Source organism: Pseudomonas sp. LM13 (assembly GCF_041381355.1).
Taxonomy (GTDB): domain Bacteria; phylum Pseudomonadota; class Gammaproteobacteria; order Pseudomonadales; family Pseudomonadaceae; genus Stutzerimonas; species Stutzerimonas frequens.
The window spans coordinates 1-43,338 of record NZ_JACBXH010000037.1; the positions used below are offsets into that span (position 1 = coordinate 1).

General features: G+C 62.2%; 39 protein-coding genes, 2 tRNA genes, 1 other RNA gene and 1 pseudogene. 15 read left to right on the forward strand and 28 right to left on the reverse strand.

Annotation, left to right across the window (positions count from 1 at the left end; all coding sequences use genetic code 11):
- From HZR81_RS18760 to HZR81_RS18770, 3 genes are all read left to right on the forward strand, one after another.
- Window positions 1-813: DUF748 domain-containing protein (locus tag HZR81_RS18760; protein ID WP_500128948.1), on the forward strand; the 813-nt coding region annotated here is incomplete at its 5' end.
- Window positions 810-1,097, forward strand: a complete 288-nt coding sequence (locus HZR81_RS18765; RefSeq protein ID WP_125866908.1) for a DUF2845 domain-containing protein — start codon at window positions 810-812, stop codon at window positions 1,095-1,097. The genes HZR81_RS18760 and HZR81_RS18765, both read left to right, overlap by 4 nt.
- 15 nt (window positions 1,098-1,112) lie before the next feature.
- Window positions 1,113-1,421, forward strand: a complete 309-nt coding sequence (locus HZR81_RS18770) for a DUF2845 domain-containing protein (RefSeq protein ID WP_285360993.1) — start codon at window positions 1,113-1,115, stop codon at window positions 1,419-1,421.
- Window positions 1,422-1,479: 58 nt separating this feature from the next.
- On the opposite strand, the gene HZR81_RS18775 is transcribed toward HZR81_RS18770, so the two are convergent.
- From HZR81_RS18775 to rlmE, 16 genes are all read right to left on the reverse strand, one after another.
- On the reverse strand, window positions 1,480-1,848 hold the full coding sequence (locus HZR81_RS18775) for a BON domain-containing protein (protein WP_110776032.1): 369 nt from the start codon (window positions 1,846-1,848) through the stop codon (window positions 1,480-1,482).
- Between the two features lie 252 nt (window positions 1,849-2,100).
- Window positions 2,101-4,206, reverse strand: a complete 2,106-nt coding sequence (gene pnp / locus HZR81_RS18780; protein WP_102838536.1) for a polyribonucleotide nucleotidyltransferase — start codon at window positions 4,204-4,206, stop codon at window positions 2,101-2,103.
- A gap of 165 nt (window positions 4,207-4,371) precedes the next feature.
- On the reverse strand, window positions 4,372-4,641 hold the full coding sequence (rpsO, locus tag HZR81_RS18785; protein WP_003293213.1) for a 30S ribosomal protein S15: 270 nt from the start codon (window positions 4,639-4,641) through the stop codon (window positions 4,372-4,374).
- 114 nt (window positions 4,642-4,755) lie between these two features.
- Window positions 4,756-5,673, reverse strand: coding sequence for a tRNA pseudouridine(55) synthase TruB (gene truB / locus HZR81_RS18790; protein WP_500128949.1), 918 nt, complete (start codon window positions 5,671-5,673; stop codon window positions 4,756-4,758).
- Window positions 5,674-5,675: 2 nt separating this feature from the next.
- Window positions 5,676-6,065, reverse strand: a complete 390-nt coding sequence (gene rbfA / locus HZR81_RS18795; protein ID WP_500128950.1) for a 30S ribosome-binding factor RbfA — start codon at window positions 6,063-6,065, stop codon at window positions 5,676-5,678.
- A gap of 100 nt (window positions 6,066-6,165) precedes the next feature.
- Window positions 6,166-8,664 carry a translation initiation factor IF-2 gene (gene infB / locus HZR81_RS18800; protein WP_500128951.1) on the reverse strand — a complete coding sequence of 833 codons (2,499 nt, stop codon included), beginning with the start codon at window positions 8,662-8,664 and terminating at the stop codon, window positions 6,166-6,168.
- Between the two features lie 28 nt (window positions 8,665-8,692).
- Window positions 8,693-10,174 (reverse strand): transcription termination factor NusA, encoded by a 1,482-nt coding sequence (gene nusA / locus HZR81_RS18805; protein WP_063541286.1) that lies wholly within the window; start codon window positions 10,172-10,174, stop codon window positions 8,693-8,695.
- A 44-nt stretch (window positions 10,175-10,218) separates the two neighbouring features.
- Entirely contained in the window at window positions 10,219-10,677 is a 459-nt protein-coding gene (gene rimP, locus HZR81_RS18810) for a ribosome maturation factor RimP (RefSeq protein WP_102838541.1), read from the reverse strand.
- A gap of 128 nt (window positions 10,678-10,805) precedes the next feature.
- Window positions 10,806-10,882 (reverse strand) — tRNA-Met (locus tag HZR81_RS18815).
- A 94-nt stretch (window positions 10,883-10,976) separates the two neighbouring features.
- A tRNA-Leu gene (locus HZR81_RS18820) sits at window positions 10,977-11,062 on the reverse strand.
- Between the two features lie 7 nt (window positions 11,063-11,069).
- Window positions 11,070-11,453 (reverse strand): preprotein translocase subunit SecG, encoded by a 384-nt coding sequence (gene secG, locus HZR81_RS18825; protein WP_458992369.1) that lies wholly within the window; start codon window positions 11,451-11,453, stop codon window positions 11,070-11,072.
- A 4-nt stretch (window positions 11,454-11,457) separates the two neighbouring features.
- Entirely contained in the window at window positions 11,458-12,213 is a 756-nt protein-coding gene (gene tpiA / locus HZR81_RS18830) for a triose-phosphate isomerase (protein ID WP_500128952.1), read from the reverse strand.
- A gap of 65 nt (window positions 12,214-12,278) precedes the next feature.
- The gene (glmM, locus tag HZR81_RS18835) at window positions 12,279-13,616 is read right to left on the reverse strand and encodes a phosphoglucosamine mutase (protein ID WP_102838544.1); all 1,338 of its coding nucleotides are present in this window, start codon (window positions 13,614-13,616) and stop codon (window positions 12,279-12,281) included.
- Between the two features lie 10 nt (window positions 13,617-13,626).
- Window positions 13,627-14,478: a dihydropteroate synthase gene (folP, locus tag HZR81_RS18840; protein ID WP_133455717.1), complete on the reverse strand. Its 852-nt coding sequence runs from the start codon at window positions 14,476-14,478 to the stop codon at window positions 13,627-13,629.
- A gap of 148 nt (window positions 14,479-14,626) precedes the next feature.
- Window positions 14,627-16,537 (reverse strand): ATP-dependent zinc metalloprotease FtsH, encoded by a 1,911-nt coding sequence (gene ftsH / locus HZR81_RS18845; protein ID WP_063541281.1) that lies wholly within the window; start codon window positions 16,535-16,537, stop codon window positions 14,627-14,629.
- 214 nt (window positions 16,538-16,751) lie between these two features.
- Window positions 16,752-17,384, reverse strand: coding sequence for a 23S rRNA (uridine(2552)-2'-O)-methyltransferase RlmE (gene rlmE, locus HZR81_RS18850; protein WP_063541280.1), 633 nt, complete (start codon window positions 17,382-17,384; stop codon window positions 16,752-16,754).
- An 83-nt stretch (window positions 17,385-17,467) separates the two neighbouring features.
- On the opposite strand from rlmE, the gene HZR81_RS18855 reads away from it, so the two are divergent.
- Entirely contained in the window at window positions 17,468-17,779 is a 312-nt protein-coding gene (locus tag HZR81_RS18855; RefSeq protein ID WP_063541279.1) for a YhbY family RNA-binding protein, read from the forward strand.
- Between the two features lie 31 nt (window positions 17,780-17,810).
- Here the strand turns inward: HZR81_RS18855 and HZR81_RS18860 are convergent, their stop codons facing one another.
- From HZR81_RS18860 to grpE, 8 genes are all read right to left on the reverse strand, one after another.
- Window positions 17,811-18,242 (reverse strand): DUF4149 domain-containing protein, encoded by a 432-nt coding sequence (locus tag HZR81_RS18860; protein ID WP_253751778.1) that lies wholly within the window; start codon window positions 18,240-18,242, stop codon window positions 17,811-17,813.
- Entirely contained in the window at window positions 18,220-18,696 is a 477-nt protein-coding gene (gene greA, locus HZR81_RS18865) for a transcription elongation factor GreA (protein ID WP_063541277.1), read from the reverse strand. Before greA ends, HZR81_RS18860 begins: the two co-directional genes overlap by 23 nt.
- Complete coding sequence (carB, locus tag HZR81_RS18870; protein WP_500128953.1) at window positions 18,693-21,914, reverse strand: carbamoyl-phosphate synthase large subunit; 3,222 nt, start codon at window positions 21,912-21,914, stop codon at window positions 18,693-18,695. The genes greA and carB overlap by 4 nt, the downstream gene beginning before the upstream one ends.
- A 173-nt stretch (window positions 21,915-22,087) precedes the next feature.
- On the reverse strand, window positions 22,088-23,236 hold the full coding sequence (gene carA, locus HZR81_RS18875; RefSeq protein ID WP_500128954.1) for a glutamine-hydrolyzing carbamoyl-phosphate synthase small subunit: 1,149 nt from the start codon (window positions 23,234-23,236) through the stop codon (window positions 22,088-22,090).
- A 216-nt stretch (window positions 23,237-23,452) separates the two neighbouring features.
- The gene (gene dapB / locus HZR81_RS18880) at window positions 23,453-24,259 is read right to left on the reverse strand and encodes a 4-hydroxy-tetrahydrodipicolinate reductase (RefSeq protein ID WP_500128955.1); all 807 of its coding nucleotides are present in this window, start codon (window positions 24,257-24,259) and stop codon (window positions 23,453-23,455) included.
- Window positions 24,260-24,340: 81 nt separating this feature from the next.
- A complete protein-coding gene (gene dnaJ / locus HZR81_RS18885; protein WP_063541273.1) occupies window positions 24,341-25,465 on the reverse strand; it encodes a molecular chaperone DnaJ in 1,125 nt (374 codons plus the stop codon).
- A gap of 122 nt (window positions 25,466-25,587) precedes the next feature.
- Complete coding sequence (gene dnaK, locus HZR81_RS18890; protein ID WP_500128956.1) at window positions 25,588-27,501, reverse strand: molecular chaperone DnaK; 1,914 nt, start codon at window positions 27,499-27,501, stop codon at window positions 25,588-25,590.
- A gap of 98 nt (window positions 27,502-27,599) precedes the next feature.
- Window positions 27,600-28,169 carry a nucleotide exchange factor GrpE gene (gene grpE / locus HZR81_RS18895; RefSeq protein ID WP_267931137.1) on the reverse strand — a complete coding sequence of 190 codons (570 nt, stop codon included), beginning with the start codon at window positions 28,167-28,169 and terminating at the stop codon, window positions 27,600-27,602.
- A 202-nt stretch (window positions 28,170-28,371) separates the two neighbouring features.
- On the opposite strand from grpE, the gene recN reads away from it, so the two are divergent.
- A complete protein-coding gene (recN, locus tag HZR81_RS18900; RefSeq protein WP_200597783.1) occupies window positions 28,372-30,045 on the forward strand; it encodes a DNA repair protein RecN in 1,674 nt (557 codons plus the stop codon).
- Window positions 30,046-30,105: 60 nt separating this feature from the next.
- Here recN and fur read toward each other — a convergent pair whose 3' ends face one another.
- Entirely contained in the window at window positions 30,106-30,510 is a 405-nt protein-coding gene (gene fur, locus HZR81_RS18905; RefSeq protein ID WP_011914390.1) for a ferric iron uptake transcriptional regulator, read from the reverse strand.
- A gap of 95 nt (window positions 30,511-30,605) precedes the next feature.
- Between fur and HZR81_RS18910 the strand changes: the two genes are divergently transcribed.
- Complete coding sequence (locus HZR81_RS18910) at window positions 30,606-31,118, forward strand: outer membrane protein assembly factor BamE (protein WP_063541269.1); 513 nt, start codon at window positions 30,606-30,608, stop codon at window positions 31,116-31,118.
- Window positions 31,119-31,162: 44 nt separating this feature from the next.
- On the opposite strand, the gene HZR81_RS18915 is transcribed toward HZR81_RS18910, so the two are convergent.
- Together HZR81_RS18915 and HZR81_RS18920 are read right to left on the reverse strand one after the other, a co-directional pair.
- Entirely contained in the window at window positions 31,163-31,477 is a 315-nt protein-coding gene (locus HZR81_RS18915) for an RnfH family protein (protein WP_500128957.1), read from the reverse strand.
- Window positions 31,470-31,904, reverse strand: coding sequence for a type II toxin-antitoxin system RatA family toxin (locus HZR81_RS18920; RefSeq protein WP_063541267.1), 435 nt, complete (start codon window positions 31,902-31,904; stop codon window positions 31,470-31,472). Before HZR81_RS18920 ends, HZR81_RS18915 begins: the two co-directional genes overlap by 8 nt.
- A gap of 205 nt (window positions 31,905-32,109) precedes the next feature.
- Between HZR81_RS18920 and smpB the strand changes: the two genes are divergently transcribed.
- Window positions 32,110-32,592, forward strand: a complete 483-nt coding sequence (gene smpB / locus HZR81_RS18925; protein WP_003293251.1) for an SsrA-binding protein SmpB — start codon at window positions 32,110-32,112, stop codon at window positions 32,590-32,592.
- 55 nt (window positions 32,593-32,647) lie between these two features.
- Here the strand turns inward: smpB and HZR81_RS18930 are convergent, their stop codons facing one another.
- Entirely contained in the window at window positions 32,648-33,439 is a 792-nt protein-coding gene (locus HZR81_RS18930; RefSeq protein WP_102838557.1) for a GntR family transcriptional regulator, read from the reverse strand.
- A gap of 268 nt (window positions 33,440-33,707) precedes the next feature.
- On the opposite strand from HZR81_RS18930, the gene HZR81_RS18935 reads away from it, so the two are divergent.
- From HZR81_RS18935 to HZR81_RS18970, 8 genes and pseudogenes are all read left to right on the forward strand, one after another.
- A complete protein-coding gene (locus HZR81_RS18935) occupies window positions 33,708-35,402 on the forward strand; it encodes an L-lactate permease (RefSeq protein ID WP_500128958.1) in 1,695 nt (564 codons plus the stop codon).
- A gap of 94 nt (window positions 35,403-35,496) precedes the next feature.
- Window positions 35,497-36,318: a (Fe-S)-binding protein gene (locus tag HZR81_RS18940; RefSeq protein ID WP_500128959.1), complete on the forward strand. Its 822-nt coding sequence runs from the start codon at window positions 35,497-35,499 to the stop codon at window positions 36,316-36,318.
- The gene (locus tag HZR81_RS18945; protein ID WP_125866924.1) at window positions 36,315-37,775 is read left to right on the forward strand and encodes a LutB/LldF family L-lactate oxidation iron-sulfur protein; all 1,461 of its coding nucleotides are present in this window, start codon (window positions 36,315-36,317) and stop codon (window positions 37,773-37,775) included. The genes HZR81_RS18940 and HZR81_RS18945 overlap by 4 nt, the downstream gene beginning before the upstream one ends.
- On the forward strand, window positions 37,772-38,443 hold the full coding sequence (locus tag HZR81_RS18950; RefSeq protein WP_200630073.1) for a LutC/YkgG family protein: 672 nt from the start codon (window positions 37,772-37,774) through the stop codon (window positions 38,441-38,443). Before HZR81_RS18945 ends, HZR81_RS18950 begins: the two co-directional genes overlap by 4 nt.
- On the forward strand, window positions 38,440-41,289 hold the full coding sequence (locus HZR81_RS18955; RefSeq protein ID WP_500128960.1) for an FAD-binding and (Fe-S)-binding domain-containing protein: 2,850 nt from the start codon (window positions 38,440-38,442) through the stop codon (window positions 41,287-41,289). The genes HZR81_RS18950 and HZR81_RS18955 overlap by 4 nt, the downstream gene beginning before the upstream one ends.
- 179 nt (window positions 41,290-41,468) lie before the next feature.
- Window positions 41,469-41,774: a PA2433 domain-containing protein gene (locus tag HZR81_RS18960; protein ID WP_500128961.1), complete on the forward strand. Its 306-nt coding sequence runs from the start codon at window positions 41,469-41,471 to the stop codon at window positions 41,772-41,774.
- A 132-nt stretch (window positions 41,775-41,906) separates the two neighbouring features.
- Window positions 41,907-42,285: a transfer-messenger RNA gene (gene ssrA, locus HZR81_RS18965) on the forward strand.
- 98 nt (window positions 42,286-42,383) lie between these two features.
- Window positions 42,384-43,338, forward strand: a pseudogene (locus HZR81_RS18970) (recombinase XerD); the annotation flags it as partial.

Here is a 43,338-nt window from a genome sequence, read left to right on the forward strand (position 1 = left end):
GAGCAGTTGCAACTCGGCGAAAAAGTGGACAGTCCCGACGCGGTGGATCTGCCGGTACGCTTGGCGGTCGCACTACTGAAGGACAGCAACGGCACGATCTCCATCGAGCTGCCCGTGCAGGGCGACCTGAACAATCCGCAGTTCAGCGTCATGCCGATCATCTGGCAAACGTTGCGCAACCTGGTGGTGCGTGCGGCCAAAGCCCCGTTCAAGTTCATCGCCGGGCTGGCTGGTGGCGACCAGAGCGACCTGAGCCACATCGATTTTGCTCCGGGCAACAGCGAACTGGACCCAGCGGCGCGCCAGACCCTGGATACCCTGGCCGCCGGGCTGAAACAGCGACCCGGGCTGCGTCTTGAGATCGAAGGCATGAGCGCCACGGCAACGGACGGCCCGCTCCTCGCCGAACAACGTCTACAGGACGAGTATCGCCAGATTCAGTACCGTATCCTGCAGCGTCGAGGCGACAAGGTACCGTCCGATCCCGCGCAGCTTACCGTGGACGAGCAGGATCAGGCGCCGCTTCTGGAGGGCATCTATCGCAGCCGGCTGAAGCAACAACCTCCAGCGGAATGGAGCGACCTGGAAAGTGAAACCCGAGCCCAGCAGCTTCGCCAAGCGATCATCGATTCCTGGGCACAGAGTCCTGCCTTGCTACGCCGTCTGAGTCGTGAGCGCGCCGCCTCGATCAAGAGCTATCTCGTCCAGGCCGGGCTGACACCAGAGCGCATCTACCTGCTGGATACCGGTACTACCGAGGCCGGCAGCGACGGCCGGATTGCTACAACCCTGAACTTGGGAAGCGAAGAATGAAGAAAGGATACTTGCTCGCCGCCCTGCTGATCAGCGCGAGCGCCACGGCCGACACGCTACGCTGCGGCAATCAGCTGGTCACTACCGGCGATCGCACCTTCGAAGTCGAGCGCAAATGCGGTGCGCCGCAACACCGCGACGTCGTCGGCTATCGCCTGGGCCGGCATGATCGTCATGAGCTTACGCTGGAAGAATGGGTCTACGGGCCGCGTAACGGAATGCTCAGCATTCTGACTTTCGAAGGCAACCGCCTGGTACGCATCGAAACCCGTCGAGCCAACTGAGTCTGGAGCCAACCAATGGTCCGTTACCTGCCCGCCGCCCTACTCGCCCTGCTTTCGGCCAGTTTCCTCGCCGAAGCCTCATCGACCTATCGCTGTAACAGCCGGCTGGTGAGCCTGGATGCCAGCACGGCAGAGGTTCGCAGCAAGTGCGGCGAGCCGGCCAGCAGTTCGCTGATCGGCTATAAGCAGGTTATCGACGACTATGGCTACGCTCAGGAGGTGCCGGTCGAAGAGTGGGTCTATGGGCCCAACCACGGCATGCTTCACTTCCTGCGCTTCGAAGGTAACAGGCTCCGACAGATCGAGAGCCAGCGAGGAAACTAGCCCAATGCAAAACCCCGCCATTTGGCGGGGTTTCTTTGTGTCTGCGCTGAAAACAGAATCAGTCGACGGCTTTCAGGCCATCAGCTGAGACGTCCTTCACGCCTTCGATGCCACGCGCCTTGGCGATGGCTGCTTCTTTTTCCGCCTCGGTTGCCACTGTACCGGACAGCGAAACGACGCCGTCCTTGGTTTCCACTTCGATATCCATTCCCGGAGTCGCATCCTCCGCCAGGAGAGTGGACTTCACCTTGGTAGTGATCCAAGTATCGGATGCTGCATCGGTCGCATTGTCCACGGTGTTGGCAGCCAGCATCACAGTGCTGGTGTCGTCGATGGCAGGCGTGTTATCTGCCAGAGCAGCACCAGCGAGCGGCAGGCTGAGGGCAGCGGCAATGGCGGTGGCAGTCAGTGTCTGAATAGTCTTCATAGATGTCACTCCTGTTCTCGTGGTTTCTGCGGTATGACTCCGAACCGCAGACTCGTGAATAACAGGCGCAAGCTGCATGCCAACTTTTGAAAATATTTTTTACTATAAAAATCAATAAGTTAATTAAACGGCACGTCCTTCTCTCAGTTGCACATTGCAAGTTCATGGCTGTGCGCGCGTGCATCTTGCAATCTCGTGACCCCAGAAACGAGAAAAGGCCCCGAAGGGCCCTTTCATCCACTACAGCATGAATCAGACGCCGGAAGCTTCGGCGGCCGCGACGTCCTTGATCGAAAGCTTGATACGACCGCGGTTGTCCACGTCCAGCACCAACACCTTCACTTCCTGACCTTCCTTCAGTACGTCGGTCACCTTCTCGATGCGCTGATCGCTGATCTGCGAGATGTGCACCAGACCGTCCTTGCCCGGCAGAATGTTGACGAAGGCACCGAAGTCGACGATCCGCTCGACCTTACCCACATAGATCTTGCCGATTTCGGCTTCAGCCGTGATCGACAGCACGCGCTGCTTGGCTGCCTCGGCGGCGTCCTTGGTCTCGCCGAAGATCTTGATCGAGCCATCGTCTTCGATGTCGATCGAGGCTTTGGTCTCTTCGCAGATCGCACGGATGGTGGCGCCACCCTTGCCGATCACGTCGCGGATCTTGTCCTGGTCGATCTTCATCGCCAGCATGGTCGGTGCGTTGGCCGACAGCTCGCTGCGCGACTGGGCAATGACCTGGTTCATCTGGCCGAGGATGTTCAGGCGCGCTTCCAGGGCTTGGCCCAGAGCGATCTCCATGATCTCTTCGGTGATGCCCTGGATCTTGATGTCCATCTGCAGCGCGGTTACGCCCTTGGCGGTACCAGCGACCTTGAAGTCCATGTCGCCGAGGTGGTCCTCGTCACCGAGGATGTCGGTCAGAACGGCGAACTTCTCGCCTTCCTTGACCAGGCCCATGGCGATACCGGCTACCGGCGCCTTCATCGGCACGCCCGCGTCCATCAGTGCCAGCGAGGCACCACAGACCGAGGCCATGGAGCTGGAACCGTTGGATTCGGTGATCTCGGAAACCACGCGGATGGTGTACGGGAATTCGTCGGCGCTCGGCAGCATGGCAGCAACGCCACGACGGGCCAGGCGACCGTGGCCGATTTCGCGGCGACCGGTAGCACCCATGCGACCACACTCACCGACCGAGTACGGCGGGAAGTTGTAGTGCAGCATGAAGGGGTCTTTCTTCTCGCCTTCCAGGGTGTCGAGCAGCTGCGCGTCACGTGCGGTGCCGAGGGTGGCAACGACCAGGGCCTGGGTTTCACCACGGGTGAACAGCGCCGAACCGTGGGTCTTGTCGAGCACGCCGACTTCGATGTTCAGCCCGCGAACGGTGCGGGTGTCGCGACCGTCGATGCGCGGCTTGCCGTTGACGATGTTCTCGCGCACGGTGCGGTATTCGATCTCACCGAAGGCATCCTTCACCTCACCGGCAGACGGCTGGCCTTCTTCACCGGAGAACTTGGCAACGACCTGGTCCTTCAGCTCGCCCAGGCGCGCATAGCGGTCCTGCTTGATGGTGATGGTGTAGGCCTGGGAGATGGCTTCGCCGAACTCGGCACGGATGGCGTCCAGCAGTGCGGTATTGGCCTGCGGAGCGGTCCAGTCCCAGCGCGGCTTGCCGGCTTCGGCGGCGAGCTCTTCCACAGCCTTGATCACAGCCTGGAACTCGTCGTGGGCGAACAGCACGGCGCCCAGCATCTGGTCTTCGGTCAGCTCTTTGGCTTCCGACTCGACCATCAGTACGGCGTCCTTGGTGCCGGCCACGACCATGTCCAGGCTGGAAGCCTTGAGCTGCTCGTAGTTCGGGTTCAGCAAGTAGCCGGTTTCCGGGTGGAAAGCCACGCGTGCGGCGCCGATCGGGCCGTCGAACGGAATACCGGAAACAGCCAGGGCGGCCGAAGTACCGATCATCGCAGCGATGTCCGGATCGGTCTTCTTGCTGGTGGAAACAACGGTGCAGATGACCTGCACTTCATTCTGGAAACCTTCCGGGAACAGCGGACGGATCGGGCGATCGATCAGACGCGAGGTCAGGGTTTCCTTCTCGGAAGGACGCGCCTCACGCTTGAAGAAACCACCGGGAATCTTGCCGGCTGCGTAGGTCTTCTCCTGGTAATGCACGGAGAGCGGGAAGAACCCCTTGCTCGGATCGGCGGTCTTGGCACCGACCACTGTCACCAGCACGGTGACATCGTCATCGACGGTGACCAGCACTGCGCCGGAGGCCTGGCGGGCGATACGACCCGTTTCCAGGGTTACGGTCGACTGACCGAATTGGAACTTCTTGATTACCGGATTCACGGTTTTTCCTTCTCTTTGTTGCCTTGGGGAAATTGGCAGAACGCTCGGGAGTCGGCCCGAAACGACCTGCAAGAAAGCCAAAAGCTGGAAGACCGAAGCTGATTGCAGGGATGTCCCACTTTCAACTTCAGGCTTCCAGCTTCCGGCTTCCAGCGCGGGCGCGTCTTAGCGACGCAGACCCAGACGACCGATCAGGGTGCTGTAACGAGTGGTGTCCTTACCCTTCAGGTAATCCAGCAGCTTGCGGCGCTGGTTAACCATGCGGATCAGACCACGACGCGAGTGGTGATCTTTGCCGTTGGCCTTGAAGTGGTCCTGCAGCTTGTTGATGTTGGCGGTCAGCAGGGCTACCTGCACTTCCGGGGAACCGGTGTCGCCTTCAGCTTGCTTGTACTCGTTAACGATCTGGGCTTTTTCTTCAACGCTCAGTGCCATGATAGGGCTCCTTGAGTGAACAGGCCGGGAATCATCCCGTGTTTAATAAAGAGAAATGACCGTGCCTGCTGACAGCCACCCTCTGACGCAACGCGCGAACGCGCTGCGTAACGGTCATTCCGACCGAATCAATCGACGTGGCGCAATGCGCCCGTCTTCGCTCACTTCACCGATACCGATGAAGCGACCATTGCTATCCTGTACGCGAACCATGCCGTACTGCGGTGCCTCCGGTGCCCGCACCGGCTGGCCGTGCAGCCAGTAGTAAGCGCTGTGCTCCGACAACTGCAACAACGGCCAATGCTCCAGCCCGCTGTCCACCGGTTGCAGGAATCCATCCAGGGCCGCGGAGCCGCCGTCAGCATGCGCCCGCTCCAGTGTATCGAGCGTCACCGTCTGCGAAAGATCGAACGGTCCGGCCTGGGTGCGCCGCAACTCGGCGACATGCGCGCCGCAGCCGAGCAACCGGCCGATGTCTTCCACCAAGGTCCGGATATAGGTGCCCTTGCTGCAGGTCACAGCCAGTCGCGCCTTGTCGCCGTCGAGCGCGAGCAACTCCAAGCGCGCAATATTAACAGAACGCGGCTCGCGCTCCACCACTTCACCGGCACGCGCCAGCTTGTATAGCGGCTGGCCGTCGCGCTTGAGCGCCGAGTACATCGGCGGCACCTGCAGGATATCGCCGCGAAACTGCGGCAGCAGTGCCTCCAGCTGCTCAGGGGTAACCATCACCGGCTTACGCTCCAGAACCTCGCCCTCGGCATCCGCGGTGGTGGTGGTCACGCCGAGCTGCATCACCGTCTCGTAGGCCTTGTCCGCATCTAGGAGGTACTGCGAGAACTTGGTGGCTTCTCCGAAACACAGCGGCAACACCCCGGTCGCCAGTGGATCGAGGCTGCCGGTATGCCCGGCCTTCTCCGCATTGAGCAACCAGCGAACCTTCTGCAGCGCCGCGTTGGAGGTGAACCCGCGCGGCTTATCCAGCAGGATGATCCCACTGACATTGCGTCGTACACGCTTGACCTGTGCCACGCTTACTCTCCGCGCTCGTCGCTGTGCTTGCGATCTTCGGCCACGGCGCGCTCGATCAGCGAACTCAGTTCCACGCCGCGCCGGATGCTGGCGTCATAGTTGAAATGCAGTTGCGGGACCGTACGCAGCTTCATGCTCTTGCCGAGCTGCATGCGCAGGAAGCCGGCAGCCTCATTGAGGATGCGTAGGTTGCCTTTGATCGCTTCCTCGTCGTCATCCTGCCCCATGATGGTGATGAAGATCTTCGCATGGGACAGATCGCGGCTGACGTCTACCCCGGTGATCGTGATCAGCCCCAGACGCGGATCCTTGATCTCGCGCTGGATGAGCAGCGCCAGTTCGCGCTGCATCTGATCACCGATACGCTGGGTACGACTGAATTCTTTGGCCATATTTTTTCCACCCGTTCAAAAGCCAAAAGCTGGAAGCTCGGAGCAGCCACCGCAACCGCGGCGACGACTCCTGGCTTCCAGCTCTCGGACTGGCGCTTGCTTACAGCGAACGCGCCACTTCGACCTTCTCGAACACTTCGATCTTGTCGCCGACCTTGACGTCGTTGTAGCTCTTCACGCCGATACCGCACTCCATGCCGGCGCGGACCTCGGCGACGTCGTCCTTGAAACGACGCAGCGATTCCAGCTCGCCTTCGAAGATGACGACGTCGTCGCGCAGCACGCGGATCGGACGGTTGCGGTAGACCATGCCCTCGGTGACCATGCAACCGGCAACCGCGCCGAACTTCGGCGAACGGAAGACGTCACGCACTTCGGCAATGCCGAGGATATTCTCGCGCACATCGCTGCCGAGCATACCGGTGAGCGCCTTCTTGACGTCCTCGATAATGTCGTAGATGACGTTGTAGTAGCGCATGTCCAGGCCCTCGACCTCGACGATCTTGCGCGCACCTGCATCGGCACGGACGTTGAAGCCGAACAGCACTGCGTTGGATGCCAGCGCCAGGTTGGCATCGGACTCGGTGATACCACCGACGCCGCCACCGACCACGCGCACCTGCACCTCGTCGTTGCCCAGCCCGTTGAGCGATCCCTGCAGGGCCTCGAGGGAACCGCGTACGTCGGCCTTGAGGACGATGTTCAGCGTCTTCTTCTCGTCCTGCCCCATGGTTTCGAAGATATTTTCCAGCTTGCCGGCATGCGCACGAGCCAACTTCACCTCGCGGAACTTGCCCTGACGGAACAGCGCAACCTCGCGGGCCTTCTTCTCGTCAGCAACCACGGTCAGGTCGTCACCAGCTTCCGGGGTACCATCCAGACCGAGAATCTCGACCGGAATCGCCGGACCGGCTTCTTTCACCGGCTTGCCGTTCTCGTCGAGCATGGCGCGAACACGACCGAAGTTGACGCCGCAAAGAACCATGTCGCCCTGGCGCAGCGTGCCGTCCTGAACCAACACGGTAGCGACCGGGCCACGACCCTTGTCCAGACGCGATTCGACCACCACGCCACGACCCGGGGCCGACGGCGTCGCTTTCAGCTCGAGGAGCTCGGCCTGCAGCAGTACAGCTTCGAGCAGCTCGTCGACACCAGTACCCATCTTGGCGGATACCGGGATGAACGGAGTATCGCCGCCCCACTCTTCCGGAATCACATCGAGCGCGGCCAGGCCGTTCTTGATGTTGTCCGGGTTGGCGTCCGGCTTATCGATCTTGTTCACCGCGACCACGATCGGAACACCAGCCGCCTTGGCATGCTGTACCGCTTCCTGGGTCTGCGGCATGACGCCGTCATCGGCCGCCACGACCAGGATCACGATGTCCGTGGCCTTGGCACCGCGAGCACGCATGGCGGTAAACGCCGCGTGGCCCGGGGTGTCGAGGAAGGTGACCATGCCACGCTCGGTTTCGACGTGATAAGCACCGATGTGCTGGGTGATACCGCCAGCTTCGCCAACAGCTACCTTGGCACGGCGGATGTAGTCGAGCAGCGAAGTCTTACCGTGGTCGACGTGACCCATGACGGTCACTACCGGCGCACGGGCGACCGACTCGCCTTCGAACTTCAGCAGCTCGGCCAGCTGTTCTTCCAGCGCATTGTCGCTGACCAGCTTGACCTTGTGGCCCAGTTCCTCCGCGACCAGCTGCGCGGTCTCCTGATCCAGCACCTGGTTGATGGTGACCGGAGACCCCATCTTGAACATGAACTTGATGACTTCGGCCGCTTTCACCGACATCTGCTGGGCCAGTTCGGCCACAGTGATGGTCTCGCCGATCGACACTTCGCGCACGACTGGTCCTGTTGGGCTCTGGAACCCATGCTGGTTACGCTTCTTGAGCTTGCTCTTGCCACCGCGACCACCGCGACGGAAGCCATCGGCTTCGTCCTCACCGCTACGCACGGTGCGCGCCAGCGGTGCCTTGGTCTTGAGCGACGGCCGATGCTGCGCATGCTTGCGATCACGACGCTCGTCGTCATCGCTGCGCGGCTTCTCGACACGGCGAGGCTCTTCCTTCTTGCGCTCTGGAGCGGGAGCAGCAGGCTCGACCGCTACCGGCACGGGCTCTCCGCTCGCGGGCTCGACAGGCTGGGCAGGCGCCTCGGCCACGGCCTTGGCTGCCTCGGCCTGGCGACGCGCCTCCTCTTCGGCGCGCTCGCGGGCTTCCTGTTCGGCCTTGGCACGCGCGGCTTCTTCGGCAGCACGCTGTTCTTCCAGTTCGCGACGCTTTTCCGCTTCGATCTCTTCAGCGCTGCGCTTGACGAAGGTTTTCTTCTTACGGACCTCTACACTGATGGTCTTGCTGCCACCCACCTTCAACTTGGTAGTGGTTTTGCGCTGCAAGGTAATCTTGCGCGGTTGATCCACCTTGGCCCCATGGCTGCTCTTGAGATGGGCAAGCAGGGCCTGCTTTTCGTTATCGGTCACTACTTGCTCGGCGCTGGTGTGCGACAGTCCTGCCTCACGCATCTGCTGAAGCAGTCGCTCGACCGGTGTGTCGACCACCTGGGCCAGTTCTTTCACCGTGACTTGCGTCATGCATTTCTCTCCTCAGGCCGCTAATTACTTACTCGAACCAATGGGCTCGGGCGGCCATGATCAGCTTGCCGGCACGCTCTTCATCGATGCCGTCTATGTCGAGCAGGTCGTCAATAGACTGCTCGGCCAGGTCTTCGCGGGTGATGACGCCCCGCACGGCCAACTCGACCGCCAGTTCTTTGTCCATGCCTTCAAGCGCCAGCAGATCGTCAGCCGGCTGAGCGTCTGCAAGCTTTTCCTCGTTGGCGATGGCCTTGGTCAGCAGGCGATCCTTGGCCCGCGTACGCAGCTCGTTGACGATATCCTCGTCGAAGCCTTCGATGCCGAGCATCTCCTCCATCGGGACATAGGCGACTTCTTCCAGCGAAGTGAAGCCCTCTTCTACCAGTACCTGCGCGAGCTCCTCATCTACATCCAGCTCTTCGATGAAGCTGCGCAGAATGTCGCCGGTCTCTTCCTGCTGCTTGGCCTGGATGTCCGCTTCGGTCATGACGTTCAGCGTCCAGCCGGTCAGTTGGCTGGCCAGACGTACGTTCTGACCGCCGCGTCCGATGGCCTGGGCCAGGTTGTCCTCGGCGACGGCGATATCCATGGCATGTGCGTCTTCGTCGACGATGATCGCTGCGACTTCGGCAGGCGCCATGGCATTGATGACGAACTGCGCTGGGTTCTCGTCCCACAGCACGATGTCGACCCGCTCACCACCGATTTCGCCGGACACTGCCTGAACCCGCGATCCACGCATACCGATACAGGCGCCCTGGGGATCGATGCGCTTGTCCTTGGAACGAACAGCGATCTTGGCCCGCGAACCTGGGTCACGCGACGCCCCCATCACCTCGATCAAGCCCTCGGCGATCTCAGGCACCTCGATGCGAAACAGCTCGATCAGCATCTGCGGCGCAGTGCGCGACAGGATCAGCTGCGGGCCGCGGTTCTCGGTGCGAATTTCCTTGAGCAAGGCGCGAACACGGGCACCGACGCGGAAGGTTTCTCGCGCGATGATGTCTTCCCGGGCCAGCAGCGCTTCGGCGTTGTTGCCCAGATCGACAATGACGCTGTCGCGGGTCACTTTCTTGACCGTTCCGGAGATAATTTCACCCAGACGATCGCGATAGGCCTCGACTACCTGCGCACGCTCGGCCTCGCGTACTTTCTGCACGATGACCTGCTTGGCAGTCTGCGCCGCAATGCGACCGAACTCGATGGACTCGATCTTCTCCTCGAACACATCACCGAGCTTGGCGTCCGGATTGCGCTCCTGGGCCTGATCCAAGGCCAATTGGTGGGCCGGATCCTCGAAATGTTCGTCGTCGACCACGGTCCAGCGACGGAAAGTCTCGTAACTGCCGTTGTGGCGATTGATTTCCACACGCAGATCAACGTCGTCTTCGTAGCGTTTCTTGGTCGCTGTGGCCAAAGCCAGCTCCAACGCCTCGAAAATCACACTTGCCGGTACGCCCTTTTCATTGGACACCGACTCCACAACCAGCAGTACTTCTTTGCTCATCGTACGCCTCGCCTTTCGCAATCCATTGGGTCCGCGGGATCCGCTCAGTCAAAACGGGGAACTATGTTGGCCTTATCGATCATGTCGATCGGCAGCAGATACTCATGGTCATCAACCAGCACAACAATGTCCTGCTCTTCCACCCCACGGAGAAGACCCTGGAAATTGCGCCTGCCCTCGAAGGGCGAGCGCAGCTTTATTTTTACTTGTTCACCGACATGGGCGCTGTATTGCTCGATCGTGAACAGCGGCCGGTCCATTCCCGGAGAGGACACCTCAAGGGTGTAGTCCACGCTGATCGGGTCCTCCACATCGAGGACACCGCTCAGTTGCCGGCTGACCTTCTCGCAGTCATCAATGAGAATGCCGTTGGCATGATCGATATAGACACGCAACAGCGAATGACGGCCCTGGGAAATGAACTCGATCCCCCAGCATTGATAGCCAAGCGCCTCAACCACCGGGGCCAACAAGGCCTGCAACTGTTCTAGCTTGCTCGACATCGAAGTCCCTCGCGCATGCTGTACAAATGAAAAATGGGCGAAACGCCCATCCCTTCTGACCGCCTGTAAATGCCGGCGACCTGGCCTCAAGCTAATAAAAAGCCCCTGTACAGGGGCTCTTTATTGACTGGTTGCGGGGGCTGGATTTGAACCAACGACCTTCGGGTTATGAGCCCGACGAGCTACCAGACTGCTCCACCCCGCGTCAAACTGGGCACGAATTATACGACCCATACCCAATACAGGTCAACCGAAACCCTCAAACACAAGAAAGCCCGCACTAGGCGGGCCTGCTTGTTTGGTACCGAGGAGGGGACTCGAACCCCTACAGCCTATGGCCACTACCACCTCAAGGTAGCGTGTCTACCAATTCCACCACCTCGGCAAAAACCTTATTGCCCCTCTCCCACCTCAGGCACGTCGCCAGCAGTCTCCGTCGCCTTTTGCTCTTCGAGCACCGGAACATCTTCTACCGCGGGCTTGCTTACCGGCACTTCCAGAACAGCCGGATCAGGCAGCCCAGCCTGAGACAATTGATCAGCCTGCTGCTTGGCGAAGAACGCCAACCCAAGGCTGGTCAGAAAAAAAACGCCAGCAAGTATAGCAGTAAGTCGACTCAAAAAGGTAGCAGAACCTTGGCTTCCGAAAACGGTTGCCGAAGCACCGGAACCGAAAGACGCACCAGCATCCGCACCCTTGCCCTGCTGCAGCAGCACCAGCGCAACCACACCAAGAGCAACCAGCAGATGCACCACGATCACAACAGTCTGCAACATCTGTTCAGTTCCCCGCGGCGCGACAGATCGCACCGAATTCATCCGCTTTCAGAGAGGCTCCACCAACTAACCCCCCATCAATATCCGCCATGGCGAACAGCTCGGCTGCATTCTCCGCCTTGACGCTACCACCATACAGCAGCCTTACACCCTCAGCGATGCGGCGATCGCTACGGGCCAGCTGCTCACGAATGGCAGCATGTACTTCCTGCGCTTGCCCTGGCGTCGCCGTTAAGCCCGAGCCGATAGCCCAGACAGGCTCGTAAGCGACCACCGCAGACTGAAACGCCTCGATTCCCTGATCATCGAGAACCCGACCCAGCTGCCGCGCCACTACCTCGAGCGTCCTACCGGCTTCGCGCTCCTCGAGCGTCTCACCGACGCACAGCACAGGCATCAAACCACTCGACTGCGCTGCCGCAAACTTCTGGCTGACCACTTCGTCCGCCTCACCCAACAGCAGGCGGCGCTCGGAATGCCCAACCAATACCCACTTGCAACCCGCATCAACAAGCTGTTCGGCCGAGACCTCACCGGTCAAAGCACCAAACCCCGACTGCAACGCACAATCCTGGGCACCGACGGACACTTTTGCCCCACCGAGCGCGCTCAAGACCTGACTGACATGCACAAAGGAGGGAAATACCGCAATCTCGACTGCCGCAGGCAATACCTGCTGCTGAAAAGACTCGATCAGCTCTGCGACGCTAGCGCGGGTACCGTTCATTTTCCAGTTACCAGCTACCATGGGGCGACGCATGCTTTACCTCATCGGTCAAAGTGGGCGCAGATGTTACTCAACGACTGCGCCCCTGGCAAGCAGCTTCACGCACAAACTTCGGTTACGACCTTGGCCAACTCTTCCGCCATGCACCGCACCTGAGTCTCGTCATCGCCCTCGACCATTACCCGCACCAGCGGCTCGGTACCAGACTTGCGCAGCAGGACGCGCCCACGCCCACCCATGCGCTCGGTGACGCTATCGCACGCAGCCTTGACACTGGGATGAGCAATCGGATCACGATCGCCTGAGAAGCGCACATTGATCAGTACCTGCGGACACTTGTGCCACGCCAGACGCTCCTGGGCGAGGGTCTGCTCACGGCGACGAAGAGCCAGTACCACCTGCAAGGCCGCGATGATCGCATCACCCGTCGTGGTGTGCTGAGCGCAGACGATGTGCCCGGAATTCTCGCCACCGAGAACCCAGCCACGATCAAGCATTTCCGCGATCACATAGCGATCGCCGACCTTGGCACGCGTGAATGGAATCTCACGCGCCTTCAACGCAAGCTCTAGCCCGAGGTTGCTCATCAGCGTGCCCACCACGCCACCGGCCAGACGCTCGCGCTCCTGCAGATCGGTCGCAATGATGTAAAGCAGCTCATCGCCATCGACGACCGCACCGGTATGGTCGACCATCATCACCCGGTCGCCGTCACCGTCAAAGGCGATGCCGAGGTCTGCGCCATGCTCAACGACCGCTTTCTGCAATTGCCCGACGTGGGTTGAACCAACATCGGCATTGATGTTCAGCCCATCCGGCTGTGCACCAATCACCACGACCTCTGCCCCAAGCTCGCGGAACACGCTGGGCGCGACCTTGTAGGTAGCGCCGTGAGCGCAATCGACTACCAGCTTGAGCCCGGAGAAATCAGTACTGGTTGGCACGCTGCTCTTGCAGAACTCGATATAGCGACCGGCCGCATCGTTGATCCGCGACGCTTTGCCCAACTGAGCCGACTCGACGACCGTCATCGGCGTGTCGATCAGCTCCTCGATCATCAGCTCCACCTCGTCGGGGAGCTTGGTGCCGCGACCGGAAAAGAACTTGATGCCGTTGTCGTGATGGGGATTGTGCGAGGCACTGATAACGATCCCGGCCTCGGCATGAAAGGTACGTGTCAGGTAGGCAACCGCCGGAGTCGGCATCGGCCCTAGCAGCAACACATCGGCTCCAGCAGCGGAGAGCCCAGCCTGCAGTGCCGACTCGAACATGTAGCCCGAGATACGGGTGTCCTTGCCGATCAGGATTCGGCACTTGCCCTGTTTGCGAAAGGCCATGCCCGCCGCCCACCCCAACTTGAGCATGAAGTCAGGGGTAATGGGCGCCTGCCCTACGTGGCCACGAATGCCGTCGGTGCCGAAGTACTTTCTAGTCATGGTGCTTTCCCTACTCTGCCGCCTGCACTGCGGCAATCATTCGAACTACATCAACCGTTTCGGCAACATCATGCACCCGCACGATCTGCGCCCCCTTGCTGACGGCAAGAGCCGCTAGCGCCAGGCTGCCATACAACCGCTCAGCCACCGGGCGCCCTAGCACGCCACCGATCATGCTCTTGCGTGACACACCTACCAGCAGAGGGCGACCCAATTGGTGAAGCGCCTCCAGATGCTTGAACAGCACGAGATTGTGATCCAGCGTCTTGGCAAACCCGAACCCCGGGTCGAGCACGATGCGCTCGGTCGGAATGCCTGCAGCTGCGCAGGCAACCATTCGGTCACCGAGGAAAGACGCTACTTCCTCAGTGATATCGTCGTAACGCGGATCATCCTGCATATCACCTGGCTCGCCGCGCATATGCATGAGACAGACCGGCAGACCGCTGTCGGCCGCAGCATCCAGCGCGCCATCGCGCCGCAGCGAGCGCACGTCGTTGATCAGTCCAGCCCCGAGACGCGCACACTCACGTATCACGGCCGGCGTCGAAGTGTCGACCGAGATGACGACGTCCAGCTCGCGGGCGATGGCCTCGACGATCGGAGCGACTCGCTCCAACTCCTCAGTAGGCGATACCGAGCGCGCGCCCGGACGCGTCGATTCACCCCCGACATCGATCAGCGTGGCGCCAGCCGTGACCATCGCCTGCGCGTGGCGCAAGGCGGCATCGCGCTCGGCGAAGCGGCCACCGTCGGAGAAGGAATCAGGGGTGACATTGAGAATCCCCATGACATGGGGACGGGATAGATCGAGAACCCGACTGCCGCAGACCAGTCGAGCAGGTGAAGACGAGTTATTCATTCACGAGCCTTGAACGTTGGGACGCCTGGGCAGGCGATCCACGCCAGCTGCACCACCATGGCACAGCGGGGAGAGCAATTTACACCAGAAGGGGCGCCTATGCGCCCCTTCTGGATTCAGCTCATGACACGCGTTCGGCGCGCTACCCTCAGTGCTCGCCGGCCGGACCGCCGATCGGCGTCTGCGGCCGGCTGTCATCCGGTACCGCTGGCGTCCCGGATGTTCCAGAACCACCCTCCCAGTCGCGCGGCTCACGCGGTGGGCGTCCGGCCATGATGTCGTCGATCTGCGGCGCATCGATCGTTTCGTACTTCATGAGGGCCTCTGCCATCATGTCCAGCTTGTCGCGATTGTCCGTCAGGATCTGCTTGGCCGTGCCGTAGCAATGATCGATGATGCTGCGCACTTCTTCATCGATCAGCTTGGCAGTCTCGCCGGACACGTTGGCATGCTGGCTACCGGCACTACGACCGAGAAAGACTTCGCCTTCCTCTTCGGCATACATCAGCGGACCAAGCTTTTCGGACAACCCCCACTTGGTCACCATGTTCCGCGCCAGTTGCGTGGCGCGCATGATGTCGTTGGAGGCGCCAGTCGTGACCCCTTCGAACCCCAGGGTCATCTCCTCCGCAATCCGGCCGCCAAACAGCGAGCAGATCTGGCTGATCAATGCGCGCTTCGAAAGGCTGTAGCGATCCTCTTCCGGGAGGAACATGGTGACGCCCAACGCCCGCCCACGCGGGATGATCGAAACCTTGTACACCGGATCGTGCTCCGGCACTACGCGCCCCACGATGGCATGTCCCGCCTCGTGATAGGCCGTGTTGAGCTTCTCCTTCTCGGACATGACCATGGACTTGCGCTCGGCGCCCATCATGATCTTGTCCTTGGCCAACTCGAACTCGCGCATCTCGACAATGCGCTTGTTCGCCCGCGCGGCGAACAGCGACGCCTCGTTGACCAGATTGGCCAGGTCCGCGCCCGAAAACCCCGGTGTACCGCGGGCGATGACCGCCGGCTCGACGTTCTCGCTGACCGGCACCTTGCGCATATGGACCTTGAGGATCTGCTCGCGACCGCGGATGTCCGGCAAGCCAACAACGACCTGGCGGTCGAAACGGCCCGGACGCAGCAGCGCCGGATCGAGCACGTCTGGGCGGTTGGTAGCCGCGATGACGATAATGCCGTCGTTCATCTCGAACCCGTCCATCTCCACCAGCAACTGGTTGAGGGTCTGCTCGCGCTCGTCATGCCCGCCGCCAAGACCGGCACCACGATGGCGGCCGACTGCATCGATTTCGTCGATGAAGATGATGCACGGCGCATGCTTCTTGGCCTGCTCGAACATGTCACGGACACGGCTGGCGCCGACACCGACGAACATCTCGACGAAGTCCGAACCCGAAATGGTGAAGAACGGCACCTTGGCTTCGCCGGCGATTGCCTTGGCCAGCAGCGTCTTACCGGTACCGGGCGGGCCGACCATCAACACACCGCGCGGAATACGGCCACCGAGACGCTGGAACTTGCCTGGGTCACGAAGGAATTCGACCAGTTCGTGCACCTCTTCCTTGGCCTCGTCGCAACCCGCGACGTCAGCGAAGGTGGTCTTGACCTGATCCTCGGAGAGCAACCGAGCCTTGCTCTTGCCGAAGCTCATCGGCCCGCCCTTGCCGCCGGCACCGCCCTGCATCTGCCGCATGAAGAACATGAACACGGCGATGATCACCAGGATCGGGAAGCTGGCCACCAGCAGCTGGGTCCAGATGCTCTGCTGCTCAGGCTGCTTGCCCTCGATCAGCACATTGTTGTCGAGCAGGTCACCGATCAAGCCGTTGTCCTGGATCGCAGGGCGAATGGTCTTGAAGGTATCGCCGTCGCTGCGCTTGCCGATGATGACGAAGCCATCGACGGTCACGCGCTCGACGCGCCCTTCCTTGACTTGCTCGAGGAAATCCGAGTAGTTCAGCGTCTGCGGCTCGGTCGGGCTGGAGAAGTTGTTCATCACCGTGACCAGGACGGCGGCGATGATCAGCCACAGAATCAGGTTTTTTGCCATGTCGTTCAATTCACTACCCTCTGGAGCAAACCCGTTGTCTGCGGGCCCGCATGACGGCCGATAGGTTGCTTGGCCTAACTTACTACACAACTCAATGAAACAGGCGGCCGGTCTGTAACCCTATGAAACAGCCTAGCCCTAGCCTCATATGCCCGTCCATTAGACTCGCAACCGCTGGAAACGGTCGCCTTGATCTGGGACGGCGGCGTACGTGCTAGTCGTCTTGCCCGCCCCGAAAGCCACGAGCGAGCAGATATTGCTCGCGAGACCGGTCGCGCGACGACAGCGGCTTGCGCATTTGCACTTTCTCGAAGTTCTGCCGAACCTCTTTCAGGTAGGCATCGAAGCCCTCTCCCTGAAATATCTTGATCAAGAAATCACCACCCGGACGCAGCACGCGGCTCGCCAGATCGAGCGCCAGCTCGCAGAGGAACATCGCGCGCGGCTGATCCGCCGCCCTCACCCCACTCATATTGGGGGCCATATCGGAAATCACAAGGTCGACGGGATTATCCCCGATGGCCTCGAGGATCTGAGCGAAGACCTCGTCCTCTGTGAAATCGCCTTGAATGAAGGTTACGTCGGCGATGCTGTCCATTGGCAGAATGTCAGACGCGATCAGCCGACCCTTGTCGCCGATGACCCGACTGGTGACCTGAGACCAGCCACCCGGCGCCGCACCGAGGTCGACCACCGTCATGCCAGGACGCAGGATGCGATCCTTCTCCTGGATTTCCAGCAGCTTGTAGCTGGCGCGCGAACGGTAGCCGTCGCGTTGCGCCATTTTCACGTAAGGATCGTCGAAATGTTCTTTCAGCCACCGCGGGCTGGTCTTGGAGCGTGCCAAGCTGATACCTCATCTGTGCGGCCCTGCACCTCTCGGGTACACTAGCCGCCGTTTTTCAAGGGTTCTGACGCAAGGGTCGAAATATGCCGCTCACCAACGAGCAGAAGAAACAGTACAAGTCCATCGGCCACCATCTGAAACCGGTTCTGATCGTAGCCGAAAATGGGCTGACCGAAGGCGTTCAGGCCGAACTGGAGCGAGCCCTGAACGACCATGAGCTTATCAAGATCCAGTTTCGCCTTACCGAGCGCGAAGATCGTCGCGCCTTGATGGAAGAGCTGTGCGCGATCGGAAAGTGCGAGCTGGTACAAACCATCGGCAAGATGGCACTGGTCTATCGCAAGAATCCGAAGCCGAACAAGCAGCTGTCGAACATCCATCGTTTCCAGGCTTGAAACCGCTGCGGCAGCAACCTGCCGCGGCAATTCATTGCGCTCGCCCTGGCGCAGGCTGCAATACCAGCATCAGACCGCCCAGTGCCATCGCCAGAACGCTGAAACTGCCCCAGTAAATGGACTCGAACCAGCCAGCATTCATCAGCAGATGCGTGCCGGCCAGGGCCATAACTGCCAATAGCACCTGCCCACGCACGTCACGCCACAAACCGCGAAGGCCGACGGCCTGGACCAGCACCAGCGCCTGCAGCGCGGCACAGAATGCGGCGAAACCGACCATCAGAGGGCGCAGGCTTCCGGCAATCTCCTCGACCAGCATTGGCGCCAGGCCGATCCGGCCGAGCGCAGGCAGCACCAGGAATTGCAGCAACCACAGACCGCCGACCCAGAAGGTCTGGGTCAGCTGCCAAGTGATGAAACCGGCACGCGCGGGCTGCCGATCAGATATGGCGGACTTCGACAATCTCGTACTCGATCAGTCCGCTGGGTGTTTTGACCGCCACCACATCGCCCTCTTCCTTGCCGATCAGCGCCCGCGCGATCGGTGAACTCACCGACAGCTTGCCCTGTTTGATATCGGCCTCGTCGTCACCGACGATCTGGTAGGTCACCTGCTCGTCCGTCTCGACGTTGGCGATGTCCACGGTGGTACCGAAGATCACCTTGCCGGTCGGTGGAATGCTGGCGATGTCGATAACCTGGGCATTCTGCAGACGACCCTCGATGTCACGAATGCGCGCCTCGACCATGCCCTGCTGCTCACGCGCCGCGTGGTACTCGGCGTTTTCCTTGAGGTCACCCAGCTCACGCGCCTCGGCGATGGCCTGGGTGATCTGCGGGCGCAGCACGGTTTTCAAATGCTTGAGTTCTTCTTCCAGGGCGCGAGCGCCCTGGATGGTCATGGGGAATTTTGTCATGCGTTGATTCCTGCATGGAGATCCTGCAAGCGGCGTACGGTCTTCTCGGGACCGAACTTGAGCGCCTCACAGATCGCCTGACCACCGGCAATGGTGGTGGTGATGCAGATCTTGTGTTGCAGGGCGTTGCGACGAATGGAATACGAATCGGCGATGGACTGGCGCCCTTCGGTAGTGTTGATGACCAGCGTGACTTCGTCATTCTTGATCATGTCGACCACGTGCGGACGGCCTTCGGTCACCTTGTTCACGCGACGCACCGGCAATCCGGCCGACTCAATGATGCGAGCAGTACCGGCCGTTGCGACCACCTCGAAACCGAGCCCGACCAGATCACGAGCGACCTGTTCGACGTAGGGCTTGTCGTCTTCGCGCACGCTGAGGAAGGCGCAGCCAGAAGTCGGCAGGATTTCGCTGGCACCCAGCTGGGCCTTGGCAAAGGCTTCGGCGAAGCTATCGCCGACACCCATCACCTCGCCGGTGGACTTCATTTCCGGGCCGAGAATGGTATCGACACCCGGGAACTTGGCGAACGGGAACACCGCTTCCTTGACGCTGAAATAGGTCGGGATGATCTCACGGGTGAAGCCGACCTCGGCCAGGCTTTTGCCCGCCATGACGCGCGCAGCGACCTTGGCCAGCGACTCGCCGATGCACTTGGAGACGAACGGCACGGTACGCGAGGCGCGCGGGTTGACTTCGAGCACGTAGATGTCCTCGCCCTGCACCGCCATCTGCACGTTCATCAGGCCGACCACGTCGAGCTCCAGGGCCATCTTGCGCACCTGCTCGCGGATCTCGTCCTGAATGTGCTGCGGCAGCGAGTAGGCTGGCAGCGAGCAGGCCGAGTCACCCGAGTGCACGCCGGCCTGTTCGATGTGCTGCATGATGCCGCCGATCACCACGGTCTCGCCGTCACAGACGGCATCGACGTCCACCTCGATGGCGCAGTTGAGGAAGTGGTCGAGCAGAACCGGGCTGTCATTGGACACCTGCACCGCTTCGCGCATGTAGCGCTTGAGCTCTTCTTCCTCGTAGACGATTTCCATCGCGCGACCGCCCAGTACGTAGGACGGGCGCACCACCAGCGGATAACCGATGGCCTTGGAAGCCGCGATCGCCTCTTCCTCGCTGCGCGCGGTGGCGTTCTGCGGCTGGCGCAGGTTCAGGCGCTGCACCATCTGCTGGAAACGCTCGCGGTCTTCGGCGCGGTCGATCGCGTCCGGGCTGGTGCCGATGATCGGCACGCCGGCTTCTTCCAGGGCGCGACAGATCTTCAGCGGCGTCTGACCACCGTACTGCACGATCACACCCTTGGGCTGCTCGACGCGGACGATTTCCAGCACATCTTCCAGTGTCACCGGCTCGAAATACAGACGGTCGGAAGTGTCGTAATCGGTGGAGACGGTCTCCGGGTTGCAGTTGACCATGATGGTCTCGTAACCGTCTTCACGCATGGCCAGCGCGGCATGCACGCAGCAGTAGTCGAATTCGATGCCCTGGCCGATGCGGTTGGGACCACCGCCAAGGATCATGATCTTCTCGCGACCACTCGGGTTGGCCTCGCACTCTTCCTCATAGGTCGAGTACATGTAGGCGGTGTCGGTGGCGAACTCGGCGGCGCAGGTGTCGACGCGCTTGTACACCGGCAGCACCTTGAGCTTGTGGCGATGGCTGCGCAGGTTCTTTTCGGTGACGCCGAGCAGCTTGGCCAGACGGGCGTCGGAGAAACCCTTGCGCTTGAGCTTGTACATCAGGTCACGGTCGATGCTGGACAGCCCCAGCGTCTTGACCTGCTCCTCGTCCTTGACCAGATCTTCGATTTGCACCAGGAACCAGGGATCGATCTTGGTCAGGGCGAACACGTCCTCGACGCTCTTGCCGGCGCGGAAGGCATCGGCCACGAACCAGATGCGGTCGGCGCCCGGCACGGTCAGCTCGCGCTTGAGGGTGCTCTCGGCCTCGGCGTCGGCCAGGTTCAGCTTCGGGTCGAAACCGGTGGCGCCGACTTCCAGACCGCGCAGGGCTTTCTGCATGGACTCCTGGAAGGTACGGCCGATGGCCATGACCTCGCCGACCGACTTCATCTGAGTGGTCAGACGAGCATCGGCCTTGGGGAATTTCTCGAAGGCGAAGCGCGGCACCTTGGTCACGACGTAGTCGATCGCCGGCTCGAACGAGGCAGGCGTGCGACCGCCAGTGATGTCGTTCTGCAGCTCGTCGAGGGTGTAGCCGACGGCCAGCTTGGCGGCGATCTTGGCGATCGGGAAGCCGGTAGCCTTGGAGGCCAGCGCCGAGGAACGCGACACGCGCGGGTTCATCTCGATCACGACCATGCGGCCGGTGTTCGGGCAGATGCCGAACTGCACGTTGGAGCCGCCGGTTTCCACGCCGATCTCACGCAGCACCGCCAGCGAGGCGTTGCGCATGATCTGATATTCCTTGTCGGTCAGGGTCTGCGCCGGGGCTACGGTGATGGAGTCGCCGGTGTGGACGCCCATCGGATCGAAGTTCTCGATGGAGCAGACGATGATGCAGTTGTCCTTCTTGTCGCGGACCACCTCCATCTCGTATTCCTTCCAGCCGATCAGCGACTCGTCGATCAGCAGCTCGCTGGTCGGCGACAGATCCAGACCACGGGCACAGATCTCTTCGAACTCTTCACGGTTGTAGGCGATGCCGCCACCGGTACCGCCCATGGTGAACGATGGACGGATGATGCAGGGGAAGCCGACCTTGTCGAGAACCGCGTAGGCCTCTTCCATGTTGTGCGCAATGCCGGATTCCGGGCAGGCCAGGCCGATGTTCTTCATCGCCTTGTCGAAGCGCGAACGGTCTTCGGCCTTGTCGATGGTGTCGGCGTTGGCGCCGATCATCTCGACACCGAACTTCTCCAGCACACCGTGCTTTTCCAGGTCCAGCGCGCAGTTCAGCGCAGTCTGGCCGCCCATGGTCGGCAGCAGCGCGTCGGGGCGCTCCTTCTCGATGATCTTGGCCACGGTGGCCCACTTGATGGGCTCGATGTAGGTGGCGTCGGCCATGGCCGGGTCGGTCATGATCGTGGCCGGGTTGGAGTTCACCAGGATGACGCGGAAGCCTTCTTCCTTCAGCGCCTTGCACGCCTGCGCACCGGAATAGTCGAACTCGCAGGCCTGGCCGATGACGATGGGGCCAGCGCCGAGGATGAGGATGCTTTTGATATCTGTACGTTTTGGCATATTCGTTACTCGAATCCTTGGGTCAGTCGGCGAGTCATCTTGAGAGTTACTGCGCGCCTCCTGGGCTGCGTTGCGCGGTACTCACTTCCTCGCCGTACTACCTGTACTGTCTCGTCGTTGCGTTCCGGGCGCCTTGCCCAGACCGCGCTCGCTACACTCTCAAGGCGACTCGTTTACTGTCGCTTGGCCATGGCTTCGATGAAACGGTCGAACAGCGGCGCGACGTCGTGCGGGCCGGGGCTCGCCTCGGGGTGGCCCTGGAAGCTGAAGGCAACCTTGTCGGTACGCTCGATGCCTTGCAGGGTGCCGTCGAACAGCGACTTGTGCGTGGCGCGCACATTGGCCGGCAGGCTGGCTTCGTCCACGGCGAAACCGTGGTTCTGACTGGTGATCATCACCACGCCAGTCTTCAGATCCTGCACCGGATGGTTCGCCCCGTGGTGACCATTGGGCATCTTCACGGTCTTGGCGCCGGAGGCCAGCGCCAGCAGCTGATGGCCGAGGCAGATGCCGAACACCGGAATGTCGGTTTCGAGGACTTCCTGAATCGCCTTGATTGCGTAGTCGCACGGCTCGGGGTCACCCGGGCCATTGGCCAGGAAGATGCCATCCGGATTCAGCGCCAGGGCTTCGCTGGCAGGCGTCTGCGCCGGCAGCACGGTGACGCGGCAACCGCGGGCGACCAGCATGCGCAGGATGTTGTACTTCACGCCATAGTCGAAGGCGACGACGTGATACGGCAGCTCGCTGGCCGGGATCTCGGCATGCGCGTCGTCCTTCAGGCACCAGACACTGGAACGCCACTCGTAACGCTCCTTCACGCTGACTTCCTTGGCCAGGTCCATGCCCTTCAGACCGGGGAAGCTGCGCGCCAGCTCCAGCGCCTTCTCTTCCGTCGCGTCAGCTCCAGCCAGGATGCAGCCGTTCTGCGCACCCTTCTCGCGCAGGATACGGGTCAGACGACGGGTATCGATGCCGGCGATGGCAACGGTGCCGTTAGCCTTGAGGTAATCGGGCAGCGACTGCTTGTCGCGCCAGTTGCTGGAAATCAGCGGCAGGTCGCGAATCACCAGGCCCGCGGCCCAGACCTTCCAGGACTCGGCATCCTCGGGCGTGGTGCCGGTATTGCCGACATGGGGATAGGTGAGGGTAACGATCTGCTTGGCGTAGGAGGGATCGGTGAGGATTTCCTGATAGCCGGTCATGGCGGTGTTGAACACCACCTCACCAATGGTTTGCCCATCGGCGCCGATGGATTCGCCGCGAAAGATGCTGCCATCGGCAAGAGCCAGAATGGCTGGCGTAAGGGCTGGCTTAGTCAAGAGACCTCCCGTAGATCAAGGCTGGAGCAAACGCAGATTGTAAAAAAGCGGGATGACGTATGAAGGTCATCCCGCTTTTTGTTTGATTCATTTCTGCGCAACTTTTAGTGGACACACTAAAGCGGGAAGCTTACACAAAACCGCCTTTCCGGTCCAGCCGAAATCGCCGCCCAGCGCACCCGAACTGGGCACCGCACAGCCAGTGCGCGCAACGAATCATTTCAGCCCGAGCACGTCCTGCATGTCATAGAGGCCCGCCGGCTTCTCGTCCAGCCACAGCGCGGCGCGTACTGCACCCTTGGCGAAGGTCATGCGACTGGAAGCCTTGTGGGTGATCTCGACACGCTCGCCATCGGCGGCGAACAGCACGGTGTGGTCACCCACAACATCCCCGGCACGCACTGTGGCGAAGCCGATGGTATCGCGCGGCCGCGCACCAGTCTGACCTTCGCGACCATAGACGGCGACCTTCTGCAGGTCGCGCCCAAGCGCCTCGGCCACCACCTCACCCATGCGCAGCGCAGTGCCGGACGGCGCATCCACCTTGTGCCGGTGATGGGCCTCGATGATCTCGATGTCCACATCGTCGCCCAGCACCCGCGCCGCCGTATCCAGCAGCTTGAGGCAGAGATTGACGCCAACGCTGAAGTTGGCCGCGAAGACGATCGGAATCTCCCTGGCCGCCGCCGCGAGGCGCTCCTTCTCTTCCGGCGAAAAGCCGGTGGTGCCGATCACCATGGCCTTGCCGGCGCGCCGGCAGACGTCCAGATTCTTCAGCGTCACCGAAGGGTGGGTGAAGTCGATCAGCACGTCGAACTCGTCGACCGCCTTGGCGACATCACCGGTCAGCGGCACGCCCAGCCGCCCGATGGCTGCCAGCTCGCCTGCATCGGCACCGACCAGGGTGCTGTCCGGCCGATCGATGGCCGCGGTCAGACCGGCGACGCCGCCTGTCTGCTGCACCGCCTCGATCAGTGTCTTGCCCATGCGCCCGGCGGCGCCCGTCACTGCAATACGTCGCATAACATCAGCTCCAAGCTGCAAGCCGGAAACCGACGGCGAGGCCGATGCACCAGGCACCGGACCTCAAGCCCTCAGCTCGACTCAAACATCACCGAAAAAGCGCTTCACACCCTCGAACCAGCCGCTTGCCTTGGGTGAATGGGAGGTGTCGCCCTGTAGCGTGCCGCGGAACTCCTCGAGCATCTCGCGCTGGCGCTTGCTCAGGTTGACCGGCGTTTCGACCACGACGCGACACATCAGATCGCCCGCTGCGCCACCGCGCACCGGCGCCACACCCTTACCGCGCAGGCGGAACTGCTTGCCGGTCTGGGTGCCTTCCGGGATCTTCAGCTTGACCCGGCCATCCAGCGTCGGCACCTCGAGCTCACCACCCAGCGCCGCATCGGCGAAGCTGATCGGCACCTCGCAATACAGGTGCTTGCCGTCACGCTGGAAGATCGCGTGCTCGCGCACGTTGACCACCACGTAGAGGTCGCCCGCCGGCCCGCCCTGGGTTCCGGCCTCGCCCTCACCAGACAGGCGAATGCGGTCGCCGGTATCGACGCCCGGCGGCACCTTGACCGAGAGCGTCTTCTGCTCTTCGACGCGACCCTGGCCGTGGCAGCTGCCGCAAGGGTCGGAAATCATCTTGCCGCTGCCATGACAGCGCGGGCAGGTCTGCTGTACGGAGAAGAAGCCCTGTTGCATGCGCACCTGGCCGATGCCGCCACAGGTGGTACAGGTCACCGGACTGGTACCCTTCTTCGCCCCGGAGCCATCGCAGGTCTTGCATTCGACCAGGGTCGGCACGCGAATGGTCACGGTGGTGCCGCGCACAGCTTCTTCCAGATCGAGCTCCAGCGTGTAGCGCAGATCGCTGCCGCGCTGAGCGCCGCCGCGGGAGCCGCCACGACCACCACTGAAGAAATCGCTGAACACGTCGCCAAAGATGTCGGAGAAGTTGGCGCCGCCATAACCGGCTCCGCCCGCCCCCATCTGCGGATCGACGCCGGCGTGTCCGTACTGATCGTAGGCAGCACGCTTGCTCGGATCGGACAGCACCTCATAGGCCTCATTGGCCTCCTTGAAGGCATCCTCAGCCGCCTTGTCGCCCGGGTTGCGGTCGGGGTGATGCTTCATGGCGAGGCGACGGTAAGCCTTTTTCAGCTCCGCCTCGCTGGCGCCGCGCTCGACGCCCAGCACCTCGTAAAAATCGCGTTTGGCCATAACTATCCTGAACCCTCAATTTCATGCCTTCCAGACACGCCGACGCGGGAGCAAGCCCCCGCGTGGCGGTCTTGCCCGCCCCAATGGCGTCGGAGCAGGCTGGAGCGGAAGCAAGCCGGGGCTTACTTGTTGTCCTTGACCTCTTCGAACTCGGCGTCGACCACGTCGTCGCCCGGCTTCGCCTGCTCACCTGCGGGTTGGCCTTCACCGGCCTGAGCCTGCTCGGCGTACATCTTCTGCGCAACCGGAGTGGAGGCCTGGGACACCGCGGCGATCTTCGCTTCGATCTCAGCCTTGTCGTCGCCCTTGATGGCAACTTCCAGCTCGCCAAGCGCCTTCTCGATCGCCGCCTTGTCATCGTCGCTGGCCTTGTCGCCGGCTTCGGTGAGCATCTTGCGGGTGGCGTGCACCAGCTGATCGCCCTGGTTGCGTGCGGTAGCCAGCTCCTCGAACTTGCGGTCTTCCTCGGCATTGGCCTCAGCGTCACGCACCATCTGCTCGATTTCCTCCTCGGACAGACCCGAGTTGGCCTTGATCACGATGGACTGCTGCTTGCCGGTGGCCTTGTCCTTGGCGGACACATGCAGGATGCCGTTGGCGTCGATATCGAAGGTGACCTCGATCTGCGGCATGCCGCGCGGGGCCGGCGGAATCTCGGCCAGATCGAAGCGACCCAGCGACTTGTTCTGCGCAGCCTGCTTGCGCTCGCCCTGCAGCACGTGAATGGTCACGGCGCTCTGGTTGTCGTCGGCAGTGGAGAACACCTGCGACTTCTTGGTCGGGATGGTGGTGTTCTTCTCGATCAGCGGAGTCATCACGCCGCCCAGCGTCTCGATACCCAGGGTCAGCGGGGAAACGTCGAGCAGCAGCACGTCCTTCACGTCGCCCGCCAGCACGGCGCCCTGGATGGCAGCACCCATGGCCACGGCTTCGTCCGGGTTGACGTCCTTGCGCGCTTCCTTGCCGAAGAACTCGGCGACCTTCTGCTGCACCAGCGGCATGCGGGTCTGGCCACCGACCAGGATCACATCGTTGATCTTCGATACATCGATACCGGCATCCTTCAGCGCGATGCGGCAAGGCTCGATGGTGCGCTCGACCAGATCCTCGACCAGCGACTCCAGCTTGGCGCGGGAGATCTTCACGTTCAGGTGCTTCGGACCGGATGCGTCAGCGGTGATGTATGGCAGATTGACATCGGTCTGCTGACTGGAGGACAGCTCGATCTTGGCCTTCTCAGCGGCTTCCTTCAGGCGCTGCATGGCCAGCGGGTCGCCCTTGAGGTTCATGCCGGTTTCTTTCTTGAATTCGTCGACGAGGTAGTCGATCAGACGGATGTCGAAGTCCTCACCACCGAGGAAGGTGTCACCGTTGGTGGCCAGCACTTCGAACTGGTGCTCGCCATCGACTTCGGCGATCTCGATCACCGACACGTCGAAGGTACCGCCACCCAGGTCATAGACGATCACGGTGTGGTCACCCTTGGCCTTGTCCATACCGTAAGCCAGCGCGGCTGCGGTCGGCTCGTTGATGATGCGCTTGACGTCCAGACCGGCGATACGGCCGGCATCCTTGGTGGCCTGACGCTGGCTGTCGTTGAAGTAGGCCGGAACGGTGATCACCGCCTCGGTCACCGGCTCGCCCAGATAGTCCTCGGCGGTCTTCTTCATCTTTTTCAGCACTTCGGCGGAAATCTGCGGAGGGGCCATCTTCTGACCCTTCACTTCCACCCAGGCATCACCGTTATCGGCCTTGACGATGCTGTAGGGCACCATCTTGATGTCCTTCTGCACGACGTCTTCTTCGAAACGGCGGCCAATCAGGCGCTTGACTGCGTACAGGGTGTTCTGCGGGTTGGTGACTGCCTGGCGCTTGGCCGACTGGCCAACCAGCGTCTCACCATCGTTGGTGTAGGCGATGATGGACGGCGTGGTGCGTCCGCCTTCGGCGTTCTCGATGACTTTGACGTTGCCGTTTTCCATGATGGAGACACAGGAGTTGGTGGTCCCCAGGTCGATACCGATGATCTTGCCCATTTAATTCGCTCTCCAAATTTCGATTGATCCGCGCCTGTCTACCGGCTGCGGGTAACACAAAAACGCTTGGCTACCAGATGGGGTTGGGTACGCCGATTTCAAGCCTTCTCATCGATCGAAGGCGGCGCGTCGGCAGGCGCCTTGCTGACCACGACCATTGCCGGACGCAGCAGGCGGCCGTTGAGCAGATAACCTTTCTGGAACACCTTGAGCACACTGCCCGGCTCGACGTGGGTGCTTTCCTCCATCGCCATGGCCTGGTGATGCTCGGGATTGAACGGCTCGCCATGCGGATCCAGCTGCTCCAGCTGATGGCGCGCCAGGGTGTCGAGCAGCAGCTTGAGGGTAAGCTCGACGCCTTCGCGCATCGGCTTGACCGCCTCGTCGTCCGGATTCGACAGCTCCAGACCGCGCTCCAGGCTGTCGGCGACCGCCAGCAGGTCACCGGCGAACTTTTCCAGCGCGAACTTGTGCGCCTTCTCTACATCCTGCTCGGCACGTCGACGGATGTTCTGCAGCTCTGCCGCCATGCGCAGCGACTGATCCTGCGCAGCCGCCAGCTGCTCCTCCAGCGACTGCACGCGGGCCGCCAGGTCCTCGGCTACGTCCGCTTGCGATTGCTCTGGCGTTTCCGGGTTCTGGTTATCCTGATTCTGCTCGTCGGCCATGGGTCCTCCTCTCAGTACGATCAGCGGGCAGCAGCCCGCGCTTGTGCCGCTATATGGGGGCGCGAAAACCGGCTTCAAGGGCATGAGGCGATGTACAGCGGGGGAAAAATTGACGAGCAACGGCACATTCATCCTTATGCGCTTGTGGGCGGCAGGAAAACCACTGTATAAATAGCCAGCCACGCAAATCGGGAGCCTTGCCATGCTGGTTCATCTGTCGGTTCATAACTACGCCATCGTCGAACATCTGGACCTCGAGCTGAAGCGCGGCATGAGCGTGATCAGCGGTGAAACCGGCGCGGGCAAGTCGATCATGCTCGATGCCCTCGGCCTGACCCTCGGCGACCGGGCCGACAGCAGCGTGGTGCGCATCGGTGCGGACAAGGCCGACATCCTCGCCAGCTTCGACCTGGACGACATCCCCGACGCCCGCGCCTGGCTGGCCGAACGCGACATGGACAGCGAAGGTCCTTGCATCCTGCGCCGGGTGATCACCGCCGAGGGCCGCTCGCGCGGCTACATCAATGGCACGCCCTGCCCGCAGGGTGACCTCAAGGCGCTGGGCGAACTGCTGATCGATATCCACAGCCAGCACGAGCACCAGTCGCTGCTCAAGGCCGACACCCACCGGCGCCTGCTCGACGAGTACAGCGGCAGCCAGGAACTGGCGCGCCAGGTGCAACTGGCCGCGCAGCGCTGGCGGCAGACGCGCCAGACCCTGGAGCGGCTGAGCAACAGCAGCGACGAGCAGCGCGCACGCCACCAGCTGCTCAGCTATCAGCTGGAAGAGCTGGAGAATCTCGCGCTGGGCGAGAACGAACTGGAACAGCTCGAACAGGAACACAAGAACCTGGCCAACGCCGAACAGCTGCTCGGCGCCTGCCGCCAGGTCATGGAACTGTGCAGCGAAAGCGATGCCGGCAACGTGCTCTCTGCCCTGACCAGCAGCCTGCAGCGGCTGACCGCTTTCCAGAATCAGCCACAGGCGCTGAGCGAAGCGGTCAACCTACTGGCCAGCGCGCAGATCCAGGTCGAAGAGGCGATCGGCGAGCTCAATCGCTTCGTCGACCATTTCGACGCCGATCCGGAACGCCAGCAGATGCTGGAGGAGCGTCTGGACACCATCTACACCCTGGCGCGCAAGCACCGCATACAGCCGAGCGAACTGCCCAACCTGCACCAGCAGCTGCTGGAAGAACTGGAAGGGCTGAATGCCGATGACGAAGCGGTCGAGCGCCTCGGCGAAGAGCTGGCGGCCTACGCTCGCCACTACGAGGAGAAAGCCGGCGAACTGAGCCGCAACCGCCAGGCAGCCGCCGAAGAGCTGGCGAGCGCGGTCGAGACAGAAATTCAGCGCCTGGGCATGCCCGGCGGGCGCTTCAGCGTACAGCTCAAGCCGGCAGCCGAAGGCGAGTACACGCCCTACGGCCTGGAACAGGTGGAGTTCCTGGTCAGCGCCAACCCCGGCCAGCCACTGCGACCGCTGGCCAAGGTCGCGTCGGGCGGCGAGCTGTCACGGATCAGCTTGGCGATCCAGGTGATCACCGCACAAACGTCGCGCGTGCCGACGCTGGTGTTCGACGAAGTCGATGTCGGCATCGGCGGCCCTACCGCGGAAATCGTCGGCCAGCTGCTGCGCCGCCTCGGCGAGCGTGGCCAGGTCTTGACCGTCACGCACCTGCCGCAGGTGGCTGCGCAAGGACACCACCACCTGTTCGTGCACAAGGCCCGCGGCAGCGATGAAACCCGCACGGCCGTGGCCGAGCTGGATCAAGCCGGACGCGTCGAGGAGATCGCACGGATGCTCGGCGGCGTCGACCTGACCGAACAATCCTTGGCTCATGCCCGGCAGATGGTCACTTCCGCACAGGCCTGACGCCCAGCAGAGCGACATAAAAAAGGCGGCCCATGGCCGCCTTTTCAACATCTATGAGGCTCAGTCCTTCTTGCGCACGTAGAGCACCAGGTTGTGATCCACCAGCTCGTAGCCGTGACGCTTGACGATTTCTTTCTGCAGTTTTTCGATTTCCTGGTCGAAGAACTCGATGACATCGCCCGTATCGACGCAGACCATGTGGTCGTGATGCCCGCTATCGGCCAGCTCGAAGACGGCATGACCACCATCGAAGTTGTGCCGAACTACCAGGCCGGCCGCCTCGAACTGAGTCAACACACGGTAGACGGTCGCCAGACCGACATCTTCGCCCGCTTCCATCAATGCCTTGTAGACGTCCTCGGCACTCATGTGACGGCGATCGGTCGTATCCAGCATCTGCAGGATCTTGACCCGCGGCAGCGTTACCTTGAGACCTGCTTTACGTAGTTCGCTATTTTCAACCATGGTTGGCTTTCTCGCTGCTGCTGTTTCGCAGCCTCCTTCAATACGGGTATGATCCGGGTTCTTTGCCCAGCCAAGATAGTGGAAGTCACCCACCGATGCAAAACACCAAGCTCATGCTGGCCAGCCTCACCTTCGTGGGTCTGTTCGCACTCGCCGGTTGTTCATTTCCCGGGGTTTACAAGGTCGACATTCAACAGGGCAATGTCGTCACGCAGGACATGATAGACCAGTTGCGACCTGGAATGACCCGCCAGCAGGTGCGGTTTATCATGGGCAACCCGCTGATCACCGACACCTTCCACCCCAATCGCTGGGATTACCTCTACAGCATTCAGCCCGGCGGCAGTCAGCGCCAGCAGGAGCGCGTGAGCCTGGTGTTCAATGCCAACGATCAGCTCGCGGGCCTGGCCGGTGACTTCATGCCGGGCGTCAGCCGTGACGAACAGATTCTCGGCCGCCAGCCTCAGGCCCCGAGCACGCCCGCAGCCACGCCCCGCCAGCCGGAAGAGCGCCCCGCGCCCGGATCGCTGCTGGAGCAGATCCAGCGCGAAGTGGACGAAGCGGAGGCCGTTCCGGTACCGATTCCCGAGCCACTGGAAACCGAATAAGACAACGCCCGGCTTGCCCGGGCGTTTTTGTATCCAGCTTTTACTTACGCATCGTCAGCCTTGTTCTTCGCCGCCTTAGCCGCACGCTGCTTACGGACCTCCTTCGGATCGGCTATCAGCGGCCGGTAGATCTCGACGCGCTCGCCCTCTGCCAGCACCCGCTCTTCGGGCTTGGGCACCGCCTTGCCGAATATTCCCAGCGGCGCGCTGGCGAGGTCGAGACCAGGAAAATGTGCATCCAGCCCTGAACGCAGCGCAGCCTCGCGGACGGTGGTGCCGGCAGGCACGGTCACCTGCAGCAGCTTTTGCTTGTCGGCCAGCGCATACACCACTTCGACGGCAATCGACGGCTTATCCATAGAGCTGTTTCGCTCGCTCGCAAAAGGCGTCCACCAGGGTATTGGCGGCCTGATTGAACAGCGGACCAAGCGTCGCCTTGACCAGCGGCCCGGCGTAATCGAAGGTCAGATCGAGACTGATCTTGCAGGCCTTCTCACCCAGCGCCTTGAATTCCCAGATGCCATGCAGGTGACTGAACGGCCCCTCTTCCAGCTTCATCTCGATGCGCTTGCCAAGTTCCAGCGCGTTGCGCGTCATGAAGCGCTGACTGAGCCCAGCCTTTGCCACGGTCATGCTGGCATGCATTTCGGTCTCGCTACTGGAGAGCACCTCGGTCGCAGAGCACCAGGGCAGGAACTGCGGATAGCTGGCTACGTCGTTGACCATGTCGAACAGCGCGTGTGCGGGATAAGGCAGCAGCGCGGAACGTTGAATGTGCGTCGTCATGCGGACCTTCTACGTCGTCGTTTCATTGCGCGCCATCCAGACGTCGGCGCAGCCAGCCCGCACCCGCGACTCGACCATTTGCCGAAGCCGCTCAGCGCGAAGCGGGCACATTGTCGGGGATTAGCGGCCGCCCCTCAAGTTTCTGCCGCCGGCGCTGTTGCAGGCTGTCGCCAGCCGCAACGGGACTCCCTATAATGCCGCCCCTATGGCCAAACAGAAGAAACAGTCCCCCGGGACCATCGCGCTGAACAAGAAAGCGCTACACGATTACTTCATCGAGCAGAAGTTCGAGGCCGGCCTCGTCCTCGCCGGCTGGGAAGTGAAGAGCATGCGCGCCGGCAAGGCGCAGCTGGTCGACAGCTATGTGCTGCTCAAAGATGGCGAAGCCTGGCTGATGGGTGCGCACATCACGCCGCTGACCAGCGCCAGCACTCACGTCATCGCCGACCCGACCCGCACTCGCAAGCTACTGCTCAACAAGCGTGAGCTGGGCAAGCTGTTCGGTGCCGTGCAGCAGAAGGGCTACGCCTGCGTAGCACTGTCGCTGTACTGGAAGAAGCACATGATCAAGTGCGAGATCGCCCTGGCCAAGGGCAAGAAGGAATTCGACAAGCGCCACACCGAAAAGGAGCGAGATTCCGATCGGGAAATCCAGCGCGCCATGCGTACCAAGGGCAAGGACGACTGATCGGTCCCGGGCGAGGCAGCACCGCTTCGCCCGCCAGCCTTGCCTCGCTCACGTCTCAGCCTGCCTTCTGCGATGCCCCTACCCGCTCCTGCCGACGCTGCGCGCGCGCCAGCCGCTGGGCTTCCTGCTGACCTTCGGCAAGCACTTCCTGTACATAGTTGATGTGCCGATGGATGACGTCGCGCGCCTCCACCGCACGCCGCGCCATGATCGCCTCGTACAACTCGCGATGCTGGCTCATCAGCATGTCGCGAGTCTCGTCGCGCAGGGCGTACATGCCGCCGATATTGGTCACCACGTTGCGCTTGAGCAGATCGAATAGGCCACGAATGGTGTGCAGCAGCACCGCGTTGTGGCTGGCCTCGGCAATCGCCAGGTGGAACTGCGCGTCGGCCGCGCCCTCTTCCGCGCGAGTCACCTTGCCCTCACGGGTGTAGCAATCCTGCAATGCCGAGAAGGCCTCCGTGAGTCGCTTCTGATCCACCTCGGTCGCACGCAGCGCCGCGTAGTACGCACAGCTGCCCTCCAGGGTATGCCGGAACTCCAGCAGGTCGCGCTGGGCATCGCTGTTGTTTTCCAGCAGGTGCAGCAACGGGTCGCTGAAGGTGGAGCCCAGCGACTCGGCGACGAAGGTGCCGCCACCGTGCCGACTGATCAGCAGGCCCTTGGCCGCGAGCTTCTGGATCGCCTCGCGCAGGGAGGGCCGCGACACCCCGAAGCGCTCGGCCAGCATTCGCTCGGCCGGCAGCCGTTCACCGGCCTTGAGGGTGCCTTCCAGAATCATGGTTTCCAACTGCGCGACGATATCGTCGGCCAGCCGCCGCTGACGCACCATGCCCACGTCCATATCCACCTCGAAATGGTCTTACCAGTCGAAGAATGCTAGCCGTCGGCTCACGGCCATACAAGGTCAGCGGCTGCGACCAAAGTCTATGCCCACCTGATTGACGCTCCCAGACGCAGCTCTTACGCTGGCCATTCGCTTCTGGCAATTGGTATTACCAATTTACAGAGGCGACTAACAATAAGAGGACTCAGCATGAGATCTGTGCACGACAACCATTCCACGGTCCACTCAGGGCCCCATATGAATCGAACCGTAGGGGACGCCTGACATGTCCAACGGACTGCTCGCACTATTCGCCTTCACTCCCATTCTGCTCGCGGCCGTGATGCTGATCGGCCTGCGCTGGCCCGCCAGCCGCGCCATGCCGCTGGTCTACCTGTTCACCGCGGCAATCGGCCTGTTCATCTGGGACATGAGCTTCACCCGCATCATCGCCTCCACGCTGCAGGGCCTGGTGATCACCCTCGGCCTGTTGTGGATCATCTTCGGCGCGATACTGCTGCTGAACACCCTCAAGCATTCCGGCGGCATTACCGCCATTCGCGCGGGCTTCACCACCATCAGCCCTGACCGTCGTATCCAGGCCATCATCATCGCCTGGCTGTTCGGCTGCTTCATCGAGGGCGCCTCCGGCTTCGGCACCCCGGCCGCTATCGCCGCACCGCTACTGGTTGCGGTCGGCTTCCCGGCGATGGCCGCAGTCCTGCTCGGCATGCTGGTGCAAAGCACGCCGGTGTCGTTCGGCGCGGTCGGTACGCCGATCGTCGTAGGCATCAACAGCGGCCTGGATACCGCCACCATCGGCGCGCAACTGGTTGCGCAGGGTTCCAGCTGGCAAGCCTTCCTGCAGCAGATCACCAGCAGTGTGGCGATCACCCATGCCATCGTCGGCACCGTGATGCCGCTGGTCATGGTGCTGATGCTGACGCGCTTCTTCGGCAAGGAGAAGAGCTGGAAAGCCGGCTTCGAAGTGCTGCCGTTCGCGATCTTCGCTGGTCTGGCGTTCACCCTGCCCTACGCCGCCACCGGTATCTTCCTCGGCCCGGAATTCCCGTCGCTGCTCGGCGGCCTGGTCGGTCTCGCTATCGTCACCACCGCGGCACGCTTCAACTTCCTGACCCCGAAGCGCACCTGGGATTTCGCCGACGCCAAAGAGTGGCCGGCCGAATGGCTGGGTACCATCGAAATGAAGCTGGACGACATCGCGGCGCGCCCGATGAGCGCCTTCCGCGCCTGGCTGCCCTATGTCCTGGTCGGTGCGATCCTGGTCGTCAGCCGGGTATTTCCGCAGGTCACTGCCACGCTGAAGTCCGTCTCCATCGCCTTTGCCAACATCCTTGGCGAGACCGGCGTCAGTGCAGGCATCGAGCCGCTGTACCTCCCGGGCGGCATTCTCGTCATGGTGGTGCTGATCACCTTCTTCCTGCACGGCATGCGCGTTTCCGAGCTGAAGGCTGCGGTAAAGGAATCCAGCGGCGTGCTGCTCAGCGCCGGCTTCGTCCTGCTGTTCACCGTGCCGATGGTGCGCATCCTGATCAACTCCGGCGTCAACGGCGCCGAGCTGGCCAGCATGCCGATCGTCATGGCGCGCTACGTCGCCGATAGCGTCGGCAGCATCTACCCGCTGCTCGCTCCCGCCGTAGGTGCACTCGGCGCGTTCCTGGCTGGCTCCAACACCGTCAGCAACATGATGTTCAGCCAGTTCCAGTTTGGTGTCGCACAGTCGCTGGGCATCTCCGGAGCAATGGTAGTCGCCACTCAGGCCGTCGGTGCGGCTGCGGGCAACATGGTTGCGATCCACAACGTGGTCGCCGCATCCGCTACCGTCGGCCTGCTCGGCCGCGAAGGCTCCACGCTGCGCAAGACCGTTTGGCCTACGCTGTACTACGTACTGTTCACGGGGGCGATCGGTCTGATCGCGATCTACGTGATGGGCGTGACCGACCCGCTGGTCGGTAAGTAAGACAACCGTGAAACCTTGCCCCGCTCATGCGGGGCAAGAGCGCTTCAACCTCCCGCAGTTTGCGGATAACCGGGCCCACCCGGAGACCAAGCCGATGAGCGAACTCTTCTACAACGCCGCGCCGAACGCCACCCGCGTCGCACCGCCGCTGCCCAAACCACGCGAATATCCTGCCAAGCCGAGCCAGGTTTACCTGTTCGGTACCTGCGTGGTGGATCTGTTCTATCCCGAGGCTGGCCTGGATGCCATCCACCTGCTCGAACGCGAAGGATTGACCGTGCACTACCCGCAGGGCCAGACCTGCTGCGGCCAGCCGGCCTACACCACCGGCTATACCGACGAGGCGCGCAAGGTCGCCCGCGCGCAGCTGGAGCTGTTCGCCAACGACTGGCCGGTGGTCGTCCCTTCCGGTTCCTGCGCCGGCATGCTGCGCCACCACTATCTGGACCTGTTCAAGGACGAGCCGGCAACGCTGAAGAAGGCCCAGGCGCTGGCCGAGCGCACCTTCGAGCTGGCCGAGTTCCTGCTCAATGTCTGCAAGGTCGAGTTCAAGGATGCCGGCACACCGACCAAGGTCGCCCTGCATACGTCCTGCTCGGCCCGCCGCGAGATGAACACGCACCTGCACGGCCGCGCCCTGCTCGCCCAGCTGGGCCAGGTCGAGCGCGTCGAGCATGACCACGAGAGCGAATGCTGCGGCTTCGGCGGCACCTTCAGCGTGCGCATGCCCGATATTTCCGGCGCCATGGTGCTGGACAAGACCCGAGCGCTGAAGAAGTCCGGCGCGCATCAGGTGGTCAGCGCCGACTGCGGCTGCCTGATGAACATCAACGGCTCGCTGGAAAAGCAGCGTGAAGCCCTGCGCGGCCAGCACCTGGCGAGCTTCCTCTGGCAACGCACCGGAGGTGCCCGATGAACGCCGAACAGCGTATTCCCGCGATTCAGATCGAGAACGCCGGCGATCCGGATTTCCGCGCCCGTGCCCGCAAGTCACTGAAGGACGAGCAGCTTCGGCGCAACTTCCGCACCGCCATGGACTCGCTGATGACCAAGCGCGCCGCGGCGTTCAGCGATGCCGACGAACGCGAGCGGCTGCGCGAGATGGGCAACCATATCCGCGCCCGCGCACTGTCCAAGCTGCCCGAACTGCTCGAGCGGCTGGAAGCCAACCTGACCCGCAACGGTGTGAAAGTGCACTGGGCGGAGACGGTAGACGAGGCGAACAACATCGTCCTCGAGATCGCCCGCGCTCACGAGGCGCGACAAGTGATCAAGGGCAAATCGATGGTCAGCGAAGAGATGGAGATGAACCATTTCCTCGACGGCCATGGCATCGAATGCTTGGAATCTGACATGGGCGAGTACATCGTCCAGCTCGACCACGAGAAGCCTTCTCATATCATCATGCCGGCGATCCACAAGAACGCCGGCCAGGTCGCGTCCCTGTTCCACGAGAAACTCGGCGTGGAGTACACCAAGGACGTCGACCAACTCATTCAGATCGGTCGCCGCACGCTGCGGCAGAAGTTCTTCGAGGCCGATATCGGCGTCTCCGGGGTGAACTTCGCGGTGGCCGAGACCGGCACCCTGCTGCTGGTGGAAAACGAAGGCAACGGCCGCATGAGCACCACCGTGCCGCCGGTGCATATCGCCGTCACCGGTATCGAGAAGGTGGTGGAGAATCTGCGCGACGTGGTCCCGCTGCTCTCGCTGCTGACTCGCTCGGCGCTCGGCCAGCCGATCACCACCTACGTCAACATGATCTCCGGCCCGCGCAAGGCGCACGAGCTCGACGGCCCGCAGGAAGTGCATTTGATCCTGCTGGACAACGGCCGCAGCCAGGCCTTCGCCGACAGCGAGCTGCGCCAGACCCTCAACTGCATCCGCTGCGGCGCCTGCATGAACCACTGCCCGGTGTACACCCGCGTCGGCGGCCACACCTACGGCGAGGTCTACCCTGGCCCGATCGGCAAGATCATCACTCCGCACATGGTCGGTCTGGACAAGGTGCCGGATCACCCCAGCGCCTCGTCGCTGTGCGGCGCCTGCGGCGAAGTCTGCCCGGTGAAGATCCCGATTCCGACCCTCCTGCGCCGCCTGCGCGAGGAAAACGTCAAGGCGCCGGACGATCCGCACAAGGTCATGCGCGGCCAGGGCAGCAAGTACTCCAGGCAGGAACGGCTGATCTGGGCCGGCTGGCGCCTGCTCAACACCAGCCCGACGCTGTACCGCCTGTTCGGCTTCTTCGCCACACGCCTGCGCGCCCTGACGCCATCAAACATCGGCCCCTGGACGCAGAACCACAGCGCACCGAAACCGGCTGCCCGCTCGCTGCACGAGCTGGCCAAGGAACACCTGGAGGGCAAGCGATGAGCGCCAAGGCCAACATTCTCGCCAAGCTAAAAAAAAGCCTGGAGGGCACTACGCCGATCGTCGATGACTACGACGAGTCGCTGGTGACCCAGCCCTGGAGCTACGCGCCGGAACAGCGTATCGCCCGTCTGCGTCAGCTGATGGAAGCGGTGCACACCGAAATCCACCAGACCACGGACGCCGGCTGGCCCGCCCTGCTGGAACAGCTGCTGCATGACCGTCAGCTGCCGAGCCTGCTGATCGCCCCGACCACGCCGTACGGCCAGCGCTTCGCCGCGCATTGCGCCGGCCGTGAAGGCCTGCCGGCGCTGAAGGCCTACGACCGCCCGGTCGAGGACTGGAAGGACGAGCTGTTCAACGACACCCCGGCGAGCCTCACCGGCACCCTCGGCGCCATCGCCTCCACCGGCAGCCTGATCATGTGGCCCACCCGCGAGGAGCCGCGCCTGATGAGCCTGGTGCCGCCGGTGCATTTCGCCATCCTCAAGGCCAGCGAGATTCACGACAACTTCTACGAGATCCAGCAGAAGTTCCAGTGGGCCGCCGGCATGCCGACCAATGCGTTGCTGGTTTCCGGCCCATCGAAAACCGCCGACATCGAGCAGGTGCTGGCCTATGGCGCCCACGGGCCGAAGGATCTGGTCCTGCTGATTCTGGAGGACGCATGAACGCGGCCGCCCAGCTCGAACGTGCGCCCTTGCCGGCGGCGTTCCTCCGCGAAGTCGAGTGCCTGATCCCGGTCGAGCGGCGCTTCGACGACCCGCTTTCCACCCTCGCCTTCGGCACCGACGCCAGCTTCTACCGGCTGGTGCCCAAGCTGGTGGTACGCGTCGAAACCGAAGCCGAAGTGGTCAGGCTGCTCAAGCTGGCGCATGCCGAGAACGTGCCGGTGACCTTCCGCGCCGCCGGCACCAGCCTGTCCGGCCAGGCGATCAGCGACTCGGTGCTGATCGTGCTCGGCGACAACTGGAACGGCCGCGAGATTCGCAACGGCGGCGAGCAGATCCGCCTGCAACCCGGCGTCATCGGCGCCAATGCCAACGCAGTCCTCGCGCCATTTCAGCGCAAGATCGGCCCTGATCCGGCCTCGATCAACGCTGCCAAGATCGGCGGCATCGTCGCCAACAATTCCAGCGGCATGTGTTGCGGCACGGCGCAGAACACCTACAAAACCCTCGCCGGCCTGCGCGTCGTGCTGGCCGACGGCACCGTGGTCGACAGCGAGGATGCCGCCAGCGTCGCCGCGTTCCGCCAGAGCCATGCCGCCCTGCTCGAGCAACTGGCCGAGCTGGGCCGCGAAACCCGCGCCAATGCCGAACTGGCGGCAAAGATCCGCCACAAGTACCGGCTGAAGAACACCACCGGTTTCTCGCTCAATGCGCTGGTCGACTACGACGAGCCGCTGGATATCCTCAACCACCTGATGGTCGGTTCCGAAGGCACGCTGGGCTTCATCAGCGCGGTGACCTACGACACCGTGCCGGATCACCCGCACAAAGCCAGCGCGCTGGTCGTGTTCCCCGACGTGGAAACCTGCTGCCTCGCCGTGCCAGTGCTCAAGCAGCAACCGGTGTCAGCCGTGGAGCTGCTCGACCGCCGCAGCCTGCGCTCGGTCGAGCACAAGGCCGGGATGCCCGAGTGGGTGAAGGAACTGTCGCCGACGGCCTGCGCGCTTCTGATCGAATCACGCGCCGCCAGTCAGTCGCTGCTGCACGAGCAGATCAATCTGATCATGACCTCCATCGCGCACTTCCCGGTGGAGAAGCAGGTCGACTTCAGCGAAGACCCGGTTGTCTACAACCAGCTGTGGAAAATCCGCAAGGACACGTTCCCGGCAGTCGGCGCCGTACGCCAGACCGGCACCACGGTGATCATCGAGGACGTGACCTTCCCGGTCGAGCGTCTGGCCGAGGGCGTCAATCGGCTGATCGAGTTGCTCGACAAGCACCGCTACGACGAGGCGATCCTCTTCGGCCACGCGCTGGAAGGCAACCTGCACTTCGTCTTCACCCAGGGCTTCGACGATCCGGCGCAGGTCGCCCGATACGAGGCCTTCATGGGCGAAGTGGCGCAGCTGGTGGCTGTCGAGTTCGGCGGCGCACTCAAGGCCGAGCACGGCACCGGGCGCAACATGGCGCCCTTCGTCGAGCTGGAATGGGGCAGCGAGGCCTACGCGCTGATGTGGAAGATCAAGCGCCTGCTCGACCCCACCGGCATCCTCAACCCGGATGTGGTGCTCTCCGAAGACCCGGACATCCACCTGAAGAACCTCAAGCCGCTGCCGGCCGCCGACGAGATCGTCGACAAGTGCATCGAGTGCGGCTTCTGCGAGCCGGTCTGCCCGTCCAACGGACTGACCCTGACGCCACGCCAGCGCATCGTGATCTGGCGCGACATCCAGGCGCGCAAGCGCGCGGGTGTCGACACCACGGAAATCGAGCGGCTCTACCACTACCACGGCGTCGACACCTGCGCGGCCACCGGCCTCTGCGCCCAGCGCTGCCCGGTCGGCATCAACACCGGCGATCTGGTACGCAAGCTGCGCGGCCGTGAGGCGAACAAAACCGGTACCGCCAACTGGCTGGCCGAGCATTTCGCCACCGCCGTGCAAGGCACCCGCTTCATGCTGCATGTGGCCAACGGCGCACACCTGATCATGGGTACGCGCAACCTGGCCAAGCTGTCGGCGACCATGACCCGCGCCAGCAAGGGCCGTGTGCCCCAGTGGACGCCAGCTACGCCGCAGCCGCTGCAACGTTTGAACCTGCCCAAGGCGTCGCCCACCGATGAGCGCCCGCGCGTGGTCTACCTCGCCGCCTGCGTATCCCGCGCCATGGGCCCGGCCGCGCACGATCAGGAACAGGAGCCGCTACTCGACAAGACCCGCAGCCTGCTGGAAAAGGCCGGCTACCAGGTGATCTTCCCCGAACAGTTGAACGACCTGTGCTGCGGCCAGCCGTTCGCTTCCAAGGGCTATGCCGAACATGGCGAACGCAAGCGCCAGGAAATGCTCGACGCGCTGCTCAAGGCCAGCCGCGGCGGGCTCGACCCGATCTATTGCGACACCAGCCCCTGCACCCTGCGCCTGGTCCAGGGCCTGACCGATCAGCGCCTCGATCTGTACGACCCGGTGCGTTTCATCCGCACGCACCTGCTCGACAAGCTGGACTTCGTCCCGCAGGACAAGCCGATCGCCGTGCACATCACCTGCAGCACCCAGCACCTGGGCGAAGCGCAGGCGCTGATCGACATCGCCCGCCACTGCGCCAAGGAAGTCGTGGTGCCCGAAGGCATCCACTGCTGCGGCTTCGCCGGCGACAAGGGCTTCACCACGCCGGAACTGAACGAGCACGCACTGCGCAGCCTGAAGAACGCCGTGCAGATCTGCGAGGAAGGCATCTCCACCAGCCGCACCTGCGAGATCGGCCTGTCACGTCATGGCGAGATCGACTATCACGGCCTGGTCTACCTGGTCGACCGCGTCACCCGGCGCAAGGCGGCCACGCCGGCCTGAATGGCGAAACGGCCCCGCGCGCAATGCCGGGGCCGTTTCGTTTGTGGCATTTCGATGAACGCTCATGCGCAATCGCAGTCGGAATTTCAGAGCCCCTGACGGGTTCGATTCGACTCGGCGCCGCCATTTCCGCAGTTTTCAGGCAGGCCCGGGAAGTCCACAAGACTGGAGGACTCACCATGAAAATTCACGCACTGCTCGCATCCGCCGTACTGCTCGCCAGTCCCGCCGTCTTCGCCGCCCAGGACCTGTGCCAGACCAATCTTCAGGAGATCGAAGACAACATGGCCACCCAGAGCACCACACTCGGCGAACCAGCCAAGAGCCAGGTCGAGGAACATGTCATGCAGGCCAAGCAGGCCCAGCAAGCTGGCGACACCGAGGGCTGCATCGCTCACTCCACCAAGGCCCTGCAAGAGCTCAAGGGCCCAGGCAGCTCCGGCAGCGGCGGCACCGCTGGCTCCGGTTCGGGCGCCGGCAACTGAGCCATGGCGGCGGGATCGTATCCCGCGAGCCCGCCGCCGCGACTGATCATTTTCTGATCAGCATGATTAAAAAGTGATCGACACATCGTAAAGATCGCCGTACACTCGCGCCCAGCACCACAAGCTGCACCAGGGGCCGATTAGGATTCGACGCCGGTAACGAAACTTGAGGGGCATGCCGAGTTGGTAACAGAACTCGTAAATAAACTGTTGCAAACCTATAGTTGCCAACGACGACAACTACGAAGGGTACGCGCTAGCCGCCTAACCTTCATCTGGTAGCTTCGGCTCCAGCGGTCACTAGGGGATGCCTGTAAACCCGAAATGACCGTCAGATAGAACAGGATCGCCGCCAAGTTCGCTGTAGACGTAACGGCTAAAACTCATACAGCTCGCTCCAAGCACCCTGCCAATCGGGCGGCGCGGAGTTAACTCAGTAGATCTGGCTAAGCATGTAGAACCAATAGCGGAGAGCTGGCGGACGGGGGTTCAAATCCCCCCGGCTCCACCATTTCAACACTGAAACCCGTCTAGAATGCGGGTTTCAGACCAGATTTGATGGCATTGGATTACTCACAGTCCGTCTGTGAATCCAAAAGGTATGCCATCATGTCCAAGCGTCAAAGCAAAACAGGTGTCCCTCACCTGGTCTATCAAGCCAACACTGGCTTTCAGTACTACCTCACATTCCCGAAGCACTTCGCGGCCAACCCGAAACTGCCTGCGCAAATCCGGTGGTCGCTCAGCCACGACGAAGCACTTGCCCGCGACCTTGCGAGTTATCTGAACACGGCTTTCGAGCAGTTCCTTGCCAAGGCGACCGAGCACTACGTTGAGCTCTTTTCTGACCGCCTGCTGGCTGACCTCCAAAGGTTTCACTTGGCGGTAGCGGAGGCACTCAAATTCGCCGACCGAGTTTGGAAAGTCCGCCCGTCGCCAATGAAGCTCGCGAACCAAGACCTTTCGGTCGCCCACGCTCGCATGATGAAAGAGAGTGCCGAGCGTGTAGTGCTCTATAGCCACGAGCCAGGGGGCGAAATTTTCTTCGCACTCACACCAACACCCGCACTGGTAAAAGCGCTTGGGGTCGGGTTCGTACGCTTTGACTGGCCGCTCGGAACCAGCAACCAGAACGTGGCGAGCGACGCTGCCCGGTACATTTACGCCGCCCTTGATGTACTCGAGAACGTTCCACCCTCTCCAGGGCGCTATTCGAAAGAATCTCCTGCATTTGCAGCGATGACACTTTATGAATACTTGTGCCATGCCCGCCCAGACCAGGGTCGGAATCTCATGCACATTCCCCCAGCACTACCGCAATCTCGGCAAGCTTTGCATTTTCATCTTCAGCAAGCCAACGCGATGCATCTGAAGCTCCGCATCATTGATCGAGCACTCTTGGTGCAGGAGGAATCGGGGCTTTATGTGATGCTTATCGAACTTGATCCGCTGTGCATGAAAGCGCATCTGAGAGAAAACAAACGCTTTCGGGTTGAGCTGCTCACTAGCTCCATCATCATTGCGGTCCTCATGCTGACGTATACGCTGCAGAAGGTTGATAAGG

What these genes read in the sequence shown, in the direction of transcription:
- HZR81_RS18765 (WP_125866908.1), top strand. Translation starts at nt 810, where the DNA reads ATGAAGAAAGGATACTTGCTCGCCGCCCTGCTGATCAGCGCGAGCGCC.
- HZR81_RS18770 (WP_285360993.1), top strand. Translation starts at nt 1,113, where the DNA reads ATGGTCCGTTACCTGCCCGCCGCCCTACTCGCCCTGCTTTCGGCCAGT.
- HZR81_RS18775 (WP_110776032.1), bottom strand. Translation starts at nt 1,848, where the DNA reads ATGAAGACTATTCAGACACTGACTGCCACCGCCATTGCCGCTGCCCTC.
- rpsO (WP_003293213.1), bottom strand. Translation starts at nt 4,641, where the DNA reads ATGGCACTGAGCGTTGAAGAAAAAGCCCAGATCGTTAACGAGTACAAG.
- rbfA (WP_500128950.1), bottom strand. Translation starts at nt 6,065, where the DNA reads ATGGCCAAAGAATTCAGTCGTACCCAGCGTATCGGTGATCAGATGCAG.
- infB (WP_500128951.1), bottom strand. Translation starts at nt 8,664, where the DNA reads ATGACGCAAGTCACGGTGAAAGAACTGGCCCAGGTGGTCGACACACCG.
- nusA (WP_063541286.1), bottom strand. Translation starts at nt 10,174, where the DNA reads ATGAGCAAAGAAGTACTGCTGGTTGTGGAGTCGGTGTCCAATGAAAAG.
- rimP (WP_102838541.1), bottom strand. Translation starts at nt 10,677, where the DNA reads ATGTCGAGCAAGCTAGAACAGTTGCAGGCCTTGTTGGCCCCGGTGGTT.
- secG (WP_458992369.1), bottom strand. Translation starts at nt 11,453, where the DNA reads ATGTTGCAGACTGTTGTGATCGTGGTGCATCTGCTGGTTGCTCTTGGT.
- tpiA (WP_500128952.1), bottom strand. Translation starts at nt 12,213, where the DNA reads ATGCGTCGCCCCATGGTAGCTGGTAACTGGAAAATGAACGGTACCCGC.
- glmM (WP_102838544.1), bottom strand. Translation starts at nt 13,616, where the DNA reads ATGACTAGAAAGTACTTCGGCACCGACGGCATTCGTGGCCACGTAGGG.
- folP (WP_133455717.1), bottom strand. Translation starts at nt 14,478, where the DNA reads ATGAATAACTCGTCTTCACCTGCTCGACTGGTCTGCGGCAGTCGGGTT.
- ftsH (WP_063541281.1), bottom strand. Translation starts at nt 16,537, where the DNA reads ATGGCAAAAAACCTGATTCTGTGGCTGATCATCGCCGCCGTCCTGGTC.
- HZR81_RS18855 (WP_063541279.1), top strand. Translation starts at nt 17,468, where the DNA reads ATGCCGCTCACCAACGAGCAGAAGAAACAGTACAAGTCCATCGGCCAC.
- greA (WP_063541277.1), bottom strand. Translation starts at nt 18,696, where the DNA reads ATGACAAAATTCCCCATGACCATCCAGGGCGCTCGCGCCCTGGAAGAA.
- carB (WP_500128953.1), bottom strand. Translation starts at nt 21,914, where the DNA reads ATGCCAAAACGTACAGATATCAAAAGCATCCTCATCCTCGGCGCTGGC.
- dapB (WP_500128955.1), bottom strand. Translation starts at nt 24,259, where the DNA reads ATGCGACGTATTGCAGTGACGGGCGCCGCCGGGCGCATGGGCAAGACA.
- dnaJ (WP_063541273.1), bottom strand. Translation starts at nt 25,465, where the DNA reads ATGGCCAAACGCGATTTTTACGAGGTGCTGGGCGTCGAGCGCGGCGCC.
- dnaK (WP_500128956.1), bottom strand. Translation starts at nt 27,501, where the DNA reads ATGGGCAAGATCATCGGTATCGACCTGGGGACCACCAACTCCTGTGTC.
- grpE (WP_267931137.1), bottom strand. Translation starts at nt 28,169, where the DNA reads ATGGCCGACGAGCAGAATCAGGATAACCAGAACCCGGAAACGCCAGAG.
- recN (WP_200597783.1), top strand. Translation starts at nt 28,372, where the DNA reads ATGCTGGTTCATCTGTCGGTTCATAACTACGCCATCGTCGAACATCTG.
- fur (WP_011914390.1), bottom strand. Translation starts at nt 30,510, where the DNA reads ATGGTTGAAAATAGCGAACTACGTAAAGCAGGTCTCAAGGTAACGCTG.
- HZR81_RS18910 (WP_063541269.1), top strand. Translation starts at nt 30,606, where the DNA reads ATGCAAAACACCAAGCTCATGCTGGCCAGCCTCACCTTCGTGGGTCTG.
- HZR81_RS18915 (WP_500128957.1), bottom strand. Translation starts at nt 31,477, where the DNA reads ATGGATAAGCCGTCGATTGCCGTCGAAGTGGTGTATGCGCTGGCCGAC.
- HZR81_RS18920 (WP_063541267.1), bottom strand. Translation starts at nt 31,904, where the DNA reads ATGACGACGCACATTCAACGTTCCGCGCTGCTGCCTTATCCCGCACAC.
- smpB (WP_003293251.1), top strand. Translation starts at nt 32,110, where the DNA reads ATGGCCAAACAGAAGAAACAGTCCCCCGGGACCATCGCGCTGAACAAG.
- HZR81_RS18930 (WP_102838557.1), bottom strand. Translation starts at nt 33,439, where the DNA reads ATGGACGTGGGCATGGTGCGTCAGCGGCGGCTGGCCGACGATATCGTC.
- HZR81_RS18935 (WP_500128958.1), top strand. Translation starts at nt 33,708, where the DNA reads ATGTCCAACGGACTGCTCGCACTATTCGCCTTCACTCCCATTCTGCTC.
- HZR81_RS18940 (WP_500128959.1), top strand. Translation starts at nt 35,497, where the DNA reads ATGAGCGAACTCTTCTACAACGCCGCGCCGAACGCCACCCGCGTCGCA.
- HZR81_RS18945 (WP_125866924.1), top strand. Translation starts at nt 36,315, where the DNA reads ATGAACGCCGAACAGCGTATTCCCGCGATTCAGATCGAGAACGCCGGC.
- HZR81_RS18950 (WP_200630073.1), top strand. Translation starts at nt 37,772, where the DNA reads ATGAGCGCCAAGGCCAACATTCTCGCCAAGCTAAAAAAAAGCCTGGAG.
- HZR81_RS18955 (WP_500128960.1), top strand. Translation starts at nt 38,440, where the DNA reads ATGAACGCGGCCGCCCAGCTCGAACGTGCGCCCTTGCCGGCGGCGTTC.
- HZR81_RS18960 (WP_500128961.1), top strand. Translation starts at nt 41,469, where the DNA reads ATGAAAATTCACGCACTGCTCGCATCCGCCGTACTGCTCGCCAGTCCC.